Annotated in this window: 60 protein-coding genes and 2 tRNA genes (1 of these 62 only partly in view); 23 read left to right on the forward strand and 39 right to left on the reverse strand. The window is 66.9% G+C overall.

What is annotated here, in order from left to right; all coding sequences use genetic code 11:
• The coding region (gene mvk / locus D3261_RS14240; RefSeq protein ID WP_120073470.1) for a mevalonate kinase at positions 1–863 on the reverse strand (863 nt) is incomplete at its 3' end.
• Between the two features lie 105 nt (positions 864–968).
• Here mvk and nikR point away from each other — a divergent pair.
• The 3 genes from nikR to D3261_RS14255 all read left to right on the forward strand — a co-directional run bounded on the left by nikR (position 969) and on the right by D3261_RS14255 (position 2378).
• Entirely contained in the window at positions 969–1391 is a 423-nt protein-coding gene (nikR, locus tag D3261_RS14245) for a nickel-responsive transcriptional regulator NikR (RefSeq protein ID WP_120073472.1), read from the forward strand.
• A gap of 10 nt (positions 1392–1401) precedes the next feature.
• Positions 1402–1728, forward strand: a complete 327-nt coding sequence (locus tag D3261_RS14250; protein ID WP_120073474.1) for a putative quinol monooxygenase — start codon at positions 1402–1404, stop codon at positions 1726–1728.
• 83 nt (positions 1729–1811) lie between these two features.
• On the forward strand, positions 1812–2378 hold the full coding sequence (locus D3261_RS14255; RefSeq protein ID WP_120073476.1) for a GrpB family protein: 567 nt from the start codon (positions 1812–1814) through the stop codon (positions 2376–2378).
• Positions 2379–2426: 48 nt separating this feature from the next.
• On the opposite strand, the gene rpsB is transcribed toward D3261_RS14255, so the two are convergent.
• The 13 genes from rpsB to D3261_RS14320 all read right to left on the reverse strand — a co-directional run bounded on the left by rpsB (position 2427) and on the right by D3261_RS14320 (position 8494).
• Positions 2427–3200, reverse strand: a complete 774-nt coding sequence (gene rpsB, locus D3261_RS14260) for a 30S ribosomal protein S2 (protein WP_120073478.1) — start codon at positions 3198–3200, stop codon at positions 2427–2429.
• The gene (gene eno, locus D3261_RS14265; RefSeq protein WP_120073480.1) at positions 3197–4399 is read right to left on the reverse strand and encodes a phosphopyruvate hydratase; all 1203 of its coding nucleotides are present in this window, start codon (positions 4397–4399) and stop codon (positions 3197–3199) included. Before eno ends, rpsB begins: the two co-directional genes overlap by 4 nt.
• Entirely contained in the window at positions 4396–4575 is a 180-nt protein-coding gene (locus D3261_RS14270) for a DNA-directed RNA polymerase subunit K (protein WP_192928013.1), read from the reverse strand. The genes eno and D3261_RS14270 overlap by 4 nt, the downstream gene beginning before the upstream one ends.
• A gap of 5 nt (positions 4576–4580) precedes the next feature.
• A complete protein-coding gene (locus tag D3261_RS14275) occupies positions 4581–4772 on the reverse strand; it encodes a DNA-directed RNA polymerase subunit N (protein WP_007695325.1) in 192 nt (63 codons plus the stop codon).
• Positions 4773–4802: 30 nt separating this feature from the next.
• Positions 4803–5198 (reverse strand): 30S ribosomal protein S9, encoded by a 396-nt coding sequence (locus D3261_RS14280; RefSeq protein WP_007695323.1) that lies wholly within the window; start codon positions 5196–5198, stop codon positions 4803–4805.
• A gap of 7 nt (positions 5199–5205) precedes the next feature.
• Complete coding sequence (locus D3261_RS14285; RefSeq protein ID WP_120073483.1) at positions 5206–5640, reverse strand: 50S ribosomal protein L13; 435 nt, start codon at positions 5638–5640, stop codon at positions 5206–5208.
• Positions 5637–5987, reverse strand: coding sequence for a 50S ribosomal protein L18e (locus D3261_RS14290; protein ID WP_007695319.1), 351 nt, complete (start codon positions 5985–5987; stop codon positions 5637–5639). The genes D3261_RS14285 and D3261_RS14290 overlap by 4 nt, the downstream gene beginning before the upstream one ends.
• Before the next feature lie 21 nt (positions 5988–6008).
• Positions 6009–6093: transfer RNA gene (locus D3261_RS14295), tRNA-Leu, on the reverse strand.
• Between the two features lie 114 nt (positions 6094–6207).
• Positions 6208–6957, reverse strand: a complete 750-nt coding sequence (locus D3261_RS14300) for a DNA-directed RNA polymerase subunit D (protein WP_120073485.1) — start codon at positions 6955–6957, stop codon at positions 6208–6210.
• 3 nt (positions 6958–6960) lie between these two features.
• Positions 6961–7356, reverse strand: coding sequence for a 30S ribosomal protein S11 (locus D3261_RS14305; protein WP_007695315.1), 396 nt, complete (start codon positions 7354–7356; stop codon positions 6961–6963).
• Positions 7353–7880, reverse strand: coding sequence for a 30S ribosomal protein S4 (locus D3261_RS14310; RefSeq protein WP_120073487.1), 528 nt, complete (start codon positions 7878–7880; stop codon positions 7353–7355). The genes D3261_RS14305 and D3261_RS14310 overlap by 4 nt, the downstream gene beginning before the upstream one ends.
• Positions 7881–8393, reverse strand: coding sequence for a 30S ribosomal protein S13 (locus D3261_RS14315; protein ID WP_120073488.1), 513 nt, complete (start codon positions 8391–8393; stop codon positions 7881–7883).
• Positions 8394–8409: 16 nt separating this feature from the next.
• Positions 8410–8494 (reverse strand) — tRNA-Ser (locus tag D3261_RS14320).
• A 302-nt stretch (positions 8495–8796) separates the two neighbouring features.
• Between D3261_RS14320 and D3261_RS14325 the strand changes: the two genes are divergently transcribed.
• Positions 8797–9288 carry a hypothetical protein gene (locus D3261_RS14325; protein ID WP_199694018.1) on the forward strand — a complete coding sequence of 164 codons (492 nt, stop codon included), beginning with the start codon at positions 8797–8799 and terminating at the stop codon, positions 9286–9288.
• 148 nt (positions 9289–9436) lie between these two features.
• A complete protein-coding gene (locus D3261_RS14330; protein ID WP_120073492.1) occupies positions 9437–10495 on the forward strand; it encodes an Mrp/NBP35 family ATP-binding protein in 1059 nt (352 codons plus the stop codon).
• Positions 10496–10545: 50 nt separating this feature from the next.
• Here the strand turns inward: D3261_RS14330 and D3261_RS14335 are convergent, their stop codons facing one another.
• The 3 genes from D3261_RS14335 to D3261_RS14345 form a co-directional block, all read right to left on the reverse strand.
• Positions 10546–11835, reverse strand: a complete 1290-nt coding sequence (locus tag D3261_RS14335; protein WP_120073493.1) for an OFA family MFS transporter — start codon at positions 11833–11835, stop codon at positions 10546–10548.
• Between the two features lie 160 nt (positions 11836–11995).
• Positions 11996–14260, reverse strand: coding sequence for a CDC48 family AAA ATPase (locus tag D3261_RS14340; protein WP_120073495.1), 2265 nt, complete (start codon positions 14258–14260; stop codon positions 11996–11998).
• A 1-nt stretch (position 14261) separates the two neighbouring features.
• A complete protein-coding gene (locus D3261_RS14345) occupies positions 14262–14501 on the reverse strand; it encodes a hypothetical protein (protein ID WP_120073497.1) in 240 nt (79 codons plus the stop codon).
• Between the two features lie 161 nt (positions 14502–14662).
• Between D3261_RS14345 and D3261_RS14350 the strand changes: the two genes are divergently transcribed.
• Positions 14663–15349, forward strand: a complete 687-nt coding sequence (locus tag D3261_RS14350; protein WP_120073499.1) for a YkgJ family cysteine cluster protein — start codon at positions 14663–14665, stop codon at positions 15347–15349.
• 39 nt (positions 15350–15388) lie between these two features.
• A complete protein-coding gene (locus D3261_RS14355) occupies positions 15389–15565 on the forward strand; it encodes a hypothetical protein (protein WP_233554001.1) in 177 nt (58 codons plus the stop codon).
• Between the two features lie 60 nt (positions 15566–15625).
• Here the strand turns inward: D3261_RS14355 and D3261_RS14360 are convergent, their stop codons facing one another.
• A complete protein-coding gene (locus D3261_RS14360) occupies positions 15626–16024 on the reverse strand; it encodes a TRAM domain-containing protein (RefSeq protein ID WP_120073502.1) in 399 nt (132 codons plus the stop codon).
• 239 nt (positions 16025–16263) lie between these two features.
• Between D3261_RS14360 and D3261_RS14365 the strand changes: the two genes are divergently transcribed.
• On the forward strand, positions 16264–16503 hold the full coding sequence (locus D3261_RS14365; protein ID WP_120073504.1) for a hypothetical protein: 240 nt from the start codon (positions 16264–16266) through the stop codon (positions 16501–16503).
• Positions 16504–16507: 4 nt separating this feature from the next.
• On the opposite strand, the gene D3261_RS14370 is transcribed toward D3261_RS14365, so the two are convergent.
• The 6 genes from D3261_RS14370 to D3261_RS14395 all read right to left on the reverse strand — a co-directional run bounded on the left by D3261_RS14370 (position 16508) and on the right by D3261_RS14395 (position 22873).
• Entirely contained in the window at positions 16508–17116 is a 609-nt protein-coding gene (locus D3261_RS14370; protein WP_120073506.1) for an ArsR family transcriptional regulator, read from the reverse strand.
• 54 nt (positions 17117–17170) lie between these two features.
• Positions 17171–18343: an SPFH domain-containing protein gene (locus tag D3261_RS14375; RefSeq protein ID WP_120073508.1), complete on the reverse strand. Its 1173-nt coding sequence runs from the start codon at positions 18341–18343 to the stop codon at positions 17171–17173.
• A gap of 62 nt (positions 18344–18405) precedes the next feature.
• On the reverse strand, positions 18406–19023 hold the full coding sequence (locus tag D3261_RS14380; RefSeq protein ID WP_120073510.1) for an NfeD family protein: 618 nt from the start codon (positions 19021–19023) through the stop codon (positions 18406–18408).
• A gap of 42 nt (positions 19024–19065) precedes the next feature.
• Positions 19066–19263: a hypothetical protein gene (locus D3261_RS14385; RefSeq protein WP_120073512.1), complete on the reverse strand. Its 198-nt coding sequence runs from the start codon at positions 19261–19263 to the stop codon at positions 19066–19068.
• 78 nt (positions 19264–19341) lie between these two features.
• Positions 19342–21411 carry a methionine--tRNA ligase gene (metG, locus tag D3261_RS14390; RefSeq protein WP_120073513.1) on the reverse strand — a complete coding sequence of 690 codons (2070 nt, stop codon included), beginning with the start codon at positions 21409–21411 and terminating at the stop codon, positions 19342–19344.
• A 289-nt stretch (positions 21412–21700) separates the two neighbouring features.
• Entirely contained in the window at positions 21701–22873 is a 1173-nt protein-coding gene (locus tag D3261_RS14395; protein ID WP_120073515.1) for an inorganic phosphate transporter, read from the reverse strand.
• Positions 22874–23043: 170 nt separating this feature from the next.
• Here D3261_RS14395 and D3261_RS14400 point away from each other — a divergent pair, with 170 nt between their 5' ends.
• Entirely contained in the window at positions 23044–23583 is a 540-nt protein-coding gene (locus D3261_RS14400; RefSeq protein WP_120073517.1) for a hypothetical protein, read from the forward strand.
• A gap of 84 nt (positions 23584–23667) precedes the next feature.
• Here D3261_RS14400 and D3261_RS14405 read toward each other — a convergent pair whose 3' ends face one another.
• The 3 genes from D3261_RS14405 to ppsA form a co-directional block, all read right to left on the reverse strand.
• Entirely contained in the window at positions 23668–23868 is a 201-nt protein-coding gene (locus D3261_RS14405; RefSeq protein WP_120073519.1) for a hypothetical protein, read from the reverse strand.
• A 147-nt stretch (positions 23869–24015) separates the two neighbouring features.
• Positions 24016–24588, reverse strand: coding sequence for a YqaA family protein (locus tag D3261_RS14410; protein ID WP_120073521.1), 573 nt, complete (start codon positions 24586–24588; stop codon positions 24016–24018).
• Positions 24589–24682: 94 nt separating this feature from the next.
• Entirely contained in the window at positions 24683–26977 is a 2295-nt protein-coding gene (gene ppsA, locus D3261_RS14415) for a phosphoenolpyruvate synthase (RefSeq protein WP_120073523.1), read from the reverse strand.
• Positions 26978–27244: 267 nt separating this feature from the next.
• On the opposite strand from ppsA, the gene D3261_RS14420 reads away from it, so the two are divergent.
• From D3261_RS14420 to D3261_RS14430, 3 genes are all read left to right on the forward strand, one after another.
• Positions 27245–27940, forward strand: coding sequence for a phosphoribosyltransferase (locus tag D3261_RS14420; protein WP_120073525.1), 696 nt, complete (start codon positions 27245–27247; stop codon positions 27938–27940).
• Complete coding sequence (gene mtnP / locus D3261_RS14425) at positions 27937–28788, forward strand: S-methyl-5'-thioadenosine phosphorylase (protein ID WP_120073527.1); 852 nt, start codon at positions 27937–27939, stop codon at positions 28786–28788. Before D3261_RS14420 ends, mtnP begins: the two co-directional genes overlap by 4 nt.
• A 62-nt stretch (positions 28789–28850) precedes the next feature.
• Entirely contained in the window at positions 28851–29429 is a 579-nt protein-coding gene (locus D3261_RS14430) for a type 1 glutamine amidotransferase domain-containing protein (protein WP_120073529.1), read from the forward strand.
• Positions 29430–29477: 48 nt separating this feature from the next.
• Here D3261_RS14430 and D3261_RS14435 read toward each other — a convergent pair whose 3' ends face one another.
• Positions 29478–30482: an alcohol dehydrogenase gene (locus D3261_RS14435; protein WP_120073531.1), complete on the reverse strand. Its 1005-nt coding sequence runs from the start codon at positions 30480–30482 to the stop codon at positions 29478–29480.
• Between the two features lie 79 nt (positions 30483–30561).
• Entirely contained in the window at positions 30562–31020 is a 459-nt protein-coding gene (locus D3261_RS14440; protein WP_120073533.1) for a pyridoxamine 5'-phosphate oxidase family protein, read from the reverse strand.
• A 150-nt stretch (positions 31021–31170) separates the two neighbouring features.
• Between D3261_RS14440 and D3261_RS14445 the strand changes: the two genes are divergently transcribed.
• On the forward strand, positions 31171–31557 hold the full coding sequence (locus D3261_RS14445) for a hypothetical protein (protein ID WP_120073535.1): 387 nt from the start codon (positions 31171–31173) through the stop codon (positions 31555–31557).
• Between the two features lie 121 nt (positions 31558–31678).
• On the opposite strand, the gene D3261_RS14450 is transcribed toward D3261_RS14445, so the two are convergent.
• Genes D3261_RS14450 through D3261_RS14460 form a run of 3 tightly spaced genes read right to left on the reverse strand, consistent with a single transcriptional unit; the run spans position 31679 to position 36361 of the window.
• On the reverse strand, positions 31679–32512 hold the full coding sequence (locus tag D3261_RS14450) for a segregation/condensation protein A (protein ID WP_120073537.1): 834 nt from the start codon (positions 32510–32512) through the stop codon (positions 31679–31681).
• A complete protein-coding gene (gene smc, locus D3261_RS14455; RefSeq protein WP_120073538.1) occupies positions 32505–36071 on the reverse strand; it encodes a chromosome segregation protein SMC in 3567 nt (1188 codons plus the stop codon). Before smc ends, D3261_RS14450 begins: the two co-directional genes overlap by 8 nt.
• 20 nt (positions 36072–36091) lie before the next feature.
• Complete coding sequence (locus D3261_RS14460; protein ID WP_199694019.1) at positions 36092–36361, reverse strand: bZIP transcription factor; 270 nt, start codon at positions 36359–36361, stop codon at positions 36092–36094.
• 130 nt (positions 36362–36491) lie between these two features.
• Between D3261_RS14460 and gatB the strand changes: the two genes are divergently transcribed.
• The 4 genes from gatB (at position 36492) to D3261_RS14480 (ending at position 42237) form a co-directional block, all read left to right on the forward strand.
• Complete coding sequence (gene gatB, locus D3261_RS14465) at positions 36492–37979, forward strand: Asp-tRNA(Asn)/Glu-tRNA(Gln) amidotransferase subunit GatB (RefSeq protein ID WP_120073542.1); 1488 nt, start codon at positions 36492–36494, stop codon at positions 37977–37979.
• Positions 37980–38094: 115 nt separating this feature from the next.
• Positions 38095–40575: a DNA topoisomerase I gene (locus D3261_RS14470; RefSeq protein WP_120073544.1), complete on the forward strand. Its 2481-nt coding sequence runs from the start codon at positions 38095–38097 to the stop codon at positions 40573–40575.
• A 60-nt stretch (positions 40576–40635) separates the two neighbouring features.
• Positions 40636–41340: a phosphoglycerol geranylgeranyltransferase gene (locus D3261_RS14475; protein WP_120073546.1), complete on the forward strand. Its 705-nt coding sequence runs from the start codon at positions 40636–40638 to the stop codon at positions 41338–41340.
• Positions 41341–41391: 51 nt separating this feature from the next.
• Positions 41392–42237, forward strand: coding sequence for a hypothetical protein (locus D3261_RS14480; protein WP_147464981.1), 846 nt, complete (start codon positions 41392–41394; stop codon positions 42235–42237).
• Between the two features lie 36 nt (positions 42238–42273).
• Here the strand turns inward: D3261_RS14480 and D3261_RS14485 are convergent, their stop codons facing one another.
• Genes D3261_RS14485 through D3261_RS14495 form a run of 3 tightly spaced genes read right to left on the reverse strand, consistent with a single transcriptional unit; the run spans position 42274 to position 45534 of the window.
• Complete coding sequence (locus tag D3261_RS14485) at positions 42274–42789, reverse strand: Lrp/AsnC family transcriptional regulator (protein WP_120073549.1); 516 nt, start codon at positions 42787–42789, stop codon at positions 42274–42276.
• Positions 42790–42841: 52 nt separating this feature from the next.
• Positions 42842–45010: an amino acid permease gene (locus tag D3261_RS14490; RefSeq protein WP_120073551.1), complete on the reverse strand. Its 2169-nt coding sequence runs from the start codon at positions 45008–45010 to the stop codon at positions 42842–42844.
• Positions 45007–45534: an NAD-binding protein gene (locus D3261_RS14495; RefSeq protein ID WP_120073552.1), complete on the reverse strand. Its 528-nt coding sequence runs from the start codon at positions 45532–45534 to the stop codon at positions 45007–45009. The genes D3261_RS14490 and D3261_RS14495 overlap by 4 nt, the downstream gene beginning before the upstream one ends.
• A gap of 287 nt (positions 45535–45821) precedes the next feature.
• Here D3261_RS14495 and D3261_RS14500 point away from each other — a divergent pair, with 287 nt between their 5' ends.
• The 3 genes from D3261_RS14500 to D3261_RS14510 are packed head-to-tail and all read left to right on the forward strand — an operon-like array spanning position 45822 to position 48496.
• On the forward strand, positions 45822–46685 hold the full coding sequence (locus D3261_RS14500) for a DUF3100 domain-containing protein (protein ID WP_233554002.1): 864 nt from the start codon (positions 45822–45824) through the stop codon (positions 46683–46685).
• A complete protein-coding gene (locus D3261_RS14505) occupies positions 46682–47146 on the forward strand; it encodes a hypothetical protein (RefSeq protein ID WP_233554003.1) in 465 nt (154 codons plus the stop codon). Before D3261_RS14500 ends, D3261_RS14505 begins: the two co-directional genes overlap by 4 nt.
• Positions 47147–47152: 6 nt before the next feature.
• Positions 47153–48496: an amidohydrolase gene (locus D3261_RS14510; protein WP_120073554.1), complete on the forward strand. Its 1344-nt coding sequence runs from the start codon at positions 47153–47155 to the stop codon at positions 48494–48496.
• Between the two features lie 92 nt (positions 48497–48588).
• Here the strand turns inward: D3261_RS14510 and D3261_RS14515 are convergent, their stop codons facing one another.
• Entirely contained in the window at positions 48589–49692 is a 1104-nt protein-coding gene (locus D3261_RS14515) for a zinc-binding dehydrogenase (RefSeq protein WP_120073556.1), read from the reverse strand.
• A 124-nt stretch (positions 49693–49816) separates the two neighbouring features.
• Here D3261_RS14515 and aspS point away from each other — a divergent pair, with 124 nt between their 5' ends.
• Positions 49817–51115, forward strand: a complete 1299-nt coding sequence (aspS, locus tag D3261_RS14520) for an aspartate--tRNA(Asn) ligase (RefSeq protein WP_120073558.1) — start codon at positions 49817–49819, stop codon at positions 51113–51115.
• Positions 51116–51184: 69 nt separating this feature from the next.
• Here the strand turns inward: aspS and D3261_RS20390 are convergent, their stop codons facing one another.
• Together D3261_RS20390 and D3261_RS14530 are read right to left on the reverse strand one after the other, a co-directional pair.
• On the reverse strand, positions 51185–51727 hold the full coding sequence (locus D3261_RS20390; RefSeq protein WP_199694020.1) for a hypothetical protein: 543 nt from the start codon (positions 51725–51727) through the stop codon (positions 51185–51187).
• Positions 51724–52026, reverse strand: a complete 303-nt coding sequence (locus tag D3261_RS14530; protein ID WP_120073560.1) for a UPF0175 family protein — start codon at positions 52024–52026, stop codon at positions 51724–51726. Before D3261_RS14530 ends, D3261_RS20390 begins: the two co-directional genes overlap by 4 nt.
• 90 nt (positions 52027–52116) lie before the next feature.
• Between D3261_RS14530 and D3261_RS20085 the strand changes: the two genes are divergently transcribed.
• Entirely contained in the window at positions 52117–52281 is a 165-nt protein-coding gene (locus D3261_RS20085; protein WP_158589401.1) for a hypothetical protein, read from the forward strand.
• Complete coding sequence (locus tag D3261_RS14535; RefSeq protein WP_120073562.1) at positions 52282–53469, forward strand: inorganic phosphate transporter; 1188 nt, start codon at positions 52282–52284, stop codon at positions 53467–53469.
• 23 nt (positions 53470–53492) lie between these two features.
• Here the strand turns inward: D3261_RS14535 and D3261_RS14540 are convergent, their stop codons facing one another.
• A protein-coding gene (locus D3261_RS14540) for a formate/nitrite transporter family protein (RefSeq protein ID WP_120073564.1) crosses the window boundary here: on the reverse strand, positions 53493–54387 show its 3' portion. It continues 101 nt past the right edge of the window; 895 of the gene's 996 nt are visible here — the last part of the coding sequence; its start codon lies off the right edge, out of view; it ends in the stop codon at positions 53493–53495.

Consider the following 54387-nt stretch of genomic DNA (forward strand, 5'->3'; position numbering starts at 1 on the left):
CCCCCGGACCCGGTGAGTTTCGCCCCCCGTGCGCCCGCCTCGCGGGCCGCCCACACCATCGCGTCGAGCGAGCGCGAGGAGACCCCGAGCGCCGAGAGCAGACCGTGGTTGACGTCCATCAGCCGGCCGAGCTCGTCGACGTCGCCCGCGTCGAGTGCGCGCTCGCCGCGGCGCACGAGGTCGCCGATCGACTCGACCGTGCTGGCGGCGAAGTCGTACTCCTCGCGGAGCGCGCGCACGCCCGCGACGAGTTCGCCGGTGTTGCCCGTGCCGCCGTCGTAGCCAACCACGAACGGGAGGTTCGGTGCGTCGATGGTCTCACAGTCGTCGCCCTCGACCTTCGCCGCGCCGCCGGTCGCCGAGCAGAACGTGTCCGCGCGCGAGGCTTCCCCGTCTTGAACCTCGTGTTCGACTCTGTAGGCGTGGTTCGCCACTTCCTTCGAACTGAGCTCGACACCGAGTTCGCGCGCCGTGGCGTCGATCCCCGCCACTACGACCGCCGCCGACGAGCCGAGACCGGCCCCCAGCGGGAGGTCGCTCTCGACGGTGACGTCGAGGCCCACTTCGGGCTGGTCGGCGAGGTCGCGGGCGCGGTCGATCGCGCCGTCGATGTAGCGCATCCCGAGGTCGAGCACCGACTGGTCGGTGGCCACGGTCGGCCGGTCGTCGGCCGGCCCCGCGTACTCGACGCTGAAGCCGTTGAGGTAGAGGTCGTGGGCGTGGACCCGGACCCGACTGTCCGAGCGCCGGGCGGCTTCGACCCGTGCCCGGCGCTCGATCGCACACGGCACCGCGGGCTCGCCGTAGACCACCGCGTGTTCGCCGAAGAGATAGACCTTGCCGGGGGCGCTTGAGACCGCCATGCGCCCTCTCCGTCGGCCGGCGTATCAGTGTTTGTGGATCCGCTCGGTCGGAGACCGATCCGCACTATGGCAAAGCCTAATAGTTGAAGCGAACTGAGTTAATACATGACCGTTGTCAGCGTCTCGATGCCGGAAGAACTCCTCGAACGGATCGACACCTTCGCCGACGACCACGGCTACACCGGGCGAAGCGAGGTCATCAGGGAGGCGGGGCGCAACCTCCTCGGGGAGTTCGAGGACGCCCGGCTCGAGGACCGCGAGCTCATGGCGGTCGTCACAGTCTTGTTCGACTACGAGACCACCAGCGTCGAGGAGCGGATGATGCACCTCCGCCACGAACACGACGACCTCGTGGCCTCGAACTTCCACAGCCACGTCGGCAACCACTACTGCATGGAAATTTTTATCCTCGACGGCGACCTCGAGGACATCTCGACCTTCGTCGGGAAGATCCGCGCGACCCAGGACACGGTCTCGGTGGATTATTCGGTCATGCCGGTCGAGGACTTCGCCCGAACCCTCGGTTGAACGGCGCTCGATGCTCCTCGTTCACACCACTATTCCCGTCGATCCGGATCGCCGCGAGGCGGCGCTCGACTTGGTTCGGGATCTCACCAAGCGCTCGCGAAACGAGCCCGGAACGGTTACCTACCGCGCGATGACCGATGTCGTTGACCTGAACTTGATCCGATTCTTCGAGCCGTACGAGGATCAAGATGCAGCCGAGGCACAGTCGGCAACGGATTCGTACGAGCAGTTCGAAGCGACGTTGCCGGAACTCGTCGACGGCGAGGTAGAAACGATGCAGACCGAGTTCGAAGGTCCGCCGGAAACGGTCCGCTTCGGGGTCGACGAACTGCAGTGAAATCGTTTCGGTAATTTTCTGTGGCGCTGCTGTGGTTTCCGTCTGGCAAAGCAGTGAAGTACCTCTAATCGCTCCGCTTACTAATGGTCAACCCACACGACGACCCGATAAAGCTGCGGTCGTCGCGTTACGAGGTGTGGCGCGAACGGTTCGTGGCGGAGCGCGGCCGGATACTCGATGCCGTGGCTACCAAGGACATCGAAAAGGATATCCTGCGGATCGAGCACGTCGGTTCGACGGCCGTTCCCGACTTTCCCGCGAAGGACATCGTCGACTTGGACATCGTCGTTGCTGACGACACCGTCTCAGCTATCGCACGCACACTCGAAACTGAACTAGGTGGAACTCGGCACGAAAACACGAGTACGTGGCACCCGATCTTTCGCTCGCACGATGGTCAACGGTACAACGACCACGTGTTCGCTGTCTCCGGCAACAAATGGAAGACGAGTGTCGTGACCCGTGAGGTGCTGTGCACCCATCGGGAGGTCCGCGCTGAATACGCACGATTGAAACGAGAGCTCGCCACCGACCACGACGATTTGGCGGCCTACTCACGAGGCAAGACGGCGTTTATCGAACGCGTTCTCCGGATCGGCCGGGAAGACGACGACTTGGAGTTCGATTTCGTCGTTCCCACTGTCGAGTAGCGGAGCAAAAGCAGTGGTGGAAACTTCCTCAGGAAGTGAAGTGCCGACTCAGATGCCTTCTTCGAAGTCGTCGAGCGCGTAGGTCGGCTCGCCGTCGGGCGAGCGGTCGAGCGTCTCGTTCGCGAGCAGCCAGTAGACAACCGAGAGCGCACGACGACCTTTGTTGTTCGTCGGCACCACGAGGTCGACGTTGCTCACGGAGTTGTTCGAGTCACACATCGCGATCACGGGGATCCCGACGGTGACGGCCTCGGTGACGGCCTGGGAGTCACCGATCGGGTCGGTGACCACGAGGACGTCGGGTTCGATGTAGCCGTCGTAGTCGGGGTTCGTGAGCGTGCCCGGGATGAATCGGCCAGTGCGTGCGCGTGCGCCGATGGCGTCGGCGAACTTCTCGGCCGGGAACCGGCCGTACTGGCGCGAGGACGCGACGAGCACGTTCTCGGGGTCGTAGTTCGAGAGGAAGTTCGCGGCGGTCCGAACCCGCTCGTCGGTGCGGCCGACGTCGAGGACGTAGAGGCCGTCGGTTCGAACGCGGTGGATGAACCGCTCCATGTCCTTGGTCTTCTGCTGGGTGCCGATGTGGACACCGGCTCCCAGGTAGTCCTCGACCGGGATCAGGAGGTCGGCCTCGTCGTCCGCCATGACGTCCTCGTCGAACGTCGGGCCGGTGTCTTCGGCCTCCTCGGTCTCGGCTGGCTGGTCGTCGGTCGATACGTCCGTGTCTGTGGGGTTCTCGGCGGGGTTCGCGCCGGCTTCGCCGGTCGGCTCCGCCTCGATGTCGCGTTCCGCCGCGTCGAGCCCCTCTTCGTTTTCGCTCATGCGGTTTCCTCGATTCTGATGAGTTCGTTCAACTTGGCTGTTCGCTCGCCGCCGACCGCGCCCGTCTTCACGAACGGGGCGTCGGTCGCCACGGCGAGGTGTGCGATCGTGGTGTCCTCGGTCTCGCCCGACCGGTGGGAGATAACGGGCGCGAGCCCGTTCTCCACACCGAGTTCGACCGCGTCGAACGCGTCCGAGAGCGTGCCGATCTGGTTGGGTTTCACCAGAATGGCGTTCGCCGCGGCCTCCTCGATGCCGCGCGCGAGGCGCTCGGTGTTGGTGACGAACAGGTCGTCGCCACAGACGAGCCTCTCCGAGCCCACTTGCGCGGTGAGGTCGGCGAACCCGGCGAAGTCCTCCTCGTCGAGCGGATCCTCGACGTAGACGAGGTCGTACTCGTCCACGAGGTCCGCGACGTACTCGACCTGTTCCTCGGTGGTTCGTTCGGTGTCGCCGTAGCGATAGACCTCGTCGTCGGGGTCGTAGAGTTCGGCCGCGGCCACGTCGAGCCCGAAGCCGACCTCGAAGCCGACCTCGTCGGCCACCGTGTCGGTGGCCTCGGCGACGACCTCGAAGGCCTCCTCGTCGTCGATCGCGGGTGCCCACGCGCCCTCGTCGCCCTTCGCCGCCGGGATCCCGCGGTCGTCGAGGATCGAACTGACCTCGCCGTGGACCCGCGCGTTCGCGAACACCGCGTCGGTGACGCTCGGCGCACCCACGGGTGCGGACAGGAACTCCTGGATGTGGGTCGCCTCCTTGGCGTGTTCGCCCCCGCCGACCACGTTGCCGAGCGGCGTCGGGAACGTCTTCCCACGGAAGGCCCCACCGAGATGCTGATAGAGCGGTGCGCCGAGGGTGTCGGCGGCGGCCTTCGCGCTCGCCATCGAGAGCGCCACGGCACTGTTCGCGCCGATCGTCCCGAAGTCGTCGGTGCCGTCGGCGGCCCGAAGCGCGGCGTCCACCGAGCGCTGGTCGCCGGCGTAGACCTGCCCCTCGATCCGCGGGACGGCGTGTTCGCGCGCCGCCGCGATGGCCTCGTCGGCGGGGAGCGACACGGCCTCGTGGGCCCCCGTGCTCGCGCCGCTCGGGGCAGCCCCCCGACCGAATCCACCCGACTCCGTCGAGACCTCGGCCTCGACCGTGGGGTTCCCACGCGAGTCGAGGATCCGCCGGAGCCGGACCTCGGTGATGAGCGTCACTGCTCGCCCCGCCAGACGGTGAACGGCAACACGTCGGCGTCGTACTCCTCGGCGGCGATCAGTATCGGCTCGGTGCTCTCGGTCTGGACCAGCACCGGCGCGCCGTAGGCGATCTGGAGCGCGCGAGCGCCGATGATCCGGGCCTTCTCGTATCGGTTGTAGCGTTGATTCGCCATCGACATCACTGGTAGGGAGCCACGATGTCCACGAGGTCGGTGTGCGAGACGAGCATCCGCCGACAGCAGTGGCGTTTCACACCGAGGTCGTCGAGCACGTCACCGGGGTCCTCGCCGTCCTCGATCCGCGACTCGAACGCCTCCCAGTGTTCGCCGACGACGCTCCCGCAGGTGAAACACCGCACCGGAACCATCATCGTCGTCGTCCCCCTGTGCTCGCGTTCATGTTATCGGTAGGATTTCTGGTAGCGCGCGCGTGCGCCGGGACCGCCCCACTTCTTCGACTCGGACTGGCGGACGTCGTTCACCAGCAGCGACCGGTCGAACTCCATGTAGGCGTCGCGGAGCTCGGCGTCGTTGGTGTGCTGGACCAGCCCGCGGGCGATCGCGGTCCGGACCGCGTCGGCCTGGCCGACCGTCCCGCCGCCCGAGACGTCGACCGAGATGTCGACCTCCTCGCGCTGCTCCTCGGCGAGCCGGAACGGTTCGAGCATCTTCAGCCGCGCGAGCTCGGGTTCGGCGAGCTCGACGGGTGCCGAGTTGACTCTGACGCGACCCTCCCCGTCGGAGATCGTCGCGCGGGCGATGGCGGTCTTCTTCTTGCCGGAGGTGTTGGTTACCATTGATGTATCACCACGTGACGTTCGCGCCGAGGTTCTCGCTGACGTCGCCGAGCTGGACGAACTTGATGTTCGAGAGCCGGTCGAGCGAGGTGTCGTCGAGCACCTCGCTCCCCTCGAACGGGTTGCCGACGTAGACGCGGACGTTCTCGAAGGCCTCGCGACCGCGCGGGCGCTTGTACGGCAGCATGCCGCGGATCGAGCGCTTCATGATCCGGTCCGGCCGCTTGGGGTAGCGCGGGCCCTGGTCGGAGCCGAGCCCCGCGCGGGTCTCGAAGACCTCCATCACGTCGTCGTCGCTGCCGGTGATGACGGCCTCTTCCGCGTTCACGACGGCGATACGTTCGCCGTCGAGTGCGCGTTCGGCCACCTGGCTCGCCACCCGCCCGAGGATGCAATCCCGGGCGTCGACCACGAGGTCGGGTTCGAATTCTGCACTATTCATCGGATCACCCGCACGTTCGATCCCTCGGGGTTCGATTCGATCGCGTCTTCGAGCGCGACGTGCTCTCCCACCTGATCGATCTTGGTCTCGGCCGTCCCCGAGAAGTCAACCGCCGCGACGGTGACTGGCTTCTGGAGGACGCCGCTCCCGAGCACCTTCCCCGGGACGACGACCGTCTCGTCTTCTTTCGCGTAGCGTTCGATCCGCCCGAGGTTGACCTCGGCGTGGGTCCGCCGGGGTTTCTCGAGGCGGTCGGCCACGGCCTGCCAGACGGGACTCTCCGTCTCGCGCGCGACCGACTCCAGTTCGTCGATGAGACTCGTGAGCCTCGGATTGGTCTTGCTCATACTATCACTCCGAAAAGAGCATGCAGGGAGCAGGATTCGAACCTGCGAACTCCTACGAGACAGCGCCCTGAACGCTGCGCCGTTGACCTGACTTGGCTATCCCTGCACGCGAAACCGTCTTTCTCCTGTCCCCACAAACCAGTTTCGGTCGTCGCGAACGCGGGGCTCGTCGACCCTCGCGCCACCGCGTTCGACCGGGACCGGTTCGTGGGGCGATACATTACAGCTGAACCGCCTCGCGGAGTTCGTTCGCGCGGTCGCCGAGCGAGTCGACGGCCGCGAGCACCAGCTCCTCGACGCTCATCGACCCGTCGGTCTCGACGTGGAAGACGAACGCGTTCGGGACGTCGGTCACCTCGAGCTCCTTGCCCGGGTACCGGTTCGTGAGGTCGCTGCCGAACTCCTCGGTCGGGACCAGCTCGCCGTCGTCCTCGATCACGCCGCGGAGGATGTTCGGCTCCTCGTCGGCGAACTCGTCGGCGTCGCCGGCCACCTCGACGTGCTGGAGGTGGCGGTAGCCGACGGCCACGCCGCCCTGGTGTTTGGCGTGGCTCTTCCCGCTATCGAGCACGGCTTCGGCCTCGACTTCGAGGCGCTGGTCCTCCTTCAGGTCGATGATCGGGACGTTCTGCTCGGCGGGTTCGACCATCGCGTCCGCGCTCTGGAGATCACCCGAGTAGGCGGTGTCGGGCCCCGAGACGTCGAGCCCCAGGGTCACGCTCTCGCCGACCTCGAACTCGTGGGGCGGGGCCGAGAGGGGCACCATCCCGAGCCGATGGCCGATCTGCTCGTCGAACATCACCGACGAGTTCTCGATCACTCTCACCGTGTCGATCGAGAGCGTCGGCACGTCCGCCACCATCGCCCGCCGGATCCCGTTGGCGAACGCCGGCGTGATCCCGCGAACGAGAAAGCGCGCCTCGCGCTCGTCGACGTCGATGAACTCGACCTCGTAGTCGGTGGTGCTCATTGGTTAGAACCCGCTGGATTTGGGTGCGCGTGTGCCGTCGTGTGGGATCGGCGTGACGTCCTCGATCCGGCCGATCTCGAGTCCGGCGCGGGCGAGCGCGCGGACGGTGGCCTGTGCGCCCGGCCCGGGGCTCTTCTGGAGGTTGCCGCCGGGACCGCGAAGCTTGACGTGGACGCCCTCGATACCCTGGGCGAGCACTTCCTCCGCGACGGTCTCGGCCATCTGCATTGCCGCGTATGGCGAGGCTTCGTCGCGGTTCTGTTTCACCACCGTGCCACCGCTCGACTTCGCGAGGGTCTCGGCCCCCGTGAGGTCCGTGACGGAGATGATGGTGTTGTTGAACGAGGCGTGAACGTGGGCGACGGCCCAGCGGTCCTCGTTGCCCTCATTGGCGCTCATTCCTGCCCCTCCGCACGTTCGGGGTGCAGTTCGTCCGCGAGCGAACTCCCCTCGTCGAAGGCGACCCGGTCCTCCTCGGTGGTCGAGACCTTCCGGGAGGGAGCCGTCACGCGGCTGTCGCCGATCACGATGTGACCGTGGGAGACGAACTGACGCGCCTGCTTCGGTGTGTTCGCCAGGCCGTTGCGGTAGACGACGGTCTGGAGCCGGCGTTCGAGCACGTCGGTGGTGTCGAGGCTCAGGACGGCGTCGATCGAGTCGGTCTCGTTGAGGATGCCGAGGCGGCGGAGCCGGTTCAGGAACGGCTCGCCCTCGCGCTCGGCCTCCTCGGGGTCGCCCTGTGCGTTCCCGAGCAGCCGTCGGGCCTCGCGACGGAAGTCACGAAGCTCGGACTCGGCTCGCCAGAGCTCCTCCTTGTTCTTCAGGCCGTAGCGCCCCATCAGCCCGGACTCCTCGGCGATGCGCTCGCCCTGGAACGGGTGGTTCGGGGTCTCGTAGCCCTTGGTGTTGGTGCCAAGCGCCATCTACCCTTCCTCCTCTTCCATCTCTTCTTGGAGGGCCTCGACGTTCACGCCGATGGTACCCTCCGAGCGGCCGGTGGACTTGGTGCGCTGACCGCGGACCTTCTGGCCGCGGTTGTGGCGCACGCCCTTGTAGGAACTGATCATCTGCATTCGGTTGATGTCCTGCTGTCGCGTCAGCGAGAGGTCGTTGCCGACCTCGTGGGCCGCCTCGCCCGAGAAGTAGTCCTTCGGGCGGTTGACGAGCCACTGCGGGACCTCGTCGGCGAGCCCTTCGACGCCCTCGATGATGGCGTCGACGGCGTCGTCGTCGAGGCGACCGAGGGTCGCCGTCTTGTCGACCTCCGCCTGCTCCGCGATGATGCGAGCGGTTCGCCTGCCGACACCGTTCATGCCGGTCAGCGCCCGCTCGACGCTTTTCGTGCCGTCGAGGTCGGTCTGGCCGATCCGGACGAAGTAGCGGATGTCCTCCTCCTCTTCGTCCTCGGCCGGTGTGTCTGGGTCTTCTGCACTCATGCGTTGATCCGTGATGCGTCGTGGCGGGGATTCGAACCCCGGAGGCTGTGCGCCACAGAGTTAGCAACCCTGCGCCTTGGGCCAGGCTTGGCTACCACGACACTCGTGTGGTTGTATTGTCGCCCTCCCGGACTCGGGGCCGGTCCCCTGCAGTACGTCGTAGTGGTTCTATTTCGATGCGGGTATTTAACCCCCACGAAACACCCGCCGTCGTGAGCCCCACCGGGTCGTAGAATCAAATACCATCGCGCCGAAGAACGGATATGGCCGACCTCGCGACCGGTATCGACCGCGATCCCGGAAAGCAAGGGGGTGAGCCGTCCGTCGCTAAGAGGACTTACACACGAACTGGAATTCGATGTAGATATATTCATCAACAGACGAATACGGCTACGTTTCGGCGATGGCGGGAGAGTACACTCGTGATCCGATGACGGTGATGGACCGCAATCCAGTGACCACGGTCTTCGGTTTCCTTGGTACTCTTGCAGGGCTCGCGTTTGCCATCGACACGGGATTGTTCACCTTCGGAGGAGTGACTACCATCGTGGTTGGGGGTGTTTCCGGTGGATTACTCGGTCGAGGGTGCTGGCGCGTACTCGTCGAATCCCACGGATACGGAAGCCTTCCCGCTCGGGGAGCGCTCGCCGGTGGAGTCACTGGGTTCGTGTGGCTCTCACCGTTCTTGACGATGGCGTTCACACTTGGTCGATCTGCTAGCGTGACGGCGTTTTTCGCCGAATTTACGTCGGTGAATGCGGTGCTCGAATTCGGGGCGGGATTCGTTATCTTCGCCGTCTACGGCTTGTTCGTTATCGGATGGGCGACGATTCCAGTAGGAATCATTACTGGTTACTTCCTCGGACGAGAATACGTTGCGCACGGTAACAGGTGACTCCCACAACCGAATCGAAATCGTTCGACGGGAGAACCGTTGACCGAATTCCTTCATCCGCGGAATCCGATCGTTTCGAACGCGCCGACCGAAGGCCGTCGAGCGCCCGCTTCCCAACCCTTATCGCTCGTCCGGCGCTACCCGCGCCATGAACGTATCCGACGTGCAGGACCTCCTCTCGAACGTCGAGGACCCGGATCTCGGTGACGACATCGTCTCGCTCGGCCTCGTCAACGACATCGAGGTTCGGGACGAGGTCGCGCACATCTCGCTCGCGCTCGGTGCGCCCTACTCGCCGAACGAGACCGCCATCGCGGGGCGGGTGCGCGAGGTCTGTGCCGATGCGGGTATCGAGGTCGACCTCACCGCGAGCGTCGAGCGGAGCCAGGACGTCCTGCCGGGTGTGAAGAACGTCATCGCGGTCGCGAGCGGGAAGGGCGGTGTCGGGAAGTCCACCGTCGCGGTGAACCTCGCCGCGGGGCTCTCGGAGATGGGGGCGCGCGTCGGGCTGTTCGACGCCGACATCTACGGCCCGAACGTCCCCCGGATGGTCAGGGCCGACCAGCGCCCACAGGCCACCCCGGAGGAGAAGATCGTCCCGCCGGAGAAGTACGGCATGAAGCTCATGAGCATGGACTTCCTCGTCGGCCAGGACGACCCCGTGATCTGGCGCGGCCCGATGGTCCACAAGGTCCTCACCCAGCTCTTCGAGGACGTCGAGTGGGGCGCGCTGGACTACATGGTGGTCGACCTGCCCCCTGGAACCGGCGACACCCAGCTCACCATGCTCCAGACCGTTCCGCTCGCCGGAGCCGTCATCGTCACCACGCCGCAGGACGTCGCCATCGACGACGCGCGGAAGGGCCTCGAGATGTTCGGCAAACACGAGACCCCCGTGCTGGGGATCGTCGAGAACATGAGCGGGTTCGTCTGCCCGGACTGCGGCGCAGAACACGACCTCTTCGGGAAGGGCGGTGGTCGCGCGTTCGCCGAGGAGGTCGAGATGCCGTTCCTCGGGGAGCTCCCGCTCGACCCCGCCGTCCGGGAGGGCGGCGACGGCGGTTCACCGGTCGTGCTCGACGAGGGCGACACCGCCGACGCCTTCCGGAACCTGACCGAGAACACCGCGAACAACGTCGGGATCGTCCACCGCAACCGACTGGTGACCGGTGACCGTGGTGAGCCGTCGGCCCCGGACGCGCCGTAACGCGACGGCGGAGTACACGGTTCCGACGTGGTCGAACGCCCGTCTGAGAGTTATCCTTCGGTCGTCGTCCCGCTGGCTCCGCGGCTCCGACCCGCGTCCTGGAGCTTCCCGATCCGCCAGCGGAGGACCGCGACCGTGATCAGCCCGACGACGAGCGCCCCGTTCATGATGTAGAGCGCACTGGTGTAGCTCCCCGTGGATTCGAGGATCGCGGAGGCGAGCTGCGGTCCGGCCACCCCGGCGAATCCCCACGCCGTGAGCGCGTAGCCGTGGATCGCGCTGACCTCCTGGGTGCCGAAGAGGTCGCTGAGGTAGGCCGGGAGGCAGGCGAAGCCACCGCCGTAGCAGGTGATGACGAGGAAGATGAGCCCCGCGAGGAGCCAGACGCCCGCGACCTGTGGCATCACGAAGAAGGCGATGATCTGGATGGCGAAGAACGCCGCGTAGGTCGTCGTCCGGCCGATGTAATCCGACAACGAGGCCCACACGATGCGGCCGCCGCCGTTGAAGATCCCGATGTAGCCGGTGATGAACGCCGCGGTCGTCGCGCTCGCGCCGGCGATCTGCTGGAGCATCGGCGAGGCGAACGCGAGCAGCATGATCCCCGCGGAGACGTTGATGAAGACGATGATCCAGACCATCCAGAACCGCGGCGAGGTGCGTGCCTCCTTCGCGGTGAGGTTGCTGATACCGTCGAGCGCGCTCTTCGCTTCCTCCTGGTTCTCCGGGGTGTCCTCTATCCCCTCGGGGAGCCAGCCCTCCGGCGGTTTGGCGAGATAGCTCGCGCCGGCGGCCATCAGGACGAGGTAGAGAACGCCGAGCGCGTAGAACGTCGTCGCGACGCCGACGGACTGGATGAGGTAGTTCCCGAGTGGACCGGTCAGCAGCGCCCCGGCACCGAAGCCCATCACCGCGAGGCCCGTCGCCATCCCGCGGCGGTCGGGGAACCACTCGACGAGCGTTCCGATCGGCGTGATGTAGCCGAGTCCGAGCCCCATCCCGCCGACGACCCCGAACGTGGCGAGGAACAGCGGGAGGCTCCCGAGCTGGACGCTGAGCCCCGATCCGACCATCCCGAGGCCGTACAGCACCGCCGCCGCCAGCCCGGACAACCGCGGGCCGTACTTCTCGACGTAGCTCCCGAGGAAGGCCGCCGTGATCCCGAGGACGAAGATCGCGATGGAGAACGCGGTCGTCACGCTCGACGTCCCCCACCCCTGGGCTTCGTTCAGCGGGATCTGGTAGATGCTGTACGCGTAAATGCTCCCGATCGAGAGGTGGATCGCGACGGCCGACGCGGCGATCAACCACCGGTTCTTGGTCGCCTCCGTTGATGACATCGACTATCGTGGAGGCTGGGGACCGTAATGATTTTCGATAACGGAAAAAGACCGTCGGTACACGCACACTCATGCCGTCCCGACGAGCCGCGGTCGCACCTCACGTCGGCTCGCTACGACGGGAACCGAAGCGGATCGAGGAAACCGGTCGCGGGCGACCTTACTGGAAGGTCTGCCCGATCTCGGGTTCGTTGTTCGCGGGTTCGCCGGCGTTGAACCGGGACTCGATCTCCTCGTAGCGCTCCCTGGTCTCGGCGGTGACGCTCGGGTTGACCTCGTCGAGCGCCTGGTCGAAGTGCTCGACGCCGATCCGGACGTTGCCGACGTTGCCGACCAGGTCCTCGGGGTCGCTCATCTCGATGAGCTCGCGGGTCGCGGCCATCGCGGCCTCGCGGGTGACGGCCTCGATGTCCGCGCCGACGTAGCCCTCCGTCCGGCGCGCGAGGTCGGCGAGGTCGACGTCCTCGGCCAGCGGCTTGTTCCGGGTGTGGACCTCGAAGATCGCCTCCCGGCCCTCCTCGTCGGGCACCGGGACGTGGACGTGTCTGTCGAGCCGCCCAGGTCTGAGCAACGCGCTGTCGATCAGATCTGGTCGATTCGAGGTCGCGATCACCACGACGTCCTCCAGCTCTTCGAGCCCGTCGAGCTCGGTGAGGAGCTGTGAGACCACGCGCTCGCCGACGCCGGAGTCGTTGGCGTGCTGGCCGCGCTCGCCCGCGATCGAGTCGATCTCGTCGAAGAACACGACCGTGGGTGCGTTCTCGCGAGCCTTCGAGAAGACTTCGCGGACGCCCTTTTCGGACTCGCCGACGAACTTGTTGAGGAGTTCGGGGCCCTTGATCGAGATGAAGTTCGACTGGGCCTCGTTGGCGACGGCCTTCGCGAGCAGGGTCTTGCCCGTGCCCGGCGGGCCGTACATCATCACGCCCTTCGCGGCGTTCATGTCCATCGCCTCGAACACCTCGGGGTAGTCGAGCGGCCACTGCACCGTCTCGCGGAGGCGTTCCTTGGTGTCTTCGAGCCCGCCGACGTTCTCCCAGCTGGTGTCGGGGACCTCGACGAACACCTCGCGGAGCGCGGACGGCTCGATGCCCTTCAGCGCGCTCTTCATGTCGTCGCGGGTGACCCGCAACGATTCGAGCACTTCGGCGTCGACCTCCTCCTCGTCGAGGTCGAGCTCGGGTCGAATTCGCCTGAGGGCGTTCATCGCCGACTCCTTCGCCAGCGATTCGAGGTCCGAACCGACGAACCCGTGGGTGTTCTCGGCGTAGGTGTCGAGGTCGATCCCCTCCTCCAGCGGCATCCCGCGCGTGTGGACCTGGAGGATCTCCTTCCGGCCTTCCTTGTCGGGCACGCCGATCTCGATCTCGCGGTCGAACCGGCCACCGCGCCGGAGCGCGGGGTCGATCGCGTCCACGCGGTTGGTCGCGGCGATCACCGTGACCTGGCCGCGCTCTTCGAGCCCGTCCATCAGGCTGAGGAGCTGGGCCACGACCCGGCGCTCGACGTCACCCGAGGTGTCGTCGCGTTTGGGGGCGATCGAGTCGATCTCGTCGATGAAGACGATCGCGGGTTCGTTCTCCTCGGCCTCGTCGAAGATCTCCCGGAGCTGTTCTTCGGACTCGCCGTAGTACTTCGACATGATCTCGGGGCCCGAGATGGTCTCGAAGTGGGCGTCGATCTCGTTGGCGACAGCCTTCGCGATCAGGGTCTTGCCCGTGCCGGGCGGGCCGTGGAGCAGGACGCCCTTCGGCGGGTCGATGCCGAGCTGCTTGAAGAGCTCGGGGTGGCGCATCGGGAGCTCGATCATCTCGCGGACCTGTTCGAGCTCGCGGTCGAGGCCACCGATGTCCTCGTAGGTCACGGAGGGCGTGCTGGCGGTGTCGTCGCCGTCCTCGGAGACGATCTCCTCGGCGGGCTTCTCGCTGACCTCGATCGTGGTCGTGTCGGCGACGATCACGGTCCCGCTCGGGGACGTCTCCGCGACTCGCAGCGGAATGCGCTGGCCGGAGTTCCCCGAGAACGGCCCGAAGCCGAGCGAGAACGGGATCGTCTGGCCCTGCGTGATCGCCTGCCCGGAGAGCTTGTCCTGGATGTAGGGACCGATGTTCCCCCGGATACGGAGGTTCTGGGGCAGCGCCACCGTCACCGAGTCGGCCGGTTTGACGTCGGCCTTCTCGACGCTCACGCGGTCGTCGATGCCCACTTGGGCCTCGCCACGGAGCTGGCCGTCGATACGGATCACGTCACGACCCTGGTCGTCGGGGTAGCCCGGCCAGACCCGTGCGATCGCGCGGCCGTCGCTCCCCTCGATCAGGATGTAGTCGCCGTTCTCGAGCCCGAGCTCCTCCATCGCGGCGCGGTCGACGGCCGCGAGGCCGCGGCCCGCGTCCTTCTGTTTCAGCGGCTTGACTGAGAGCTTCATGTTATCGCGCCACCTCGACGGTAAGCACGCCGTTGTTGATGGTCGCTTCGGCCGACCCGGCCTCGGGGATCTCGAAGTCCGCCTGCTCGTCGCCGTGGACGAGCATCACGGTGCCGTCGACGATGTCGACCGTGATATCGTCGGCGGGACCGAGGTCTGCGGCGTACACCACCCGGTCGGCGTACTCGTATCGCCGGAGTACGTCGTCCCGGTCGTCGAACTGCTGGAGTGTTGGTGTCATCCTAACCTCTGGTTAGTACTACTAGTATTTAAAACTTTCTTGGAAAGCGGGGTGCAACACGACGAATTCCACGGATCGGTTGTATTGTGGTTCAGGCTCGATCGAACTTGAGACTATCGCCCCGACGACGGGTTTTTGCGGCGTGGCTGGCTGGTGTGGGTGTGAGCTTCGAGGACGAACTCGCCCGCGCCCGCGACCTCGACACGTCGAAATTGGCCGATGCCATCGAGACGATGGGATTCGAGTGCACCCGCTGTGGGGCGTGCTGTAAGGCCGCCGACGGACCCGACGGCCACGAGGACCACACCGCGACCGTCTTTCCCGACGAGGTGCGCGACCTCCAGGACGCGACCGGTCGGGAGTGGCGCGACGTCGCCCGCCCGATGCCGTACGGAGTCGAGCCCGGTCCCGACGGCCCGACGGGCGAGACCTTCGAGTGGGCGCTCGAAACCACCGGCTGTGGTGACTGTAGCTTCTACACCGAACGGGATGGGACGGGTGCGTGTACCGTCCACGAGGACCGCCCGCTGATCTGTCGGACCTACCCGTTCAGCGTCGCGCTCGACGGGACGAACCAGCCGATGGGTGCGGCGGTCGATCGAGTCGGCGCGGTGCGCGCCCACGAGTGCGAGGGGCTCGGGCGCGACATCGACCGCGCGGAGGCCGAGGCGCTCGCGGGCGCGCTCAAGACCCGCGCGGTCCGCGAACTCGAGGAGGCGATCGCGGTCCAAGACCGGTACGAACCCGCCCCCGACGCCGACGGTGTGGTGGTCCACGATTCGGAGGGCGCGAAACGACCCGACGGGACGCGGCTCGACGGCGAAGACGAACGGGCTTCCGACGAGTAGCGGGACGTTTATTCGGTGCCCGATGGTACGACCGACTCGATGAACGACACACACGGCATCGGCGAGACGCCCTCCTGTCCGTCCTGTGGTTCGGGCGACGTCGAACGTATCGAGGGCGGTGCCGCCGGTATCTACCGCTGTGCGAACTGTGACGAGGAGTTCGACGCGAACGACGACGACGACCACGCCAAAAGCGAGCCCGGCCAGGAGAACTGAGGCGGCCGGCCGCCGACTCGTCGGTGTACGTACGAAGCGCCCTGGACCGCAGCGGACGACCTACTCGATTATCTCGCCCACCGCGAAGTTGGATTTCACTTCGGTGACCTCGACCTTGACCTGTTCGCCGACCTCCGCTCCGGGGACGATGATGACGTAGCCCCGCTCGACGCGGGCGATACCGTCGCCCTGCTTGCCGATGTCCTCGACTTCGACGTAGCGCATCTCGCCGACGTCGACCGGCGGCTGTGGCTCGGTCGAGGGGCGGTTCGACGACGACGATGACCCGCTCGTCCCGCTCTCGACCGACTCGCGCGAGATCAGCGCCACGCGATAGGTCTCACCCGTCTCGATCGAACCGGTATCGACCTCGCGCCGCGGCACCTCGACGGTGTAGGTGTCGCCGGTCTCGGAGACATCAGCGTTGAACAGACACAGGAGTTTATCAGAGATTTCCATCACGTAGTGCTCCGTTCGCGTCTCTGGAGCGGAGGACCAAAGAACTACCGCTCACCGACGAGCCCGAAAACGAGGGCCCGAGGGCGTTACCCGCACGTACCATCCCCCGGAGTTCGGAACGAGCCTGGGGGGCCACGACCACCGCCTCGACCGTTCCGTGGAGACGAAAACCGACAGACTGCGGCCGGATTACCCCACCGTACCAAACCCCGTATGTACGCCGCCTCGGTAGGGAGACTATGGGCGCTACCACCGCAGCGATGCCCGCTCTCAGCGAGAAGCAGCGACGGATCTTCGAGTACCTCCGTGAGCACGTGGCCACACGAACCTACTTCAAATCCCGCCTCATCGGCGAGGCGGTCGGGCTCTCGGCGAAGGAGGTCGGTACCAACATGACCGCGATCCAGAACTCCGACGGGCCGCTCTCGGTCGAGAAGTGGGGCTACTCCTCCAGCACCACCTGGAAGGTCACCCGGTAGGAGGTCAGCCCTCGACGCTGATGTACCGGTCGGCCTCGCGCGCGAACTGGAGCGTCGCGACGTCGAACGAGTTGGCGTATCGAACCAGCAGCGTCAACAGGAGTTCCGGACGAACGAGCGCGTAGCCCTCGCCACGCGAGAGCACCCCCGCATCTTCGAGGTCGGCGGCGTGTTTGCTCACCGTCGGCCGCGAGACCCCGAGGTCGGTGGCGAGGTCGCTCGCGCTCGCGTCGGGGTCGCGAAGCAGCGCGATCACCATTCCCCGCGGCGTCTCCCGACGGAGGACGCCGAGCGCGACCTTCTCGAACGAGTCGAACTCGCGGGCCGGGAAGTACCGTCGGTAGTCGCCGTCGCGGTCGCTCTCGACGACCGCGTCGTTTTCGAGCCGCCGGAGGTGGTGTTGGGTCTCGCCGGTCCCCAGCTCGAGGTCGTCACGGACCTTCGAGAAGTGCGCGCCCGGCGTCGCCGCGAGGTAGCCCGTGATGGCGTCGCGGGCGTCGCTCTCGTCGTCTTCGTCCCTGTCGGCGAGGCGCGCGAGCGGCCCGACCGCCCCGACGGCGGCGAACCGCCGGAGCGTCGCGCGTTTTCCCTCGTCGACCTCGGGGTCGCCCATTGGTACTGCCTCGGGATAGGCAGATAAAACGGCTTTGACTGTGTGCGCGTCGACTCAGTTCGTCTCGGGTTCGAGCTCCTCGTCGCTCGCCCCGGTCGAGTCGGGCCCCGACTCGGTCCCCGTCGGCTCGTCCATCTCGGCGATGACGTCGTCGGGGTCCTGGATGTCGGTGGTGGCCTTGCCGGTCTTGATGGCTTCCGCCTCCTGCTCCATCTCCTCGACATCGAGTTCGGCCTCCTCGTCGATGTTGCCGAGGATCTCGTCGATGTTGTCGAGCCCGATGAGTTCGCGGGTCTCGGCGTCGAAGTCGAGACTCTGGAGGTCGTCGTTGCTCTCGGTGACGTCGCTGCCGGTGAGGTGTTTGCCGTACCGGCCGAGCATCGAGGTCAGCTCCTGGGGCAGGACGAACGTCGTGGACTCGCTCTCGCCCATCGACTGGAGGGTCTCCATCCCGCGCTCGATGACCGCGCGCTCGCCCATCGACTCGGCGGACTTCGCCCGGAGCACCGTCGAGACCGAGTCACCCTGCGCCTCCAGGATCTGGCTCTGTTTCTCACCCTGGGCACGGATGATGTTCGACTGCTTCTCACCCTCCGCACTCTCGACCGCGCTCCGGCGTTCACCCTGGGCTTCGAGGATCATCGCACGGCGACGGCGCTCGGCGGAGGTCTGCTGTTCCATCGCCTGCTGGACGTCGGGCGAGGGGTTGACCTCCCGGACCTCGACCGACTCGACCCGCACACCCCACTCGTCGGTCGGCTCGTCGAGGTCGCGACGGATGCGGCTGTTGATCTCCGAGCGCTTGCTCAGCGTGTCGTCGAGGTCCATGTCGCCGAGCACGGCGCGGAGGGTGGTCTGGGCGAGGTTCGAGACCGCGCGCTTGTAGTCGTCGACCTCCAGGAAGGCCTTTTTCGCGTCCATGACCTTGATGTAGACCACCGCGTCGGCGGTCACCGGCGAGTTGTCGCGGGTGATCGCCTCCTGACGCGGGACGTCGAGGGTCTGGGTCCGCATGTCGAACGGGTAGGTGTTGCTGACGAACGGCGGCACGAAGCTGATGCCGGGTTCGAGGAGCTTTCGGTAGTCACCGAGCACCGTCAGCGCGCGTTTCTCGTACGCGTTGACGATCTCGATCGAGCTGTAGACGGTTGCGACCGCGACCAGCAGGAGGAGCAGGACGACGATGGCCGGAAGGAGAGCGCCGACCTGCAGCGGTTCGAGTAGCATCTCGCTCTGAATGTCAGAATCTCGGAAGCATAAGCGTTCCGACGGTGTTCATCGCCGCCCTCTCAAGCGGTCTCGCGCTCGCGCTCGTCGGCCGACTCCTCGTGCCCGCGGGCGAGCGCCCGGTCGATCTCGTCGTCCTCGATCATCGAGAGCGACTCGACGGTCACCACGTTGCCCCCGCCGGGGTCGGTGACCAGCACCTCCTCGCCCTCCTCGATGTCCCGGTCGAGCGCCCGGGCGGCGTAGTAGGGGTTGAAGCCCCCCTCGTCGAGTTTGACCTCGCCGCTGCTGTGGGTGATGCGTTCGGTGGCGCGCCCGGTCTTGCCCCGGAGCGCCGACGAGTCGCTCGTCCGGCCCGACCCCTTCCCGCCGTAGAAGTCGAACTCCCGGTAGACGTAGAACGCCGCCGCGCCGCTCGCGATCACGACCGGCGCGAGCACCGCCGCGAGGAACACCGGGGCGAGGAAGGTGCCGAGCGCCAGTCCGACGATGCCCGCGGTCAAGAGCGCGACGCCGAGCACCATCAGGTGCCCGCCGGGTGCCAACGCCTCCGCGCCGACCAGTGCGAGCCCACAGATCAGGAGTACGAGCGGGAGCTGGTCCAAGACGAGCTCGGTCACCTGGAGGGGCAGCGAACCGAGGACCGCAGCCACGGCCGCGGTCCCGAGCGCCGGTATCATACTGAACCCAGGGCGGCTGTGCGATTAACTGTTGGGGACGGGTCAGACCCCGAGCAGGATCAACAGCGCCAGCGCGACCCCGAACACCACGAACAGCGCGTTCTCGAAGCTCGGCGATTCGGGTTCGATCTCCCGCCGAGTCTGCGCGTCGCCGAAGACGTCCGTGGCTTCGCCCGCGTCGCTCTCTTCGGGGTCTTCGAAGTCCTCGACCGAGTACTTCCACTCGTCGTCGTCCGCCATAGCCTGACTACGAACCCGAAACGGAAGTGCGTACCGCCCTCGACCGACATCCCTCCGGAGACCGTCGGTCCGACCCGACTATCGGATCTTCGTTCCCGGCGGGCTGTCGGCGTGGGTGGTGAGCAGGTCCGCGTCCTCGCCCGCCGCGAGGACCATCCCGTTGCTCTCGACCCCGAACAGCTCGGCCTTCTCGATGTTCGCGAGCACGACCACCCGGGTTCCGGGCAGCGCGTCGAGGTCGTGGAGCTGTTTGATGCCCGCGACGATCTGGCGGGTCTCGACTCCAAGGTCGACTTCGAGCCGTGCGAGGTCGTCCGCGCCCTCGATCCCCTCGGCGTGCTCGACCTCGCCAACTCGAACGTCGAGTTCGCCGAACGCCTCGAACCCGATCCGGTCGTCGGCGAGCGGTTCGATGGCCGATCCCTCGCTCGCCTCGCCCGCTTCCTCGTCCGTCGATCCGTCTCCGTCGGCGTCCGCATCCCCGCTGGCCGCCGCGATCTGGGCTTCCAAACGCTTGTTGAGTTCGGCGACGCGGTCGTCGTCGATCCCCTTGAACGGCTCTTCGGGCGCGTCGAAGGTTTCGGAGGGCGCGTCGAGCGCCGCCCCGACGCCGACCTCGTGGACGGAGCCCGACTCGTCGAGCTGGTCCCAGAGCCGTTCGGCGGTGCCGGGCATGATCGGCTCCGAAAGCACCACGACCGCCTTCGCGATCTGGACGCAGTCGCGGATCACGTCGGCTCGTTCGGGGTCGTCGAGGTTCCACGGCTCGTGGCCCTGGATGTACTCGTTGCCGAACTGGGCGAGTTTGACGGCCGACTGCCCGACCGCCCGGACCGAGTAGTCGTTGACGCCCGCCCGGAAGTCCTCGATGGCGTCCTCGATGCGGTCCTCGACTTCCGCGGAGACGTCGGCGTCGGGCGTGCCGTCGTAGTTGCGGTGGGCGAACAGCAGCGACCGGTAGAGGAAGTTCCCGACCGTGCCGACGAGCTCGCCGTTGACCCGCTCGGCGAAGCGCTCCCACGAGAAGTCGATGTCCTGTTGGAAGCCGCTGCCGGTGGCGATGTAGTAGCGATAGAGGTCGGGGTCGAACCCCTCCTCCAGATAGTCGTCGACCCAGACCGCGCGATTCCGGCTGGTCGAGAAGCCCTTGCCGTCGAGGTTGACGAACCCGCTCGCGAGCACCGCGCGGGGTTCGTTGTAGTCGACCCCACGAAGCATCGAGGGCCAGAAGACGGTGTGGTGCTGGATGATGTCGCGGCCGATGACGTGGACGAGTTCGCCCTCCTCCTGCCAGGGTTCCTCCCAGTCGAACTCCTCCTGTCCGACGCGTTCGGAGTAGGCCTTCGTGCTCGACACGTACTCGACCGGGGCATCCACCCAGACGTAGAGCACGAGCTCCTCCTTGCCGGGGTACTCGATCCCCCAGTCGAGGTCGCGGGTGATACACCAGTCCTGGAGTTCGCCCTCGATCCACTCGCGGGGCTGGTTCCTCGCGTTCGCGGTGCCCTCCAGTCGGTCGATAAACTCGCCGAGATAGTCCTGGAAGTCCGAGAGCCGGAGGAACTCGTGTTCGCGGGTGCGGTACTCGGCGGGGTTCCCCGTGACCACGCTGGTCGGGTCCTCGATCTCGCCGGGTTCGAGGTGGCGGCCACAGCCCTCGTCGCACTCGTCGCCGCGGGCGTGCTCGCCGCAGTACGGGCAGGTCCCCTCGACGTAGCGGTCCGGGAGCGGCTGGTCGGCTTCGGGGTCCCACGCGACCTCTATCTCCTGTTCGTAGATGTGGCCGCCCTCGTCGAGTTCGCGGACGAACGCCTGGGTGAGTTCGACGTTGGTCTCCTCGCGGGTGTGGCCATAATTATCGAACTCGATGTCGAACTTCGGAAAGGTTTCTTGATACTTCTCGTGGTGCCGGAGCGCGAACTCCTCGGGGCTGACGCCCTCCTCCCAGGCGTTGACCGCGACGGGGGTGCCGTGCATGTCCGACCCGGAGACGAACGCGGTCTCCTGGCCGAGTTTGCGGAGCGAGCGCGCCAGCGCGTCGCCGCCGACGTAGGTTCGGAGGTGGCCGACGTGGAGGTCGCCGTTGGCGTAGGGCAACCCGCAGGTGACCACCGCGGGGTGGTCGGTGGGGAACTCGTCGTGACTCATACGTGTCGATACCTCGATGCGGGCCTAAAGCCCGGCGTTTTGGGTTTCGTTGGTTTCATCGGTGTGGTGACTGGTGGTCGAAAACGATACGGGAGACGCGCCGCGGTTCACCGCCCCGGTGGCCGGTCCGTGCTACCGAACCGGCGGCGAGGGCCGACTCCACCCGGCGCTCCAGACCGTCGTGCGCATACCGAACTGGAACACCGGTTTCACGACGGGCACTCGTCGCGCTGGACGGATAAGGGTAGGTGGTCCGCCGCAGCGCACGCGAGCGGGTCCCGAGATCCCCTCACCACCAGAACTCGAAGGCCACTCGGAACGTGGCGTAGGCACCGATCGTCGAGAGCACCGGGACGACGTTCTGCATCACGATCACCCGGCCGGTCGTGCCGGGGTCGAACAGTTCGCCGGCTTTCGCGACCCGCTCTGGTTCCTCCTCGCCGATCGCGGGGGCGTCCTCGCCCGGCTCGTCGACGGCCAGCGCGTCCACCGAGAGCGGTGGCGTCCGCTCGCGGCGGACCTCCGAGACGGCGACGGTGCGGGTCGCTCGTCCCCAGCCCAGCCCGACGATCGACATCGTCGCGATGATGACGAACGAGGCGGGGATGCCGATCGCGGAGAGACCGATCACGATACCCGAGGAGATCACCGCGACGACGATGGCCGCGGTCAGCGGGAGCGTCGTGATGTCGTTGCCGAGCGTGTCGAGCGTTCGGCGGGCGATCGTGAACGCCCCGATGGTGACCGCGACACCGCCGAGTATCATCAGCGGGTCCAGCGCGACGCCGGCCCCGTACAGCGGCGCGACCGCGTTCGCCATGTTCGACGTCCCCGCCGAGAACGCCATGACGCACGCGATGGCGACGACGACGACCGTGCCCGCCAGCTCCCGGACGGTGGTGTTCGTTCCTCGCCGTGGCACCGGGATCGTTCCCGACCGATCGAGTTCGAGCAGGGTCCCCTCGGTCGTCGTGACCGCGATCCAGCTGTTGATCCTGGGATAGAAGTACCGACCGACCACCATCGAGGTCCAGAACCCAACGAGCGGGGCGACGATCCACCAGACCGCTATCTCGCCCATCACGGCCCAGTCGAGTTCGTTCGTCGCGATCCCGAGTCCGGCGATCGCCCCGACGGCCGTCATCGACGTCGAGGCGGGAGCCCCGGAGTAGTTCCCGACGAACAGCGCGCCGCCGATGAAGAACAACACCACGATGCTGGTCTCGATCGTGAAGACCCCGGGGTCGGTCAGGAGGTCCTGACCCAGGGTGTCCACGACCCGTCGACCGACGGTCCACGCGCCGAGGAAGAAGAAGACCGACATCAGCGCCGCCGCGGCGACCTTCGAGAGCACCCCCGCGCCGACGGCCGGACCGAACGCCGGGCCGGTGTTCGCACCGCCGATGTTGTAGCCAACGAAGAGCGCGACGACGAGACCAACCACCAGAAGAGGTTCGACCATAGTCTATGAAGAGGCGAGTCCAGCTTAAAACGGTGCGCTCGTCGACCGACGATCGTTCTCGCTCGGCGTACTTCGAGATCCTCGCCACCGGACCGTGGAACCAGCGGCCCGGGAATCGATGTCGGGCGGTTCGCGGTACACCTATCCCTGCAACCGTTCATAGTGTGTCTATGAACCCGAATCGCGTCGATTCGATCGTGGACCTCACCTACGGCGTGCTGATCTTCGCCGCGATAGCCCTGATACTCACGGTCGGAACCGGCGTCGGTGTCGCGTTCGGACTGGGCGTGCTCGTCTCCTATGCGATCCACGTCGGGTGGAAGATGGCCCGGTTCGACCCGTACTGGATGACTGGGGAGGTCGACGAGCAGGTCGAGGAGACGGTCTCGGAGGAGGTCGGTCAGCGAGTCGAGGAGACGGTTTCGGAAGAAGTCGACCGACGGGTCGAGGAGACGGTTTCGGAAGAAGTCGACCGACGGGTCGAGGAGACGGTTTCGGAAGAAGTCGACCGACGAGTCGAGGAGACGGTTTCGGAAGAAGTCGACCAGCGGGTCGAGGAGACGGTCTCCGAGGAGGTCGACGAGGTCACGAAGCGGGTCGAGGAAGTGAACGAGCGCATCGACCGGCGACCGCGCGAGGACGAGGTCGAGGGGAAGATCAGCGAACTGACCGACGAGGACGACGAGCGCGAGAACGGCGGGTCGAACTGACTCGGAGACGGAACCGGTCGGCCGGTCCCGCGGCGACGAACCCGCACCGCTCGGTCGTCCAATCGGAGAGCATCGCTCGATCCCTCATCCGGAAACGATCCGCCGCAAACCGGTGACGAGGAACCCGAGCCCGCCGACGGACAGCACCGCGGTGATCGCGTAGACGAACGGCGTGAGCGGGTCGACCGGATACAGGAACAGGAAGAACGACGCGCCGCCGAAGAGGAGCAGGGCGATACCGAGTGAGACGACGCCGAGTGTTCGAGTGTGCTCACCATCGGCCATAGGGGAAACGTGTGCCGATGCCCTAATCCGGGTTGCGATACGCGCGTCCCCGGGGGATCCGTGTTCGCCCGCTACCCCCGTCCGCCGAATCGGTGTGCGAACGGACGGACGAAGCGGGGTTTCACGGCGAGAAGGGTGATGGAGGCTTCACAGCGAGAAGAACGGTGCGAGCACGCCCGCGACCACCAGCAGCCGGCCCACGCTGCCGGCGAAGGTCGCGGCCGCGAACTTCGCGTAGTCCTCTTCGAGCACGGTGAAGGCGTAGATCGAGATCGTGTCCGGGAAGAAGGGGACACAGAGCGCGAGCGCGAGCCCGAGGTAGCCGTACTGTCTGGCGAGTTCGACCGTCCGGCGCTCGGACCACTCCACGATGTCGAAGCGCGACTCCCGGAGCCGGTCGATGACAGGACCCGATTGGCGTTTTGCCTCCTGACCGAGCGCGAAGGCGGCGACGCTGCCGGCGGCCTTGCCGAGCCCGCTCACGAGTATCACGATGGCGAGGTCGACGGTGCCCGGAAAACCGAACCCGAGCCCAGAGCGGGCCGCGAGGAGGACGACCTCGCTCGGTAGCGGCAGGGCGATCGCGATGAGAAACGAGTAGACCGCGACGATCACCAACCCGAACGGCCCCGAGGCGGTCTCGACCGCGTGTTCGAGACCGCCGAACTGGAGGACGTGTCCGACGAGAATCGGCAGGACGACCGGCGGGAGGTACGTCACGGGCGACTCTGGGTATCTATCGCACCTAAGTGTGGTGTTCCGAGGTGGAATGGCCTCGCACGAATCACGGGACCGCACGAACCGCGGGGTCGGTCTATCGGACGGTGTCGAGAACGAGCTTCTGCTCGACGCGCTTGACCTCGTGCTGGACGTCGCGGACGGCGTCGATGTTCGCGGAGATCGACGAGACGCCCTCGTTGACGAGGAACTTCACCATCTGTGGTTTCGAGCCGGCCTGCCCACAGATGCTGGTCGAGACGTCGTGCTCACGGCAGGTCGCGATCGTCTGGCCGATGAGTTCGAGCACCGCCGGATGGAGTTCGTCGAACCGGTCGGCGACCTGGCCGTTGTTGCGGTCCACCGCGAGGGTGTACTGCGTGAGGTCGTTGGTACCGAACGAGGCGAAGTCGATGCCCGCGTCGGCCATCTGCTCGATGCAGAGCGCGCTCGCCGGCGTCTCGACCATCACACCCCACGACCGCTTCTCGGGGTCGATACCCACCTCTTCGAGCATGTTTCGCGCTCGGATCACGTCCTCGACGTCGTTGACGAGCGGGAACATCACCTCGACGTTGTCGTAGCCCATGCCGTAGAGCCGGCGGAAGGCTTCGAGCTCGTGGACGAAGACGTCGGGCCGGTCGAGGCTCCGGCGGATGCCGCGATAGCCGAGCATCGGGTTGTGTTCGTTGGGCTCGTCGTCGCCGCCCTCCAGCTGTCGGAACTCGTCGGTGGGCGCGTCGAGGGTTCGAACCCGGACGGGGCGGGGGTAGAACTCGTCGGCCACGCCCTGGATCCCCTGGACGATCTCCTCGATGTAGGCGTCCTCGCCGTGGTCGTTGATGTACTTCTCGGGGGTCTTGCCCGTCGAGAGGATCATGTGCTCCATCCGGAGTAGCCCCACCCCGTCGGCACCCGTCGCGGCGGCGCGTTCGGCGGCCTCGGGGATCGAGACGTTGACCTTCACCTCGGTCGCGGTCATCGGTTTGACGGGGGCCTGCGGGCGGACCTCCTCGACCGCGTCGCGCTCGTCGGTGGTGGCCGCACCCTCCCGGATGGTGCCCTTGTCGCCGTCGATCGTGATCCGCCGACCGTCCTCGAGCTCGTCGGTGGCCGTGCTGGTGCCCACGACGGCGGGCACCCCGAGCTCGCGCGAGACGATCGCGGCGTGGGAGGTCATCCCGCCCTCGTTGGTGACGATCCCGGCGGCGCGCTTCATCGCAGGCACCATGTCCGGGGTCGTCATCTCGGTGACGATCACGTCGCCTTCGCCCACCTTGTCGAGCTGGTCGAGCTCGCTGACGACCGCCACGTCCCCGCTCGCGGTCCCCGGGCTCGCACCCAGCCCCGTCAGGATGACGTCGCTCCCGGAGCCGTTCGACTCCGACTGGGTCGCGACACCGCTACCGTCGGCGACGCCCGCCTGGCTCTCCCCGGAGTCGGCGATGGTCGTGATCGGCCGGGACTGGAGCATGAACACCTCGCCGTCGATGATCGCCCACTCCACGTCCTGGGGGTCGCCGTAGTGGCCCTCGACCTGCTCGCCGATCGCGACCAGACTCTCGATCTCGTCGTCGTCGAGCACCTGGGCCTCGCGTTTCTCGTCGGGCACCGGCTGCATCGCGGTCTCGCCGGTCTCGGGGTCCTTGACGCACATCGTCTTCTTGTCGGCGATCGTGGTCTCGACCACGTCGCTGGTCTCGCGGTCGATCCGGTAGTTGTCGGGCGAGACCTCGCCCGCGACGACCGCCTCGCCGAGCCCCCAGGCCGCCTCGACGATGACCTCGGGTGCGCCGGTCGAGGGGTGTGAGGTGAACATGACCCCGCTCTTCTCGGCGTCGACCATCCGCTGGACGACGACGGCGATGTCGACGGCGCGGTGTTCGAAGCCCTGCTGTTCGCGGTAGTAGATCGCCCGCTGGGTGAACAGCGAGGCCCAGCACTCCTTCACCCGCTCGACGAGGTCGTCGCGGGTGACGTTGAGGAAGGTCTCCTGTTGCCCCGCGAACGAGGCGTCGGGGAGGTCCTCCGCCGTGGCCGACGACCGGACGGCGACGAACGCCTCCTCGAACTCCCCGCCGTCGAGGTTCCCGTAGGTTTCGAGGATCTCTTCTTTCAACTCCTCGGGCATCTCGGTCCCGAGGATGAGCTCCTCGGCGCGCTCGGCCGCCGCCGCGAGCGCGCTCGAATCGTCGGAGTCGACGTCGACCGCCGCGAAGAGGTCGTCGTCGATGCCGGTCTCCTCGATGAACGAGCGATACGTCCCCGCCGTGACGACGAAGGCCGGTGGCACGGGCAGGCCGGCCCCCGCGAGCTCGCCGAGCGACGCCCCCTTGCCGCCGACGGCGTCGATGTCGTCCTTGCCGACCGCGTCGAGCCAGAGTACTGCCATCGTGGATCGTTACTCACTGACGTCGATAAAGAAGGTTCCGAACCCGAGAAGGGGCCGAACGCGGGACGGCTCGCTGGCGAGGTCGCGATACGGCGCGGCGCGACCGGCTCGGTCTCGAACGTATCGGTCGTGACCGACGGATCGTTATCACCGTTGTGCGTTCATGTGCCGGGGACGAGGTCGAGGCCGAGACGGGACGGTCGACGATCTCGGTCGCCGAAGACACAACGACTTAACACGTCCGACCGCGTTCGTCCGCCAGAGTCCATGTCAGAGCTTCCCGACGACTTCACGTGCACCATCACCAACTGGGAGTACATCTACGGTCGGTGTCGGGCCGTCGCGAATCAGGTCAAGCGCGCGGCGTACGAACCCGACGTCGTGGTCGCGCTCGCGCGCGGCGGCTGGTTCGCCGGGCGGTGTCTCTGTGACTTCCTCGGTCTCGACGACCTCACGAGCCTCAAGATGGAACACTACGTGGGAACCGCCCAGAAGACCGGGGAGCCGGAGATCCGCTATCCGATGCCCGAAGGGAGTGTCGAGGGCAAGGACGTCCTGATCATCGACGACATCGCCGACACGGGTGGGTCCATCGAGCGTGCTCACGAGTACGTCACCGACCGCGACCCCAACGCCGTCCGCACCGCGACGCTCCAGCTGCTGGGCACCAGCGAGTTCGAACCCGACTTCGTCGGCGAACGTCTCGACGAGTGGACCTGGGTGGTCTACCCCTGGAACTTCATCGAGGACATGGTCGACCTCGTGACCCGCGTGATGGGTGCGGAGCCGCGTTCACTCGACGAGATCCGTCAGCTCCTGGCCGAACACCACGAGATCGACCGGATCAGTATGGAGATCGCCCAACCGAACCGGATGGACGAGGTGCTGATCGAGATGGAGCGCCGCGGGGTGGTCGAAGCCACGGGCGACGACGAGTGGCGGCTCGCGGAGGCCGCGGCATGATCGGCCTCATCGGCGGCAGCGGGATCTACGAGGCGCTCGACCTCGACGACGCCCACGACGAGCACATCGGGACGCCCTTCGGCTCGCCGTCCAGCCCGATCACGATCGGCGAACTCGACGGCGAGCCGGTCGCCTTCCTCGCGCGCCACGGCCACGACCACCAGCACGCACCCTCGGAGGTCCCCTACCGCGCGAACCTCTACGCCCTGAAGGACCTGGGTGCCGAACGCGTGCTCTCGACCAACGCGGTCGGCAGCCTCCGCGAGGACCTCCCGCCGCAGAGCCTCGTGGTTCCCGACCAGATCTTCGACCGCACGAAACACCGACAGAGCACCTTCTTCGACGAGCGGATGGTGGTCCACATGGGCTTCGCCGAGCCCTACTGCCCGCACATGAGCGAGCACCTCGTCGAGGCCGCCGACGACGTCCTCGACGACGGCGCACACGCGGGCGGGACCTACGTCTGCATCGAGGGCCCGCAGTTCTCGACGAAGGCCGAGAGCGAGTTCTACCGCGCCCAGGGCTGGGACATGGTCGGCATGACCACCGTCCCCGAGGCCAAACTCGCCCGCGAGGCCGAGCTCTGCTACGCCACCCTCGCCGGCGTCACGGACTACGACGTCTGGAAGGACGACAGCGAGGTGAGTCTGGAGGAGGTGCTCGAGAACGCCGAAGTCAACGAGGACAACATCAACGAGGTCGTTCGGGAGGCGATCGAGACGATGCCGGACGACCGCGGCTGCGACTGCGAGCACGCCCTCGACGGGACGATCAACACCGCGAGCGAGGCGATCCCCGACGAGGTCCGCGATGGCGTCGACCTCTTCATCGGCGAGTACCTCGACTGAGCGAGCCGTTTGCGAGCGCAAGCCTTGCCCTCAGGACGGTCGGGTCCGTCTCACGTGATGTAATGGCCGATCCACTCGAAGGCAAGTCCGTCGGTATCGTCCTCGCACCGCGCGGCAGCGAGGAGGTCGAGTTCACCGAACCCAAGAGCGCCGTCGAGGACGCCGGCGGGAGCGTCGACGTGCTCGGCATCGAGACCGGCGAGGTCGAGACCGTCGAGGGCGACCTCGACCCGGCCGGCTCGTACGAAGTCGAGAAGTCGTTCGACGAGGTCACAGTAGAAGACTACGACGGCCTCGTAATTCCCGGGGGAACCGTCGGCGCGGACACCCTCCGCGCGGACGATACGACTGTGGAGTTCGTCAACGACTTCTTCGAGACCGAGAAACCCCTCGCGGTGATCTGTCACGGCCCGTGGACCCTCGTCGAGGCCGGCGTGGTCGACGGCCGGGAGCTCACCTCCTATCACAGCCTCGAAACCGACATCCGAAATGCAGGCGGAAACTGGGTCGACGAGGAGGTCGTGGTGGACGAAGGCCTCGTGACCAGCCGCAACCCCGACGACCTGGAGGCGTTCTGTGACAAGGTCGTCGAGGAGATCGAAGAAGGCGAACACGAGGACCGCGAGACCGACGACGTCTGAGAAGGCGACCGTCGGCATCCAGAAATTTTCCAGCGAACTATCGCTCCGTCAGGGCTCGATGACGGCCCGGAAGCGGGCCTCGCTGTTCATCATGCGTTCGTAGGCCTCCTCGGCCTCCTCTAGGGAGTAGGTCTCGACCATCGACTCCACGTCGCGGAGCGCGCTGAATTCGAGAGTGTCCTGTGAGTCGCGCGCGTCGCCGGAGGGCCAGCCCGCGACGGATTGACGGCTCGTGACGAGCGGCTGGACCGGCACCGAGAGGGGCTCGCCGGGCACGCCGACGGTGAGCAGCGTGCCGTCGACACCGAGGCCGCCCACGACCGACTCCATCGCGTCGGCGTGGGGCGCGGTCGCGAGCACGACCTTCGCGCCGCCGAGCTCCGTGAGCGCCTCCGCGGGGTCCTCGGCCTCGCTATCGACGTAGTGGTCCGCGCCGAGCTCGAAGGCGAGGTCGCGTTTATCGGTGCCGCGCGAGACCGCGACGGTCTCGAAGCCGAACCGGCTGGCGTACTGCACACCCAGATGACCGAGGCCGCCGAGCCCCTGGACCGCGACGAGGTCGCCGGGTTCGGCGTCGGTGTTCCTGAGCGAGTTAAAGGTCGTGACGCCGGCGCAGAGCAGCGGTGCGGCCGCGGCGGCGTCGAGGTCCTCGGGCACCCGCGCGAGGGTCTCCTGGGGCGTGGTGAGGAACTCCGCGTAGCCGCCGTCGTGGTCGAAGCCCGTCACATCGCCGTTCTCGCACGCGATGAAGTCGCCACGTCGGCAGGGTTCACAGGTGAAACAGTGACCGCCGTGCCAGCCGACGCCCACGCGGTCGCCCGCCTCGAAGGTCTCGACGCGCTCGCCGACCGAATCGACGTGGCCGATCACCTCGTGGCCGGGGGTCCGGGGATACTCGACGCCCGGCCACTGGCCCTCCTTCAGGAAGGCGTCGCTGTGACAGACCCCGCAGGCGTCGACCGCGACGCGAACCTCCTCGGGGCCCGGTTCGGGGACGTCGCGCTCGACCACCTCGAAGTCGGCCTCGGGTTCGGGTACCTGTACGGCTCGCATCGAGTCCGATGTTTGACTCACGGTGGCGATCCGGCGCGGACGAGTTTAGGGATTCGTCCTGCGGTAACGGACGCGGGCGTCAGCCCGACAGGCTACCGGCATACGACTGGTCGCGTTCGACCACCGTCTCCGGCACGAAACGAACGAACGCGTACCGCTCGGCGACCTCGTCCAGATCCCGAAACATCTCGTCCCACGCCGATTCGTCGGGACCGAGGTACTGGGCGAGGAGCCGTTCGCCCCGGTTGCCGTCGAACGGTTCGACGCTCGCGCGTCCGCGCAGCCCGACGTGCTCGACCCGGCCCGTCTCCGGGTCGAAATCGACGATCGAGACCGCGGTTCGCGGGTCCGCCTCGATGCGCTCCGGGAAGGTCTTGTCCGAACGCGTCGCGATGATCCAGAGCGCGCCGTCCTCCCAGAGGAACCAGAGGGGCGAGACCCGTGGACCATCCGGCGATGCGGTCCCGAGGTGGCAGAAGAGCGGTCGAGCCAGAAAATCCTCTAGTTCGGCGTCCAGGGTGTCCTCGACGACCTCCATAGCTGCCCGAAACGCGGCCGGGTAATCGGCGTTTCGCCGGCGGAACCCTCCTCGTCGGACGGTACGACGACCGGCAGTGCTCCCAATCCCTATCGAGATGGGGGTCTCGCTACAAAAAACATATACCGAGATCGACGTTCGGGTTGGCGTATGGGGCTAGAGGAGTTGGTACAACGAGGTTCGTTGTATGGGTTCGGTGCCGGAGCGGTAACGGCAGGCGTTATCGTCCTCGTTGCGGGTCTATTCGACGTCGTTCTGCCGCTCGTCGGGCTCGCGCTGCTCGCCATCGCGGTGTTGGCTCTCGTGCTGTTGCTCGGGGCTCCCGGAATGGGACCGGGCTCCGCGGGTGGTGAACTGGAATCCAACGTCGGGGGTGGTGACGAGATGCCGATGGCGAACGCTGCGGAGGCCAGCATCACCTCCGCCAGCCCCACCGACATCGCGACGGTGGTACCGGCGACACGGCTGGAGTACGTGATGTACTTCTGTGGATTCGGGGCCTGCGCCGTGGTTGCCCTCGTACTGCTCCTCGGCTGAACTGCTGTCGGCTGTCGCTCGTGCTGGATCGTGGTCTCGGAACCCCTGCTCACGAACGAACTTCGATGCCAGCATCTCCATATCCACGACCGTTGTCTTCCGAACCGAGCACACCCGAAGATCAGTCGGCGACCGCTTCCTCGGAGGCCCCGGTCGCCGCCGGGTTCTGGACCCAGAGGTCGCCGAAGAGGTCGTCCTGTTCGAGCCGGACGTGACCCCGATGGGAGAGGAAGAGGAGTGCTAGGAACGTCTCGACGCGCGAGCCGCCCGCCAGCTCGACCTCGGTGTAGAGCACCTCGTCGCGGCCGGCGTCGTACTGCTTTCTGAGCACGCGCTGGACGTCGGCGATGGTGGTCTCGATGTCCTCGTGGTGGGCGGTCCCCGTGACGTCGGACTCGGTGGGTTCGTCGTCGACCCGGCGCCCGTCGTCGGAGTGATAGTCGAGGGTCTGGGTGCCACGCTGGAACCCCTTGGGTGAGCCGCTGGTGTCGTAGGTTCTGGACTCCTTCCACCACGAGTCGCGTTCGGCCTCCCGGAGCTCTCGCACCAACTCGTCGAGGGTCTCGGGTGTCCCCCGCGCCTGCTTGCGGTCGAGCCGACGGTCCATCTCGGCTTCGAGCGAGGCCACCGGGTCGAAGTCGAGGTCGTCCTCGCCGTCCGCTCGCTGTTCCTCCCAACCCTCCTCCCACGGTTCTATCTCCGCTTCGGGATCGGGTTCGTCGTCGGACTCCAACAGCGCCTCGCTCTTCATCCGGAGCAGGACGCTCGCGTAGAACAGCGCTCGCCCGGAGGTCCTGAGGTCCGCGCTGTCGAGCCGTTCGAGGAAGGCGTCCGTCACCGAGACGACGTCGATGTCCCACGGCTCGATCTCGCCCTCCTCGGCCAGCCGGACGAGGAGTTCGACCGGCTCGACCTCGTCCTCGTCGGTGGCCCGCTCCGGCGGGGCGTCAATCATCCGCCGGGGCCTCCGCCGCCCCGAGGTCGATACCCGTCACCGCGGAGACGTTGTCGCCCTGCATCGTCACGCCGATCGCCCGCTCTGAGCGTTCGAGCATCGCCGAGCGGTGACTGACGACGATGAACTGGGCGTCGCTGGCGAGCTCGTCCACCAGCTCGCCGACGCGTTCGGCGTTCGCCGCGTCGAGGAAGGCGTCGACCTCGTCGAGCGCGTAGAACGGCGCGGGGTTGTGGCGCTGGATCGCGAAGATGAACGCGAGCGCCGTGAGCGACTTCTCGCCCCCGCTCATCGCGTCCAGCCGCTGGATGGGTTTGTCGCCCGGCTGGGCCTTCATCGTCAGCCCGCCCTCGAAGGGGTCCTCGGGGTCTTCGAGGTGGAGCGTCCCGGAGCCGGCCGAGAGCCGCTCGAAGATCGACTCGAACTGGTCGTTGATCGCCTCGTAGGACTCCATGAAGGTCGCCTTCTTCTGAGCCTCGTAGGAGTCGATCCGCTCCTCGATCCCGTCGCGCTCGTCGGTCAGGGTGGCCTTCTTGTCGGTGAGGTCATCGAGGTCGTCCGCGACGGCGTCGTACTCGTCGATCGCGAGCATGTTCACCGGTTCGAGCTCCTCCATCTCGCCTTCGAGCCGCCCGATCTCGCGTTCGACCTCGTCGTGGTCGGGGATCTCCTCGGGGTCGTACTCGCCGACGACGCTTTCGAGCTCGTCGATCTCCCAGCCGAGGCGCTCGCGGCGTTCGCGGCGGTCGTCGAGCTTCCCCTCGACCTCGTTCACCGCCTCGCGCTGCTCGTCGCGCGCCGCCGTGGCCTCCTTCAGTTCGGCCTTCAGCTCCGTCCGCTCGGCCTTGAGGTCCGCGAGCTCGTCTTCCAAGTCCTCGACGGCGGCTTCGCGTTCGTCGAGTTTCTCGTCCTGTTCCTCGATGGCGGTTTCGAGCTCGTCGATCCGTTCTTCGGCCTCGGCCTTCCGGTTCTGGGCGGTCTCGAGTTTGTCGTTGAGGTTCTCTATCGAACTCTCGGCGTACTGCTTTTCGAGCTGGAGCTGGTTCAGCTCGCCGTCGAGGTCGTCCATCCGCTCTTCGAGCTCGTCGATCGTCCCCTGGATCTCGTCGGCCTCGCTCGTGAGCTCCGGGATGTCCGAGTCCGCGAGTTCGCTCTCGAGCTCCTCGATATCCGCCTCGATGGTCGCGATCTCCTCGTCGTAGCCCGCGATCGCGGTCTCGAGTTCGTTCATCTCCGCGTCGACCGCCTCGCGGTCGTCCTCGATCTCCTCGATGTCGTCTTCGAGTGATTCTATCCGGGACTCGATCTCCGCGCGCTCGCGCTCCTTGCGCTCGATCTCGCTCTCGATGTCCCGGACCTGGTCGGCCGCCGCCGACCGCCGGTCGCGGGCGTCGTCGAGCCGGCTCTCGATCTCCCGGACTTCCTCCTGGACGTCGCGCCGCTGCTCTTCGAGTTCGGTGATCCGGTCGGCCACCCGCTCGATCCGGCCCGCGCTGGACTCGAAGGAGTAGCGCGACCCGCTCTTCGACCCGCCGGTCATCGCGCCGCTCTTCTCCACCAGATCGCCGTCGGTCGTCACCAACCGGTAGTCGCCCATCAGGTCCCGCGCGGTCGCCATGTCCTCGACGACCAGCGTGCTGCCGAGCACGTACGAGAAGATCCCTGCATACTCGTCGGGGAAGTCGACGAGGTTGTACGCGAAGTCCACCACTCCCTCGCGATTCGGCCGGTTCGGCAGCGACCGGCGCTGCATCTTCGTTATCGGCAGGAAGGTCGCCCGACCCGCGTTCCGGGATTTGAGGTGTTCGATCGCGCGCTGGCCGACCCCGTCGTCGCTCACCACGACGTTGGCGAGCCGGCCGCCCGCCGCGGTCTCACAGGCCGTCGCGTACTCGCCCGCCACCCCGCCGAGCTGGGCCACGGTTCCGTGCACCCCGTCGAGACCCGCGTTCAGCGCCGTCGAGACCGCCCGGCCGTACGACGAGCCACTACTATCGCTCCGGGATTCGAGGGTCGCGTACTCCTCCTTCGCCGCCCGGAGCTCGTCCTCGACCTCGTCGAGGTCGTCCTTTCGCTCGCGCTTCTCCTCGGCGAGGTCCGAGACGACGCCCTCGATGTTCGTCTCGTTGCGTTCGGCCTTCTCGAGTTCGTCTTCGAGGTCCGAGATGGCGGCTTCGATACTCGGGATCCCCTCGCGCGCGTCCTCGATCTCGGTTTCCTTCTCGCTCTGTTCGGTCGAACGCCGTCGGGCGGCGTCGAGCAGGCGGTCCTGCTCGCGCTGTTTCTCGTTCTTCTCGCTCTTCGCGCGTTCGAGCGCCTCGCGCCGGTCGGCGAGGTCGGCCTTCACCTCGTCGTACTCGGTGTCCACCGACTCGATCTCGGCTTCGACCTCCGCGAGTTTCGCCTCCTCGTCCTCGATGTCCGCGGCGATCCCGGACTTCTCGACCTTGAGACTCCGAATGTCGCGCTCGAACTCCTCGACGTCCTCCTGTTTCTTGTCGAGCTCGACGAACGCCTGCCGGCGCTCGGACTCGGCGTCCGCGATCCGCTCCTCGGTCGAGTCGATCTTGTCCTCCAGCCGGCTCTTCTCGCCCTTGATCTCCTCGATCTCGCGTTTGATCGCGAGCTGTTCGTCCTCGCCCTTCCGTTCGATCTCCTCGTTGAGGTCGTCGAGGTCGTCGTCGAGCCGGGAGACCTTGCCCTGTCGTTCGTCGAGTTCGGACTGGCGGTCGGCGAGGTCGTCCTCCAAATCCGCGATCCGCTCCTCGGTCTCGGCGAGCTGCGCCCGTTTCTCCTCGAGTTCGGCGGCCTTGCGGTAGGCCTCGTACTCCTCTTTGTCCTCGCGGAGCGACTGGTATTCGAGTGCGGTCTCGCGCTCGTCCTGGAGCTGGTCGAGTCGCTCCTCCTTCTCGGCGATCCGGAGTTCGGCCTCGTCGATCCGGTCCTCGACGACGTCGAGTTCCTCGAAGGCGTCCTCCTTCTTCGCGTCGAAGGCCGCCACGCCCGCGATCTCGTCGATTATCTCGCGGCGCTCGCCCGCGGTCATGCTGATGATCCCCGTGACGTCGCCCTGCATCACGACGTTGTAGCCCTCGGGCGTGATGCCGGCCTGCGCGAGGAGATCCTGGATGTCCGAGAGGTTCACCGAGCGACCGTTGAGGTAGTAGTAGGAGTAGTAGTTGTCGTCGGTCTGTTTGACCCGGCGTTTGATGGTGATCTCTTCGATGTCACCGACACTGTCGGTGCCGGCGGCGCTCTCGATCTCGGCCCGCGTGAGGGTCGCCTCGGCGTTGTCGAGCACGACCTCGACGCTGGCCTCGCGCGTGCCGCTCGGGTCCTGCCCGTCGTCGTGACTCGGGTTGTAGATCAGGTCCGTGAGCTTCTGGGCCCGGATGCCGCGGGTGCGCGCGAGCCCGAGACAGAAGAGGACCGCGTCGATGATGTTCGACTTCCCCGAGCCGTTCGGGCCGCTCACGGTCGTGAAGTCCTCGTAGAACGGGAGCCGTGTCTTCCGGCCGAAACTCTTGAAGTTCTCTAAGACGAGCGTTTTGATGTGCATGGGGTGCTCGCGGGGGTGGCCTACGCCACGATGATGTCGTCCGCCTCCGGCGGTTCGGTGTCCTGAGTCTCGTGCTCCGTGGGGTTAGCTTCTTCGCTCGTTCCACCCGTCTCGCTCGACCCGCCGTCCGTGACGCTCCCGACGCCGGCCTCGATGTACTCGTCGGTCGAGTCGTCCTCGATCTCGGCGAGCCGGGCCTTCGTCTGCATCAGCTCCTCGGTGAGACCGCTCACGGAGGCTTCGAGCTCTTCGACCCGCGATTCGAGCTTCTCGACGCGATTGCCGCTCATGGTGTCACCGGTCATTCCACGGATATAAACGTGCGTCAGACACTATTTGGGGAGTTGACAGCTCGTGCGCGAGCCCGGTCGGGTCGGCGGTCCCGGTACGTTTTAGCGGCCGCGGACGAACTGGCTTCCAATGACTGCGCAAGCCGTCGAGGCGCGCGAGTACAGCGTTGTGATCGGCCTCGAGGTTCACGTCCAGCTCGAAACGGAGAGCAAGATCTTCTGTGGCTGCAGCACCGATTTCGAGGACAGCGAGCCGAATTCACACACCTGTCCGACCTGCCTCGGGCTGCCCGGCGCGCTGCCCGTTCTCAACGAGGCCGCCGTCGAGGGGGCGCTCAAACTCGCCGCCGCCATCGACGCCGACGTGCCGGAAGAAACCCGTTTTCACCGGAAGAACTACTACTACCCTGACCTCCCGAAGAACTTCCAGATCACCCAGTACGACCGGCCGCTCTGTCGGGACGGCGAACTCACCGTCACCGTCGCGGACGACGAACGAACCATCGCCATCGAGCGCGCTCACCTCGAAGAGGACCCGGGGAGTCTCCAGCACGCCGGCGGCGGCATCGACACCGCCGACTACACCCGCGTCGACTACAACCGCGCCGGGGTTCCCCTCATGGAGATCGTCACCGAACCCGACTTCCGGAGCCCGGACGAGGTCCGGGCCTTCCTCGCCAAACTCACGGAGGTCCTCGAGTACCTCGGGGTCTTCGACAGCTCGCGCGACGGCTCGCTCCGGATCGACGCCAACATCTCGCTGGTGCCCGACGAGGAGGTCGAAGCCGACGGCTCTATTGGGGCCGAGGCACTCGCGACGGCGAACCGAACGGAGGTCAAGAACATCTCCAGCCACCGAGGGGCGGAGAAGGCGCTGGCCTACGAGACGAGCCGGCAGAAGAACGCGCTCCAGCGTGGGCAAACCGTGGAACAGGAGACCCGTCACTGGGACGAGGGCAAGGGGGTCACGCTCTCGATGCGTTCGAAGGAGGAGGAGAAGGACTACCGCTACTTCGCCGAAGCCGACCTGCCCGTGCTCCGGGTCTCGGAGTGGGCCGAGGAGGTCGAGATCCCGGAATTGCCCGACGCCCGCCGCGAGCGATTCAGTGCGGAGTACGGCCTCTCGTCGGCGGAAGCCCGAAAGCTCACCTCCACTCGGGAGGTGGCGGACTTCTACGAGCGCGTGGCCGACCGCTTCGACCCCGACGTGGCGGCTTCGTGGGTCGCCGACACCCTTTTGGGAGAACTCAACTACCGCGACATGGCCGTCACGGACATCGAGGACCGGCTCGACGAGTTCCTCCATCTGATCGAACTCGCCGAGGAGGACGAGATCACCGAGAAGAACGCCGAGGAGGTGGTTCTCAGGGCGATGCTCGACGACGGCGACGGCCCCGACGAGGTCGTCGAACGCGAGGACCTCGGCAGGACGGACGAAGACGAGGTGGCGGCGGCGGTCGAAACGGCTGTCGAGGAGAACCCGGATGCTGTCGAGGACTACGAGAACGGCGAGGACGGCGCGCTCAACTTCCTCGTAGGCCAGGTGATGCAGGCCACGGGCGGGAGCGCCGACCCTGGGACCGTGAACCAGGCGCTTCGAGCCGAACTCGACGGCTGAACGGATCAAGCACGGGCTACGCGTCGCGCGTGCGGACGCGCTCGGGCGGTTTCCCGAAAGGTTTAGTTATCGTATCGGTCTATCGTCCCCCAATGATCGACGGGGGAGCCGCACGATGGAGCTGATAATCACCGAGAAGGAGACCGCGGCGCGCAACATCGCCGAGATCCTGAGCGGCGGCGGCGCGGACGTCGAGCGGCGCAACGGGGTCAACGTCTACAAGTGGGGTGGCCGGCGGTGTGTGGGCCTCTCGGGCCACGTGGTCGAGAACGACTTCCCACCGGAGTACTCGAACTGGCGCGACGTCCAGCCCGTGGAGCTCATCGACGCCGACGTGGTGGTCGAACCCCACGAGAGCCGCGAGAACATCGTCCGCACCCTCCGCCTGCTCGCCCGCGACGCCGACAGCGTCGTGATCGCGACCGACTACGACCGCGAGGGCGAACTCATCGGCAAGGAGGCCCACGACCTCGTTCGGGAGGTCTCCGACGCGCCGGTGAAGCGCGCCCGCTTCTCTTCGTTCGCCGAGCGCGAGGTCACGGAGGCCTTCTCGAACCTCGAAGACCTCGACTTCGACCTCGCGGCCGCCGGCGAAGCCCGCCAAGAGATCGACCTCGTGTGGGGCGCGGCGCTCACCCGATTCCTCTCGCTGGCGGCGAAACAGCGCGGTGAGGACTTCATCAGCGTCGGCCGGGTTCAGTCCCCCACTCTCAAACTCATCGTCGACCGCGAGCGCGAGATCGAGGCGTTCGACCCGGAGACCTACTGGGAGATCTTCGCCGACCTGCTGAAGGACAGTGAGGCGTTCGAGGTCCAGTACTTCGACGCGAACGAGGGTCGCGGCACGGACAGAGTCTGGGACGAAGCGCTCGCCGAATCGGTGTACGAGGCGCTGCAGGAGACGAGCACGGCGACCATCGAGAAGGTCTCCCGACGGACCCGAACCGACGACCCGCCGCACCCGTTCAACACCACCCAGTACATCCGGGCGGCGGGTTCCTTGGGGTACTCCGCGAGCCGTGCGATGAGCCTCGCCGAGGAGCTCTACACTTCGGGCTACATCACCTACCCGCGGACGGACAACACCGTGTACCCGGACGACCTCGACATCGAGGACCTCCTTCGGGATCTCTCGACCCACCGCGAGTTCGGCGAGGACGCTGAGGAGCTGCTCGACGGCGACTGCACGCCCACCGAGGGCGACGAGGAGACAACCGACCACCCGCCGATCCACCCGACGGGCGAGCTTCCAGCAGGTTCGGCGCTCGGCGACGACGAACGCGAGATCTACGAACTCGTCGTGCGGCGGTTCCTCGCGACGGTGGCCGACCCGGCCGAGTGGGAGCACCTCCAGGTCACGGCCCGCGTCGGCGAGCACAGCCTGAAAGCCAACGGCAAGCGCCTGGTCGAACCCGGCTACCACGCGGTCTACCCCTACTTCAACACCAGCGAGAACCACGTCCCGGACCTCGACGAGGGCGAGGAGCTCCCGGTGGAGGACGTCCGCCTCGACGAGAAGGAGACCCAGCCGCCCCGCCGACGCGGCCAGTCCAGACTCATCGAGCGGATGGAGGAGATGGGAATTGGAACCAAAGCTACCCGGCACAACACCATCGAGAAGCTCTACGACAGAGGCTACATCGAGAGCGACCCGCCGCGACCGACCCGGCTCGCGCGCGCGGTCGTGGACGCCGGCGAGCAGTACGCCGACCTCGTTGTGAGCGAGGAGATGACGAGCCGGTTGGAAAATGATATGGCCGCCATCGCCGACGGCGAGATCAGTCTGGACGAAGTCACCGAGGAGTCCCGTGAGATGCTCGCGGCCGTCTTCGAGGAGCTCCACGCCTCGCGCGAAGAGCTCGGGACCGACCTCAGGCGATCGCTCAAGGCCGACAAGACCCTCGGGCCGTGTCCCGAGTGTGGGGCCGACCTCCTCGTTCGACAGAGCCGCTACGGCTCGCACTTCGTGGGCTGTGACGGCTACCCCGACTGCGAGTTCACCCTCCCGCTCCCCTCCTCGGGCAAACCCCTCATCCTCGACGAGACCTGCGACGAGCACGACCTCCGGAAGGTCAAGATCCTCGACGGCCGGAGCACGTTCGTCCACGGCTGCCCGCTCTGTGCCGCCGAGGAGGCCGACGCCGAGGCGGACGTGGTCATCGGCGACTGTCCCGAGTGTGGCACGGAGCACGGTGGCGAGCTCGCGATCAAGACCCTTCGGACTGGTTCGCGGCTCGTCGGCTGTACCCGGTATCCCGACTGCGACTACTCGTTACCGCTGCCGCGCCGTGGCGAGATCGAGGTCACCGACGAGCGCTGCGACGAGCACGACCTCCCCGAACTCGTCGTCCACAGTGGCGACGAGCCCTGGGAGCTCGGCTGTCCGATCTGTAACTACCGCGAGTACCAAGAACGCCAGTCGGTCGGCGATCTCGTCGACATCGACGGCGTGGGCGAGAAGACCGTCGAGAAGCTCGCGGCGGTGGGCATCGAGACCCTCGACGACCTCCGCGAGCGCGAGGCCGACACCGTGGCCGCCGAGGTCCAGGGCGTGAGCGCCGACAGCGTCCGAACCTGGCAGGCGAAGGCCGACTGAACTCTTCGAATCGTTTCGGGGATCGAAGGCGTTTAGGTAGCGCTCGGACGTGGAACGGGTATGACTGGGCCGTGGGACGAGTGGAACCACATCGTGAAGATCGACCCCGACAAAGACCTCGTCGACGGCGAGACCTACGACGACGTCTGTGAGACCGGCACGGACGCCATCGAGATCGGCGGGACGACGGGCATCACCGAGGAGAAAATGGAGGCGGTGATCGACGCGTGCGCCGCCCACGACGTCCCGCTCTACGTCGAACCAGGGATCTCGGCGACCGTCGTTCACTCCGACGACCTCTCGGGCTACCTCGTCCCCATCGTCTTCAACGCCGGCGACATCGCGTGGATGACCGGCGCGCACAAGGAGTGGGTTCGGATGGACTCGGACATCGACTGGGACCGGACCGGGACCGAGGCGTACATCGTGCTCAACCCCGAGTCCTCGGTGGCGGAGTACACCCAGGCGAACTGTGACCTCGACGCCGAGGAGGTCGCGGCCTACGCCACGGTCGCCGAACGGATGTTCGGCCAGGAGATAATCTACGTCGAGTACTCGGGTACCTACGGCGACCCCGATATCGTCGCGAGCGCGGCCGACGCGCTGGACTCGGCCACCCTGTTCTACGGCGGCGGCGTCCACGACTACGAGACGGCCCACGAGATGGGAACCCACGCCGACACCGTGATCGTGGGCGACCTCGTCCACGACGCGGGCTGTGACGCCGTTCGCGAGACGGTTCGGGGCGCGAACGACGCAGCCTAACGCGGTCATCACACGGAACGTTTTCTCGCTCGCCGCCGGACAGGTGGTGAGATGGTCGAGCGAAGACCGCACGAGCGCCCGCCCGAAGAACGTGAGGAAACCCACCACCTCGATCAGCGCCGCGCTGACGGTCGCACTGCGCTCCGAAACGACGCCGCCAGAATCGCAATGGACTACGCCACGGCGGCGACGGTCGCGGTCGATCCCGAGCGTGACGAACCGCCAACCGACCCTCGCTTCGAACGGGTCGACGACCAGGCTTCGTGGACGACGGAACCGATCGCGGGCGAGCGCTACCGAATCTCACTTCCCAAGGGCCGACCAGCAGTGGAATCGCTGCTCGATACGGGATTTCGACGATGGGACCTGGTGGTTCACACGAGCGAGGCGTGGCTCTATCGGGCCGGCGGTCGTGTGAACGTCTCAGCCGCCGATGCGGGTTACGAACGCGACCTTCGGGTCCTCGCCGACGAGCGCGGTGCGCTCCTCGTCCCGGTCGCCACGCTCGGCCACTGGACCGATGGCGAACGGTGGTACGAAGTCACTGAAGGACTGCTCTACGTCTATCCCGAGGACATCGCGGCGACGTCGTGGGAAGAACGGCGGTCCTCCACGACCCACACTGGATTCGACGTCCTCGGACTTCGACGTATCCGCGCCGACAGCGCCGGGATGACGATCGAACTCTCGTGGATAGACGTCGAAAACGAGTCGCGGTTCATGCGAGCGGTCGGGGCGATCGTCGGTGCGCTCGGTGCCGTTCTTCGCGTCCCGGATGTACCGACCACGATTGTGTTCGGGTCCCGCGAGGAGTTCGAAACCGCGCTCGATGTGCTCTCGCGAGCCATCGGCGAGTCCTCGAACCATCGCTCAAGCGATGTGAGCGACGCGACCTGAACGAACACGAACACCGTCGACCGACCCGGGTCCGCGTTACTCGTTTTCGTCCGTCGTCTCGTTCGTATCCGAGGCTTCCGCCGGGTCGCTCGTCTCGTCGAACCAGTGGAGCGGACAGGTGTACTCGTTGTGGACGAGCTCCTCCTCGACGATCTCGAGCCCGAGCGCCGAGAGGTCCCGACCGATCCGGCTCAGGTCGTCGCCGTTCCGACCGACCGCGACGACGTGGACGTTCTCCTCGCCGGTCATGAGTTCGCGCGCCGAGACCACCCCCGGAACCGAGAGCGCCTCGCGCGCGAGCCGTTCGCGTTCGGGTATCGGTGCGGTGCAGAAGATCAGGGTGAACAGCTGATAGCCCGCCACCTCGTAGTCGACGTCGAGGTGGCTCCCCCGGATCACGCCGTCGGCTTCGAGGCTCGCGATCCGGTTGCGAACCGTGCTCGGCGAGACGCCGTAGTCGGTGGCGATCTGGGCGGCGGAGGTGCTCCGGGCATCGCCCTGGAGCCGATAGATGATGTACCGGTCCATCTCGTCGAGTTCACGGGACGGCATACGACCGGTAGGCGGCCGCGGCCGGGAAAGGGTTTCTCGTTGGTCGCGAACGCTACAGCAGCCAGCGTTCGAGCGCCTGCCGCACCCGCCCGGTGGGTGTCGCCCCCCGCGGCCGAACCACGAGCACCGGCCGGTCGGTATCGGCGACGAGCGAACGGTTCCCGGCCGCGACGACGAACACGTCGGTGTCGGCATCGGGTCGCCCGCCGTCCGTCCGGACGAAGCCGGTTCGAACCGGTGCCGAACAGACCTCGGCGATCGCCTCGTGGTAGTCGGTGAGCGCCCGCTGGCGCGCGTCGTTGGGACGCTCGTCGACGGCGTACTCGAAGCGGACCGTCGCGTCGTGTGCCATCGCGACCGCGTCGGCGACCGCCACCTTCATCGGGTCGTACGGGCCCTCGTCCGTGAGCACGGTCACGGTTTCGATGTCCGTGAACCCGTTCTCCGGGTCGTCCACGACGACCGCCTCACAGTCGGTGTGGGCGAGCACCCAGTCGGCGTCGGAGTCGAACACCCGGTCGCGGAGCCCACGCGAGCGATAGCCGAGCACCAGCACGTCGGGGTCGCGGTCGGTGACGGCGTTCGCGACCGCGTGACGGGTGTCGTGGCTCACGGTCTCGTGGGCCCGGACCGGCACGTCGAAGTCGGTTTCGAGCGCCTCGATCCGGTCCTCGAAGGCCAGGTCCCCTTCCGAGGGGTCGGTGGCCGCGGGCAACGGCACTTGGTCGGCCACCTCGTCGAACCGGACCACCGTCACCGAACCGTCCTGCACGCGCGCGAGGTCGGCCGCGACCCCGATCAGTCCCCGCTCGTGGGCCGGGTCGGTCGTCTCGGGAACCGCGACCATCGCCTCGTAGCCCCCGGCCGGCGCGATTGCGTTCCGGGTGCGTACGACGCTCCGGCGACCGATCTCGCGGCGCACGGCGTCGACGGCCGCCCCCTCGCGGTCGACGCGACGGCGGCCGTAGCCGAGGTACCACGCCACGCCCGCGAGCGTGATGACCACCGAGCCGACCAGCGGAACCGTCCCCATCTGTGTCAACAGCACGAGCCCGCCGACGACGCCTGCGATCTGCACCCACGGGTAGAGCGGCGAGCGGAAGGTGGGTTCGTAGGGTTTGGAGCCGCGGCGGAACGCGATCAGCGCGACGTTCACCAGCACGAAGACGAGGATCTGGAACGCGCTCGCGAGTTTGGCGATGTCCTGGATCGGGACGAACGCGATCAGGAGGAGCAGGACGACCCCCGTGACCGTGATCGAGTTGCTCGGGGTGTTGAACCGCTCGCTGATCTCGCCCAGCGAGGGCGGTGCGAGCTTGTCGCGGCTCATCGCGAGCGGGTAGCGCGACGACGAGAGCACGCCCGCGTTGGCCGTGCTCACGAGCGCGAGCAGCGCCGCGACCACGACCGCGAGAACCCCTATCGGCCCGAGCGCGACGTCCGCGGCGAGCGCCATCGGCGCGTTCGTGTCCCCGAGCGTACTGGGGTCGGTGACGCCGAGCAGCACGAACACGATCAGGATGTAGAGAACGGTGGTGAACGCGAGCGAGCCGAGGATCCCGAGGGGGACGTTCCGTCCGGGGTTCTCGATCTCCTCGGCGACGCTCGCGACCTTCGTCACGCCCGCGTAGGAGACGAACACGAGTCCCGTAGCTTCGAGGATCCCGCCCGTCCCGCTGGCGAAGAACCCCTCGTAGTTGGTGAGCGAGACCGACGGCAGGCCGCCGAGCGCGAACCAGCCGAGCGCGACCAGCATCACGCCGACGATGACGACCTGGAGCTGGCCGGTCTGTTTCGCGCCGAGCACGTTGATGCCGACGAGGATCGTCGCGAGCGTCAGCGCGAGCGGCGTCGTGATCCACTGGGGGACCTCGAAGAGGTAGAGCAGGTAGGGGACGCCGCCGACGAGCGCGAGCGCGCCCTTGAACGACAGCGCGAACCAGGTGCCGAGCCCCGCGACGGTCCCGAGCAGCGGGCCCATCCCGCGCTCGATGAAGAGGTAGGTCCCGCCGGATTCGGGCATCGCGGTCGCCATCTCGGACTTCGAGAGCGCCGCCGGCACCACCAGCAGGCCGGCGATGAGGTACGCGAGCACGACGGCCGGGCCGGCGATGTCCACCGCGAGGGCGGGCAGGATGAAGATCCCGCTCCCGATCATCGCGCCGATGCTGATCGCGAGCACCGACGGCAGACCGAGGTCGCGTTCGAGCCCCTTCGTCATCCGCTCGGCCTCACGCGTCCGCCGTCCGACCGAAGCCGCTCGCGGTCGTCGGTTCGGGAAGGTTCGTCCGTCTCGTGCGGCTCGACCGTGGTCTCGGTCGTCCCGCTCCGGACCCCAACTCGCGGCTCACGTCGGCGCGCGTCGAGCACGCCGGTCAGCGTGCTCGTGGCACAGACCGGCTCGATCCCGGCCCCCGCGAACGCGTCGAGGTTCGCCGGGTCGTTCACCAACCCGACCACGCGTTCGACGCCCCTGAGACGGAGGAACTGTCCGACCAGGAGGTTGTGGCCGTCCTCGGGCGAGACCACCAGCCCGAGGTCGGCGCGTTCGATGCCGTCCCCGTCGAACACGCCGGCCCGGCTGCTGTCCACCGTTCGGGCGTCGACCCCCGCATCGCTCGCCCGCTCGACCGCGTGTTCGTTTCCGTCGAGGAAGATCACCTGGCCGGTGTCGTCGACGATTCGCGACGCGAGCGCGCCGCCGATGGGTCCACCCCTGTCGACCACCACGACGACCGCTACCATGTTGAATCGTTTTCCATACTGGCCTATGGAAACGAATCGTGATAAGAAATACGGTTATTCTGCGTTTTCAGCAGAATATGTGTGTTCGACCGTGGAGGATGGTCCGGACGACTCGCGACGCTATCGGTCGGAACACCACCATCGGCCGAAAACATACGATCGGATATATTCACGAAAGATTAAATAATTGGACGAAATCGCCGGGACAGTATGGAAAGAGTCATACCCGACAGGATCGCCGACCATCGTAGCGATGAGGTTGAAACTGTCTACCACGGAGGTACGGTGTGGCGAATGACGAACCGGGGTCCGGGGTGTGGGAGCCGATCCGCACCGCCGGTCGGTGGTCGATACATCTGCGGACGCACCTCACGGTGCTGGCGATCGTCGTCGTGTCCGAACTGATCGGGAGTCACCAGTTCGGCGTCGGGCCGGGTCAGGTGGTGTTGCTTCCGCTGCTGTACGCGGTCGTCATCGGTATCCTCGTCAGCTACAGCGTGCTCGGTCGGTATCTCCAGCCCCTTCGGGCGGTCGTCTCGAAGGACGTCAGCGAGGTCAGCGCCCCGCTGCTGACGGTCGCGTTGATGCCGCTGGCGGTCAAGTACGGAACGCAGGTCGGTCCGGAGTTCAACAATCTGGTCAGTGCGGGTCCGGCGTTCCTGCTCCAGGAGCTCGGGAACCTCGGGACGATCTTCATCGCGCTGCCGGTCGCGCTGTTGCTCGGTCTGCGCCGGGAGGCGATCGGCGGCGCGGTGAGCATCGCCCGCGAGGCGACCTTCGCCGTCGTCACCGAGCGCTACGGGATCGAATCGCCCGAGGGCCGGGGTGTCATCGGCGTCTACCTCACGGGCACCGTCTTCGGGACCATCTTCTTCGGGCTGCTCGGCGGGCTCGCGCCGATCACGGGTCTCCACCCGCTGGCGCTCTCGATGGCCTGCGGGATGGGGAGTGCGAGCATGATGACCGCGTGTTCGAGTTCGCTCGCGGAGGCGGTGAGCGGGGTGTCGGCCGAGCGGATCCTCGCGTTCGCCGCGACGAGCAACCTCCTCACGGCCCTCACCGGGATCTACGTCCTGATCTTCGTCTCCCTCCCGCTGATCAACCGGCTGTACGCCTTCGCACGGCCGCTCGTCGGAGGTGAGGACGCGTGACGCTCGAATCGCCGACCTTCGAGGCCAACATCGCGAAGATGCTCGTGGTCATCGGCGTCGTGACCGTCGTCGGGAACGCCATCGGCTACGGGATCAGCCCGGTCGAGGCCGCCCCCGGCATGGCGCTCATCGCCGTCATCGGCTTCGTCTCCCTGCTCTTGGGACGGCACGTCCCGCTCGAATTCCCCGCGTTCGCGTACGCGACGGTGATCGGGCTGGTGCTCTCGCTCCCGTTCTCACCGGTTCAAGAACTCGTGCTCTCGCTGACGGACCCGGTTCAGTTCCTCGCGACCACGACCCCGATCCTCGCCTACGCCGGGCTCTCCATCGGGCTCCAGGTGACGAGCATGAAACGAATGAGCTGGAAGATCGTGGTCGTGGCCATCTGTGCGTTCACGGGCACGTTCGTCGGCTCCGCGCTGATCGCCCAGGCCATCCTGAGCTACCAAGGACTCATCTGATATCGAATGACACCAACCGAAACCACAAAGGAAGCGGTCTGTGCGGCGATCGACGAGCATCGGGACGACCTCATCGACCTGGCGAGGGCCGTCGCGGCGGAGCCGGAGCTCGGCTACAAGGAACACGCGACGACCACGAAGGTCGTCGACGCCTTCGAGGGGATGGGGCTCGCCGTCGAGCGCGACCTCGCCATCACGGGGGCGCGTGCCACTATTCCCGGCGAAACCGAACCCGACGAGGACTCGTTCACGGTCGCCGTGCTCGGCGAACTCGATGCACTCGTCAACTGGGAACACCCGATGGCCGACCCCGAGACCGGGGCCTGTCACGCCTGTGGTCACCACGCCCAGCTGGCGAACCTGGTCGGCACCGCCTACGGGCTCACTGCCACCGGACTGCTCGACGAACTCGACGGTGCCGTCGAGTTCCTCGCGGTCCCCGCCGAGGAGTATCTCGACTTGGAGTACCGTCGGTCGCTGGTCGGCGAGGAGATCGAGTTCCTCGGGGGCAAACAGGAACTGATCAAACGGGGCTACTTCGACCACGTCGACTGCGCGACGATGGTCCACGCCGACGCCGACACGCCCGGTCGGGAGGTCCTCACCCGGTCGTCGACGAACGGGTTCGTCGGGAAGTTCGTCACGTACCGCGGCCGTTCCTCGCACGCCGGCGCGGCCCCCGAGGAGGGCACCAACGCCCTGAACGCCGCGATGCTCGGGATGAACGCGGTCCACGCCCAGCGCGAGACGTTCGCCGACGAGGACAACGTTCGGGTCCACCCGATCCTCACGAAGGGCGGCGACGGCGTCAACGTCGTGCCGGCGGACGTACGCATGGAGTCGTACACCCGTGCGAGAACCACCGAGGCGGTCACCGAGGCGAACACGGCCGTCAACCGGGCGCTCGAAAGCGGCGCGATGGCCGTCGGGGCCGACGTGACGATCGAGGACTATCCCGGCTATCTCCCGTTCGAGACCGACGAGACGATGATCGAGGCCTACGAGGCGAACGCGGTCGCCGAACTCGGGGCCGAGGCGATCGACACCAGCGACCCCCACACGACGGGTTCGACCGATATGGGCGATGTCACCCAGGTGGTTCCGGGTGTTCACCCGATGATCGGCGGGTTCGAGGGCACGCCACACACCCCCGAGTTCCGGGCCGTCGACGAGGAGATGGCCTACGTCATCCCGGCGAAGCTCACGGCCTGCATGGTCGTCGACCTCCTCGCCGACGACGAGGCGAAGGCGTCGATCCGGCGGGCGAAACGCGGGAAACACACCCCCGAGGAATATCTGGAGCTCGTCAGAGGGATGCGTCGAACGGTCACCGGCGAGTACCTGTCCTGAACGCGGCCTCCCGCTCGGGTCGCCCGCCGCGACGTGGTCGTAGCGATCCTCCAGATCGGTACTCACCCCGATTCCGCCGGCCGATCGCCGGCTCAGTCGCGCTCAGGAACCAGCGAGCCCCGCGTCACGCTGCGGTCGTTGGACGCCCGAAGCGCCTCCTGAACGTCGTCGAGCGCGAAGTCGGCGTCGAGCAGGTCCGCGAACGGGTAGTCGTCCTCGTGAACCGCCAGGAATTCGAGCGCCTCGCGGAGGTACCACGGGTCGTAGCGCATCGTCGAGACGACGTCGATGGATTTGCGCGTCATCTTTCCCGGGTCGAAGTCGGTGGTCTCGCCGGGCACGATGTTCCCCATCTCGAGGTAGCGCCCGCCCTTCCGGAGTAATTCGATTCCCTCGCTGAACGCGTCGGGGACGCCGGTGACCTCGACGGCGACGTCCGCACCGAGCCCGCCGGTCAGCTCCCGAACCCGTTCGGCGCGCTCCTCGACGGTTCCGAACTCGTCCATGTCGATGGTGTGGTCGGCACCGAACCGCCGTGCCAAGTCGAGACGCTGCTCGACGCCGTCGATGGCGATGGTCTCGGCTCCGCTCTCGGTCGCGACGGCGAGCGCGTTCAGCCCGAGCCCGCCCGCGCCCTGCACCACGACGGTGTCGTCGTGGCTCAGTCCGACTTCGTCGAAGCCGAAGAGGACCTGCGAGAGTGCACAGTTCGCGCTCGCGGCTGCCTTGTCGCCCACGCCCTTGGGCACGCGGTAGAAGTACTGGTCGGGGCTGACGTAGTAGTGGGTCGCGAACGTCCCCGTGAAGTGTGGGTGCTCAGTCGGGTTCTTCGACCACTCCCGGTAGGCGTTCTCGCACTGGCCGAACTGGCCCCGGCCGCAGTACGCACACCGCCCACACGTAATGAAGTAGGCGGGGGCGATGTAGTCCCCTTCCTCGATGGGTTCCCCAGCCCGATCGGTCGTTACCCCGTCTCCGAGCTCGACTACGCGACAGAGGGCTTCGTGGCCGAGGCTGCCGTCGGTGATGAGCGGGTGGTTCCCCGACCAGATGTGGAGTTCGGAGCCACAGATGTTGGCCCGGACGACCTCGGTGAGGACGGCCCCCGGCTCCGGCGTCGGCAGCTCGTAGCTGTTCGTCTCGACGACCTTCGGCGATTCGAGCGAGACGACGCGCCCGTGGGTTGTGGATGGCACGGGTGAACACACCGTTCGGCGGGCTAAAACGGGTCGGGTTCGGGCCCGTTCGCCGCTCGTGTTCCGACCGCGGGGGATCCGTCGAAATCGACGGCGTTTACAACCACGGCTTCGCATCCCGTGTATGAACGACCGAACCGAGACGGCTGCGGCGGAGCCGGGCGAGACGGTGACGATCGCTGGCTGGGCCCACGAGATCCGCGACCTGGGCGGGATCGCCTTCCTGATCGTGCGCGACCGCACGGGGAAGATCCAGGTCAAGTTCGAGAAGGACGCGATGGACGACGACCTCGTCGAGACGGGGACCGAGGTGAGCCGCGAGAGCGTCGTTTCAGTTACTGGCGCGGTCGAGGAGGAGGAACGCGCGCCGACGGACGTCGAGATGGTGCCCGAGTCGGTGGAGGTCCTCGCGCCCGCCGAACCCGGCCTCCCGCTCGACCCCTCGGAGAAGGTCGACGCCGAGCTTCCGACGCGGCTCGACAACCGCACCCTCGACCTCCGACGCGACGAGGCCAAGGCGATCTTCGAGATCCGCGCCGAGGTTCTCAGAGCGGCCCGCGAGGCGTTCCGCGAGTTGGGTGGGACGGAGATCACCACCCCGAAGATCGTCGCCACGGGCACGGAGGGCGGGACCGAGCTCTTCCCGATCACCTACTTCGGGCGCGAGGCGTTCATGAACCAGTCCCCGCAGCTGTTCAAACAGCTGATGGTCGGGAGCGGTCTGGAGCGGGTCTTCGAGATCGGCCCGATCTTCCGGGCGGAGGAGCACAACACGCCCCGCCACCTCAACGAGGCCACCTCGATCGACTTCGAGTCGGCCTTCATCGACCACGAGGAGGCGATGGACGCCTGCGAGCACGTGGTCCGGTCGGCCTACGAGGCCGTCGCCGAGAACTGTGAGAGCCAGCTCGAAACCCTCGGCTACGAGGACTTCGAGGTCCCCGAGGAAGCCTTCCCGCGATTGAGCTACGAGGAGGCCATCGAGCGGATCAACGCGACCGGCGAGCTCGACGAGCAGCTGGAGTGGGGCGACGACCTCCCCACCGAGGGCGAGCGCGCGCTCGGCGCGGACGTCGACGGCCACTACTTCATCACCGACTGGCCGAGCGAGATCAAGCCGTTCTACATCATGGACCACGAGGACGGCGAACTCTCGACGGGCTTCGACATGATGGCCCCCTCGATGGAGCTCGTCTCGGGTGGCCAGCGTGAGCACCGTTACGACCAGCTCGTCGAGGGCTTCGAACAGCAGGGGCTCGACCCCGAGGCCTTCGAGTACTACACCAAGATGTTCAAGTACGGGATGCCGCCCCACGCTGGCTGGGCGATCGGTGGCGAGCGCCTCGTGATGACGATGCTCGACCTGCCGAACATCCGTGAGGCGGTTCTGTTCCCGCGAGATCGCCAGCGTCTGAGTCCCTGACGAAGACGCTGGGAGCCAGCGGGACGAACGGGGCGAGTCTCGCATGACAGGCAGCGACTGCGCCCGTAATCACTCGGAGCTGGTTGCGGCATCTTCGATGAGTTCGTCCGCGGTCTCGCGTAGCTCACCGGTCATGTGTAACCCATGCCGGTCGATCGCCCGGATCAGGTCTTTTCCATCGTTCGGTGGTAGCCCTTCCTCGACCGCGCGGACGACGACACCGACCGTTCCCGTCACAATCGCGCCGAGCCCGTTCGCGATGGTCCGAACTCGTCGGTCGTCGGAGACCACCCCGACGGAACGGTCGGCGTTGGTTTCGACGAGAACTGCGAGGACGATCTCGAAGTCGCCGTCGACCTCGGACTGGCCGAGAATTCGTTCCGTTTCCCGTCTCGCGTTCTCAGTCCGTTCGTTAGACAAAACGAATCCGTCCGAGGGAGCGCGGACGCTGTCGTGGTCGTAGAATCGGTCGAGGTTGGTCCGTGCTGGTTCGGTCACGACTTCGTCGTCGACGGCGGGAAGCACCGCTGGCGCTCGATCGAAGTTCAATAGCAAGTCCAGCTCGCCGATGGTTCCAAGCGAGAGAAGCGTCGTTGCATCGACGAGGATCATAACTCTCGCGCGGCGTCGGCATCGCGTTCTAGGTCCTCCGGTGAGAGTTGGGTCGTCAGGTTCCGGTCGCGGGCGATCTGCAGCCACTCGCCGAGCGAAACACCAGCTATCCGCGCGGCCTGGTTCACTGAGACCTCCCCGGTTTGATACTGCTCAACCGCGACACGGGTCCGGAGGTCCGAAAGACCTGCCTGGAGCGCCTTTCGGATGGTCGTACTCCGGTCCTCGCCCAGCAGGTCGGCGACCTCCTCCAGGGTTTCGCGCTCCTCGTCGGGGATCCGAGCGCTTATCGACGGCATGTATGCGCTGTGCTAGAACGTATTCGGTAATCAGTCTGTGGGTCAACCGGAAACGAACGACCGTCCCCTGCGAGCGCTTTCACGGCTTCCGTGGTTCGACAGCCCTATCACTTCGCCGCTGATGCCGACAGCAAGACCATGCGGGTGCCGGCGACGGACGTTTGTTCGGAGGCGCTGAACAGTATCTCGATGAGTGATGTAGTGTTCGGCGGCGACGGGTGGCGGGCTGCCGTCGATGGGGAGGACGCGACGTAGATGGTTGCGCTCGGGACGATAGCCATCCTCCTCGTCGCGGTGCTCGCGAGTTTCTTCATGGCCTGGACGATCGGTGCGGGGTCGTCGGGGTCGACCCCGTTCGCGCCGGCGGTCGGCGCACGCGCCATCTCGGTGATGCGCGCGGGCTTCCTGGTGGGGATCCTCGGGCTGCTCGGCGCGGTCCTCCAGGGCGCGAACGTCGCGGACGCAGTCGGCACGGGGTTGGTCGGCGGGCTCACGCTGTCGCCGACGGCCGCGACGGTGTTGTTGTTGCTCGCGGCGGTCCTCGTGGCGGTCGGCATCTTCACCGGCTACCCGATCGCCACCGCGTTCACGGTGACCGGGGCGGTCATCGGCGTCGGCCTCGGCCTCGGCGGGACCCCGGTCTGGCCGAAGTACATCGAGATCGGCGCGCTCTGGGTGCTCACCCCGTTTGTCGGCGGCGGGGTCGCCTACGCCACCGCGCGGCTGCTCCGGGACGAACGGATCTCGGAGCGCTACAGCGTCCCCGCCCTGGGGGCGGTCATCGGTCTCATCGTCGCCAACATCCCCTTCACCCTGCTCGGGCCGGACGGCGGCGCGTCGATCGCGGTCGCGGCAACCCGCGACCTCTCGATGTCGTCGTCGGTCGGTATCGCGTTGGTCTCGGTCGTCGCCGCGGTCGTCGCCGCGGGGCTGCTGGCCTACGATATGTCGGGCGGTGCGGAAGGTGCCGAACGCCGGTTCCTGCTCGTGCTCGGCGGTCTCGTGGCGTTCTCGGCCGGTGGGAGCCAGGTCGGGCTCGCGGTCGGGCCGTTGCTCGCGGCGGTACAGGAAGCGTCGTTGCCGGTGACGCTCCCCCTGGTGGGGCTGCTGGTCTTCGGTGGCCTCGGGCTCCTCGTGGGGTCGTGGATGGGCGCGCCGCGGATGATCAAGGCGATCGCTCAGGACTACTCCTCGCTCGGTCCCCGACGGTCCATCGCGGCGCTGATCCCCTCGTTCGCGATCGCACAGGCCGCCGTGGTCTTCGGGATCCCGGTCTCGTTCAACGAGATCATCGTGAGTGCCGTGGTAGGGAGCGGCTACGCGGCGGGCGGAGCGGGCGTCAGCGGCGCGAAGATGGGCTATACGGTCCTCGCCTGGATCGGCTCGCTGGCGCTCGCGCTGGGGCTCGGCTACGGGATCATCACCGTCGTCGAGTTGCTCTGAAGCCGGAGCCCGACCGAGGGATCTCAGTCGTTCTCGGGGCCCGCCTGCTCCACGTCGATCGGGTCGCGGTCGCGACCGCCCCGCCAGCTGAACAGCCACTCGCGGGTCGAGAGCTGGCGGATCTCGGGAAACCGCCGGCGTTCGGTCTGGCCGTAGTTCACCAGCGCCACGAGCACGACCCCGCCGACGGTGTTGCCGAGCAACACCGGCAGCCAGAACTCGGCGAACACCGCGAACAGCCCGGCGTCGCCGATGAAGACCGCGAACAGCGCGTCGGCGGCGGTGACGACGACGTGGTAGAGCTCGGTGGCGACGATGGTGTAGAAGACGACGTAGATCAGGAGCAGACGGGCGATCGAGTCCCGGACGGCGTGGCCGAGCCACACGACGCCCGCGACCAGCCAGCCCGCGAACACCGCCTTGAAGAAGAGGTCCCACCAGCCGGTTTCGAGACCCGACTGGGTGAACTCCGCGGCGGCCGCCATCGCCGGTGGCGAGAGCACGTGGGTGTGGGCGAGCACGAACACGCCGAGGCCCGCCCCGAGGACGTTCCCGACGAGGACGATGACCCAGACCCGGAGCATCAGCGGGAGGCTGGCGAGGCGGGCGAGCACGAGCGCCACGGGGGGCAGGGTGTTCTCGGTGTAGAGCTGGTAGCGCCCGAGGATGATGTAGATGAAGCCGATCGGGTAGAGCAACGAGGCGAGCAGGGTGTTCTCGGGGAAGTACGCCGTCAGCGCGGCGTGGGCGACGAACGTGAGCACGATGGCGAACCCCGCCGCGAGGCCGCTGAAGAGGAGTTCGCGCGCGCCGGTCGAGACCTCCTCGTCGGCGGTGGCGAGCACGCGCTGGAAGATCTCCTCCGAGGAGAAGCGGTCGCCGATCGCCCAGCCCGCGTTCGGCGCGCCGGAGGCGGCG

Origin of the sequence: Halococcus sp. IIIV-5B (assembly GCF_003602035.1) — an archaeon.
GTDB lineage: Archaea > Halobacteriota > Halobacteria > Halobacteriales > Halococcaceae > Halococcus > Halococcus salsus.

Excerpts from the sequence above, each read along its gene's own strand:
- nikR (WP_120073472.1), top strand. The coding sequence starts at position 969 with ATGACCGTTGTCAGCGTCTCGATGCCGGAAGAACTCCTCGAACGGATC.
- D3261_RS14250 (WP_120073474.1), top strand. The coding sequence starts at position 1,402 with ATGCTCCTCGTTCACACCACTATTCCCGTCGATCCGGATCGCCGCGAG.
- D3261_RS14255 (WP_120073476.1), top strand. The coding sequence starts at position 1,812 with ATGGTCAACCCACACGACGACCCGATAAAGCTGCGGTCGTCGCGTTAC.
- rpsB (WP_120073478.1), bottom strand. The coding sequence starts at position 3,200 with ATGAGCGAAAACGAAGAGGGGCTCGACGCGGCGGAACGCGACATCGAG.
- D3261_RS14270 (WP_192928013.1), bottom strand. The coding sequence starts at position 4,575 with ATGGCGAATCAACGCTACAACCGATACGAGAAGGCCCGGATCATCGGC.
- D3261_RS14275 (WP_007695325.1), bottom strand. The coding sequence starts at position 4,772 with ATGATGGTTCCGGTGCGGTGTTTCACCTGCGGGAGCGTCGTCGGCGAA.
- D3261_RS14280 (WP_007695323.1), bottom strand. The coding sequence starts at position 5,198 with ATGGTAACCAACACCTCCGGCAAGAAGAAGACCGCCATCGCCCGCGCG.
- D3261_RS14285 (WP_120073483.1), bottom strand. The coding sequence starts at position 5,640 with ATGAATAGTGCAGAATTCGAACCCGACCTCGTGGTCGACGCCCGGGAT.
- D3261_RS14290 (WP_007695319.1), bottom strand. The coding sequence starts at position 5,987 with ATGAGCAAGACCAATCCGAGGCTCACGAGTCTCATCGACGAACTGGAG.
- D3261_RS14300 (WP_120073485.1), bottom strand. The coding sequence starts at position 6,957 with ATGAGCACCACCGACTACGAGGTCGAGTTCATCGACGTCGACGAGCGC.
- D3261_RS14305 (WP_007695315.1), bottom strand. The coding sequence starts at position 7,356 with ATGAGCGCCAATGAGGGCAACGAGGACCGCTGGGCCGTCGCCCACGTT.
- D3261_RS14310 (WP_120073487.1), bottom strand. The coding sequence starts at position 7,880 with ATGGCGCTTGGCACCAACACCAAGGGCTACGAGACCCCGAACCACCCG.
- D3261_RS14315 (WP_120073488.1), bottom strand. The coding sequence starts at position 8,393 with ATGAGTGCAGAAGACCCAGACACACCGGCCGAGGACGAAGAGGAGGAG.
- D3261_RS14325 (WP_199694018.1), top strand. The coding sequence starts at position 8,797 with ATGGCGGGAGAGTACACTCGTGATCCGATGACGGTGATGGACCGCAAT.
- D3261_RS14330 (WP_120073492.1), top strand. The coding sequence starts at position 9,437 with ATGAACGTATCCGACGTGCAGGACCTCCTCTCGAACGTCGAGGACCCG.
- D3261_RS14335 (WP_120073493.1), bottom strand. The coding sequence starts at position 11,835 with ATGTCATCAACGGAGGCGACCAAGAACCGGTGGTTGATCGCCGCGTCG.
- D3261_RS14340 (WP_120073495.1), bottom strand. The coding sequence starts at position 14,260 with ATGAAGCTCTCAGTCAAGCCGCTGAAACAGAAGGACGCGGGCCGCGGC.
- D3261_RS14345 (WP_120073497.1), bottom strand. The coding sequence starts at position 14,501 with ATGACACCAACACTCCAGCAGTTCGACGACCGGGACGACGTACTCCGG.
- D3261_RS14355 (WP_233554001.1), top strand. The coding sequence starts at position 15,389 with ATGAACGACACACACGGCATCGGCGAGACGCCCTCCTGTCCGTCCTGT.
- D3261_RS14360 (WP_120073502.1), bottom strand. The coding sequence starts at position 16,024 with ATGGAAATCTCTGATAAACTCCTGTGTCTGTTCAACGCTGATGTCTCC.
- D3261_RS14365 (WP_120073504.1), top strand. The coding sequence starts at position 16,264 with ATGGGCGCTACCACCGCAGCGATGCCCGCTCTCAGCGAGAAGCAGCGA.
- D3261_RS14370 (WP_120073506.1), bottom strand. The coding sequence starts at position 17,116 with ATGGGCGACCCCGAGGTCGACGAGGGAAAACGCGCGACGCTCCGGCGG.
- D3261_RS14375 (WP_120073508.1), bottom strand. The coding sequence starts at position 18,343 with ATGCTACTCGAACCGCTGCAGGTCGGCGCTCTCCTTCCGGCCATCGTC.
- D3261_RS14380 (WP_120073510.1), bottom strand. The coding sequence starts at position 19,023 with ATGATACCGGCGCTCGGGACCGCGGCCGTGGCTGCGGTCCTCGGTTCG.
- D3261_RS14385 (WP_120073512.1), bottom strand. The coding sequence starts at position 19,263 with ATGGCGGACGACGACGAGTGGAAGTACTCGGTCGAGGACTTCGAAGAC.
- metG (WP_120073513.1), bottom strand. The coding sequence starts at position 21,411 with ATGAGTCACGACGAGTTCCCCACCGACCACCCCGCGGTGGTCACCTGC.
- D3261_RS14395 (WP_120073515.1), bottom strand. The coding sequence starts at position 22,873 with ATGGTCGAACCTCTTCTGGTGGTTGGTCTCGTCGTCGCGCTCTTCGTT.
- D3261_RS14400 (WP_120073517.1), top strand. The coding sequence starts at position 23,044 with ATGAACCCGAATCGCGTCGATTCGATCGTGGACCTCACCTACGGCGTG.
- D3261_RS14405 (WP_120073519.1), bottom strand. The coding sequence starts at position 23,868 with ATGGCCGATGGTGAGCACACTCGAACACTCGGCGTCGTCTCACTCGGT.
- ppsA (WP_120073523.1), bottom strand. The coding sequence starts at position 26,977 with ATGGCAGTACTCTGGCTCGACGCGGTCGGCAAGGACGACATCGACGCC.
- D3261_RS14420 (WP_120073525.1), top strand. The coding sequence starts at position 27,245 with ATGTCAGAGCTTCCCGACGACTTCACGTGCACCATCACCAACTGGGAG.
- mtnP (WP_120073527.1), top strand. The coding sequence starts at position 27,937 with ATGATCGGCCTCATCGGCGGCAGCGGGATCTACGAGGCGCTCGACCTC.
- D3261_RS14430 (WP_120073529.1), top strand. The coding sequence starts at position 28,851 with ATGGCCGATCCACTCGAAGGCAAGTCCGTCGGTATCGTCCTCGCACCG.
- D3261_RS14435 (WP_120073531.1), bottom strand. The coding sequence starts at position 30,482 with ATGCGAGCCGTACAGGTACCCGAACCCGAGGCCGACTTCGAGGTGGTC.
- D3261_RS14440 (WP_120073533.1), bottom strand. The coding sequence starts at position 31,020 with ATGGAGGTCGTCGAGGACACCCTGGACGCCGAACTAGAGGATTTTCTG.
- D3261_RS14445 (WP_120073535.1), top strand. The coding sequence starts at position 31,171 with ATGGGGCTAGAGGAGTTGGTACAACGAGGTTCGTTGTATGGGTTCGGT.
- D3261_RS14450 (WP_120073537.1), bottom strand. The coding sequence starts at position 32,512 with ATGATTGACGCCCCGCCGGAGCGGGCCACCGACGAGGACGAGGTCGAG.
- smc (WP_120073538.1), bottom strand. The coding sequence starts at position 36,071 with ATGCACATCAAAACGCTCGTCTTAGAGAACTTCAAGAGTTTCGGCCGG.
- D3261_RS14460 (WP_199694019.1), bottom strand. The coding sequence starts at position 36,361 with ATGAGCGGCAATCGCGTCGAGAAGCTCGAATCGCGGGTCGAAGAGCTC.
- gatB (WP_120073542.1), top strand. The coding sequence starts at position 36,492 with ATGACTGCGCAAGCCGTCGAGGCGCGCGAGTACAGCGTTGTGATCGGC.
- D3261_RS14470 (WP_120073544.1), top strand. The coding sequence starts at position 38,095 with ATGGAGCTGATAATCACCGAGAAGGAGACCGCGGCGCGCAACATCGCC.
- D3261_RS14475 (WP_120073546.1), top strand. The coding sequence starts at position 40,636 with ATGACTGGGCCGTGGGACGAGTGGAACCACATCGTGAAGATCGACCCC.
- D3261_RS14480 (WP_147464981.1), top strand. The coding sequence starts at position 41,392 with ATGGTCGAGCGAAGACCGCACGAGCGCCCGCCCGAAGAACGTGAGGAA.
- D3261_RS14485 (WP_120073549.1), bottom strand. The coding sequence starts at position 42,789 with ATGCCGTCCCGTGAACTCGACGAGATGGACCGGTACATCATCTATCGG.
- D3261_RS14490 (WP_120073551.1), bottom strand. The coding sequence starts at position 45,010 with ATGACGAAGGGGCTCGAACGCGACCTCGGTCTGCCGTCGGTGCTCGCG.
- D3261_RS14495 (WP_120073552.1), bottom strand. The coding sequence starts at position 45,534 with ATGGTAGCGGTCGTCGTGGTGGTCGACAGGGGTGGACCCATCGGCGGC.
- D3261_RS14510 (WP_120073554.1), top strand. The coding sequence starts at position 47,153 with ATGACACCAACCGAAACCACAAAGGAAGCGGTCTGTGCGGCGATCGAC.
- aspS (WP_120073558.1), top strand. The coding sequence starts at position 49,817 with ATGAACGACCGAACCGAGACGGCTGCGGCGGAGCCGGGCGAGACGGTG.
- D3261_RS20390 (WP_199694020.1), bottom strand. The coding sequence starts at position 51,727 with ATGATCCTCGTCGATGCAACGACGCTTCTCTCGCTTGGAACCATCGGC.
- D3261_RS14530 (WP_120073560.1), bottom strand. The coding sequence starts at position 52,026 with ATGCCGTCGATAAGCGCTCGGATCCCCGACGAGGAGCGCGAAACCCTG.
- D3261_RS14535 (WP_120073562.1), top strand. The coding sequence starts at position 52,282 with ATGGTTGCGCTCGGGACGATAGCCATCCTCCTCGTCGCGGTGCTCGCG.